Below are 55,255 nucleotides of genomic sequence, written 5' to 3'. Positions count from 1 at the left end.
TCCTCTGACTCCTCTGACTCCTCTGACGGCTGCGACCGCTGCGACGGTCTCGTTACCCCCGACGATCCCGACCATCCCGACGGACCCGTCGATCCCGTCGATCCCGGTCCTGCCCGCTCCCCCGCGGTGTGAAGTGCCGCACTTCGCCCCCGTCCGCGCGGGCGGTGTCGGCCCCACCCGATGGCACGGGGCGGCACGGCGGCGGCTGCTAACCGTCGCCCTGGCAACGACCGCCGCAGCACTGGCCACCGGCCTGTCGCAGGGTCCGGCGCGCACCGCGTCCGCGCCCACCGGCTGCCCCGCCGCGACGGCCTCAGGGGGGCGATGACCATGACGAAGCGGGGGCAAGATCGAGTGGCGTCCACCGATCGGGCGCGCGAGACTTCTGCGAGTGGCGGGGCACCTGCCGCACGCCGCACCTGCCGGCGTGCCCGCACCACCGATACCGAAGCCGCTATCGGCACCGCCGCACCAATCGCCGCCGCACGGGCCCTGCCGAGCGGCCGGATCCGCCGCCGACCGGTGGCTCCCGGTCCCCGCCCGGCCGCCCGGCCGCCCCGTACGAGCCGCCTCCGGCACGGCCCGGTCCCCGGGATCCGTCGTACCAGTACGGAAATCCGCACTGACGCTCTGGTCGATCGCCGGTTCGGGTTGCGCGATTGGACACCTCCGCCCCGCCCTGCCGTAAGTTGCGGTGCTGATTGTCGGTGCACCGTCCAAAGCAAGCGTGGAAAGAGGCTGTCAGGTGAGCGAGAACAAGAGCGTCCTTCAGGGGTTCAAGGACTTCCTGATGCGCGGCAACGTCATCGAACTCGCGGTGGCGGTCGTCGTCGGTGCGGCGTTCACGAGCATCGTCAACGCGGTGGTCAAGGGCGTCATCAACCCGATCGTCGGTGCGTTCGGCTCGCAGAACCTCGACAACTACCAGACCTGCCTCTCCACGTGCTCGGTGGACAAGAAGACCGGCCTGTACGTGGACGGCATCTACGTCCTGTGGGGCTCGGTGCTCAGTGCGGCGCTGACCTTCCTGATCACCGCGGGCGTCGTCTACTTCCTCATGATCCTTCCGATGAACAAGTGGAAGGCCCGCCAGGACGCCAAGAAGTCGGCCGACGACGCGGCGGCGCCGGCCCCGACCGAGATCGAGCTGCTCACCGAGATCCGCGACGCCCTGATCGCCCAGCGCAACGGCACCGCGGCCACTCCGGGAGCGGCCGCGGCGGCGGCGATCATCACGCAGAAGACCCAGCAGACGCAGCAGACGCAGCAGTAGCGAGCGCTACGGACGGCCGAAGCCGCCCCCTCGCCTCGCTCAGAGGTGGTGGGGCGGCTTCTCGTCCAAGAAGCGGGCGAGGTCGGCGGCGCTGTCCGTGCTGGCGGCGCGCTCGCCCCAGCCGCGATCGGTGTCGTCCGAGGACTGCTGGCTCAACGGGTCGTCGAAGATCAGGGCGGCGGCGCTCCTCGGCGCCGGCCGCGCGGTGACGGCGGGCTCGCTGCCGGCCGGCGCCGCGGGGGCCTCGGCCTGGGCGACGGGCCCTTCGGGCGCGGTCGGCTCCGGAGCCTCGGCCGGGACGACGGCGTCGGGCGTCGGGCTCGGGTCGCCGGTTCGGGCGCCCCGGCCGCCCCGGGCGGTCGGCTCGGGCTCGGCGGGGGGCTGGGACGTGGTGCTCACCCCTTCAGGGTACGGGCGGACACCGCGCTTGCCCGGCGCAGCGGGTCGTTGATGACGCCGTGCTTGCGGCGGCCGGGCGGAGGGCCGGCGGGGCGGGGGCCGGCGGAGCTGACGGGGCCCGCGGAGCTGCGGAGTGGTGTGGCTGCGGGGGGGGCTGCGGGGGGCTGCGGGGCGGTGTGGCTGCGGGGCGGCGTCCGGTCAACCGGTGGGCGGTTGAGCACCGTCCGGGCCAGCGGCTTCCGGTGGGTCGGTGGCTGGTTCGGCGGTGGTGGGCGGGGGCGACGGCCGGGCCTAGGTGCTCCGGCTGCCGTTCTCGTGGGTGGGTATCGGGTGGGCCCGGTGCGCGTCCTGCGGGCGCGTGGGCGGACCGTGCTCGGCGCAGCCCCGCCCGCGCGCCCGCCCGCGCGCAGAACCGGGGAGGGAGAGGGGGACGGGGTGGGGGTGGGGGCGGGGGTGGGGGTGATGGCCCCGGGCTTCACTCTTCGGCATGGCTACCCGGCTTCCGTACGGGGGCGGGAAGGCCCACGCTAGGAGCGCTCGCGGGACCCGGCCCGCTGGGTGGCGCATCGGGGTGGGGGGTGCGGGGTCGCGTTCCGTGGCGGCCGGTGTCTGGGATGCCTGGGCTCACCGGACGCGTCCCGTGGGGGCTGATGCCTGGGATGTCCGCGCCCACCATGGCGTTCCGTGGAGGCTGACGCCTGGGATGTCCGCGCCCACCGTGCAGTTCCGTCGGCGCGGGTTCCGTTTCCGCCGGAGCGGGCCGGGGCGGACGCGTGCGCAGGCCGGGCGGGCGTGTGCCTGATTCCGAATGAGTGCCCGTGTCAGGACGAGCGCCCGATTCCGGGTGAGTGGCCGGGGCCGGACGAGGACCGGGAGCCGGACCAGTACCCAGGTCCGGGCGGCTGGAGCCAACTGCCCTGGGTGCCCTAGGTGCCCGAGTTGCCCGAGTTCGGGCAGCTGGGGCTGACGGCCGGGGCGAACCGCCCGAGGAATCCGGGCCCGGGATGCCTTGCCGCGGTACGGGCGGGGCCTGATGGGATGGGTGATCACCGTGTTGCCGGGGCGGGCGGGGCGGGGCGGCGCGCTCGTGGGGAGGTGTGTCGGGCCGTGGGGGCGTGACGCGGGCCGCGGTGGGTGCCGCGGCCCGTAGCGCGTGGGTCAGTCGGTGGCGAGGGCCTCGTGCCACCACTTGTCGCGGCCGGGTTTCCAGGAGACCGGGCGGGAGCAGCGGTTCACCACCAGGACGGTGTGCGGCAGGCCGCCGGCGGTGGCGGTGCGCGCCAGCGCGTGGTCGAGTACCGGCTTCACCGGCCGGATGGCGCCGTCCCAGAACGCCGCGTCCGCGGTGATCAGCACCCGGATCCCCGTCTCCCGTATGCGCGCGGCCAGTTCGGGGACGGTCAGCGAGACCGGCAGCGTGGTGCGTATCGCCTCCAGGCGACCGCAGGCGAGCGTGGCGATCACCGATTCGGGGACCAGCGGCAGGTGGACCGCGACCCGGTCGCCGGCGCGCACCCCGTAACGGGCGAGTGCGGCGGCCGCGCGGTCGGCCTGTTCCAGGAGCATGCCGTGCGTCAGCTCCTCCAGACGGCCCGGCTCCCCGCTCCAGGTGAGGGCGATCTGCGACGCATCCGGCTCTTGCACTTCCGGGGCGTCATCTGCATGCTCTGAGATCACACGGCGCAACATGCGCATCAGCATGAGGACCAGCGATCAACGATCGCTGAACGTCCGCTGTACGGCCCCTCGGAGGCCGTGCGGCTCTACGGGGCGAGTGCCGGGCCCCTTCTCGCACCCCGCACGGTAGCGCGGCCCGTTCCCGCCTCTATCTGCCCCGGTCCGGTGCGCTTCACCCCTCTCTCTCTTCTCTCTCTTCTCCTTCCTTCCGTGGTTCTTCGTCCGGTGTGTTGAGAGGCGGGTCGTCGGCTCCATGTCCGTACCTCCTGTGAACGGTGTTCGTCCCCCGGTTCGTTGGGCGCAGGCGGCGTTGGCCGTCGGGGCGTTCTGTGTCCAGTTGGACTCCTTCGCGCTGAATCCGGCGCTGCCCGTCGTCCGGGCCGATCTGCGGGGTTCGCCGGCCGTGGTGCCGTGGGTGGTCAGCGGCTACCTGCTCGCCGCGGGGGCGCTGATGCCGGCGGCCGGGCGGCTGGCCGACCTCTACGGGCGGCGGCGGATGCTGACGCTCGGAGCAGTGCTCTTCGGTGTGAGCGCTGCTCTGTGCGCGCTGGCGCCGACGCTGCCGTTCCTGGTGGCGGCGCGGGTGGCGCAGGGCGTCGGCGGCGCGTTGATCATGCCGTCGGGGTTGGCACTGCTCACCAACGCCTCCCCGCCGGGGCAGGGGCGGCGGGCGACCGGGCGGGCCTTGGGCCTGGCCGGCGCGGCCACCGTCTGCGGTCCGCTCCTCGGGGGCGTGCTGGCCCAATCGGCTTCCTGGCGGGCCGTGTTCTGGCTGACGGTGCCGTTCGCCGCGGCCACGGCGTGGTGGGCCCGCAGGGCGGACGAGTCCCGGGACGCGTCGGCCGCGCAGTCGCCCTTGGACGTGGCGGGCGCGTGGACGGCGACCGGCGTCCTGCTGTGCCTGGCGCGGTGGCTGGAGCACGTCGGCGGCTGGGGTTGGGCGGTGGGCGCGGCGCTGCTGGGCGCGCTGTTCGTCCGGGCCGAACGGCGCGCCCCCGCACCGCTGGTGGACCTCGCGTTGTTCCGGAACCTGCCCTACGTGACGCTGACCGCGGCCGGGGCCGTCGCCAACGCGGCGACGGTGGCACTGCTCTACGTCCTGCCGTCGACGCTCCAACAGGGGCACGGGTGGGATGCGTTGGGTGCGGGGGTCGCGTTCTCGGCGCCGGCCGCGGCGCTGGCCGTCGGGGGGCCGGTGGCCGGGCGGGTGCGTCCCGGGGCGGCCGTGCCGGTGATGGCCTCGTGCCTGGCCGGCGCCGGGGGCGCGCTGTGGGTGGCCGGGGCCGCGACGGCCCCGTCGGTCCTGGTGGTGGCCTCGACGGGCGCCGCGGTGGCGTTGGGGGTGGCGGGCGGGCTGGCCCTCACCGGGACCCAGGCGGTGGTCCGTCGGGAACGCGCCGGGGAGGCTTCGGGCGTCACGAAGTCCGTCCTGACGGTGACGGCGGGGCTGGGGTTGGCCCTCACGGGGGCGGGGGCCGGGGGTGCTGTGGGTGGCGCGGGTGCTGGTGGCCTGGTGGGGCCCGACGGCGCCGGTGACCTCGTGGGGCGGACGGCCGGTGGCGGGGTGCTGCCCTCTCTGGCGCTCCCGGCGGTGGGGTGCCTGCTGGGGGCCGTGCTGGCGGCGGCGGTGGCGGTCGTGACGGTGGTGCCGGGGCGCCGCGCCGCGGGCCGCGGCCGGGGCAGGCGGCGGGGGCGGGGATGAGGCGTGGGCGTGGGGGAGGGCCGGGGCCCTCCCCCACGGGTCAGGCGGGGACGGGCACCGGGCAGCCGCCGGAGACGTCGCTGACGTCGTCGAAGCCGCGCGCCTCCAGGAGGGCCGCGGCGATCACCGAGCGGTTGCCGCTGCGGCAGTAGAGGACGACCGGGCGGGCCGGGTCCAGCTCGCCGATCCGGTCCAGCAGGGCGGCCAACGGGATGTTGCGGGCGCCGGGCAGGGCGCCCGCCGCGTATTCGGCCGGGTTGCGGACGTCGATCAACTGGACGCCGTCCGCCGGGTCCAGGGGCAGCCGTTCGAGCAGGTCGGCCAGGCGCAGGCGGGTGCTGCGGCGGGTGCGTTCCGGGGCGTCCGCCAGGACGCCGGCCAGGTCCGGGAGGTGGCCGAGGACCCGGTCGTAGCCGATGCGGGCGAGCCGCAGGCGGGCCTCGTGCTCCGTCCCGGGGGCGGCCAGGAGCACGATCGGGGTGCCGGGGGCCACCACGCTGCCGGCGTACTCCGCGAACCGGGTGTCCAGGCCGACGTGCAGCGAACCGGCCAGGTGGGCGCGGGCGTAGTCGGCGGCCGGCCGGCAGTCGAGGAGGGCGGCGCCCTGCTGGTCGCGGGCGGTGAGCGCCTCGGCCAGGGTGAGCGGGGCCGGTGGTGCGGGGTCCCGTAGGGGGTGGCCGTCGCGGTTGAGGGCCGCGTCGTGGGCGAAGTAGCCGGGGGCGGTGGGTTGTTCGGCGGTGACGAGCCGGACGAAGGCGTCCTCGGTCATGGGCTGGAGTGCGTAGTTGAGGCGGCGTTGGTCGCCGATGGTGGAACTGGTCTCGGTGGAGATGCTGCGGCCGCAGGCCGAGCCGGCGCCGTGGGCGGGGAAGATCCGGGTCGTGTCGGGGAGGGTGAGCAGTTTGGTGTGCAGGGAGCGGTAGAGGCGTGCGGCCATGTCCTTAGGGGTGTGGCCGGCGGCGGAGAGCAGGTCGGGGCGGCCGACGTCGCCGACGAACAGGGTGTCGCCGGTCAGGACGCCGAACGGCGCCTCGTCGTCGGGGTTCTCGCGGACGACCAGGCAGAGGGATTCCAGGGTGTGCCCGGGGGTGGCGAGGACGGTGAGGGTGACGCCGGATTCCGTTCCCTGCGCCGTCCCGGATTCCGTTCCCGTCGCCGTGCCGGGCTCGGTCCCCGGGGCCGCGTCGGACGGCTCGCGGGGTGCGGCGCCCAGGCAGATGCGTTCGCCGTCCCGTAACCGCCGGATGGGGAAGCCGGTTTCGGCGGCGGCGCCGAAGGCGATCTCGGCGCCGGTCGCCCGGGCCACCTCCAGGTGTCCGGAGAGGAAGTCGGCGTGGATGTGCGTCTCGATGACGAGTTCGATGCGCAGGCCGGCCGCTTCGGCGTCGGCCAGGTACGCGTCGATGTCCCGGCGCGGGTCGACGAGGACGGCGCGTCCGGTGGTCTGATCGCCGATCAGGTACGACGCCTGGGACAGGCAGTCGAGGTAGTACTGCGCGAAGTGCACGGTCGGGCCTCCAGGGGTGCGCGGCGCCCGTGCGCGGTTCGGCTCGCTCGGGCTGGGAGCGTGGACGGCTGAATGCACCGTGCACCTCGCTCTGTTGTGCGGATGCACGGATGTACGTACATTAAGTATCCGGTTGGCGGGGGGACAAGCCGGACCCCTCCCCGCGGACCGGACCACGGACGAGAGGACCGACATGACGCCGCCCCAGCCCGAACCGACGGGCGCGTACGGCCGGATGCCCCGGCACGGCGCCGACGGCAACGGCGACGCGCACGGGCCGCGCCCGTTGGACCGCGGTTCCCCGCTGCCCCTGTGGGCGCAGCTGCGGGACGACCTGCGCCGCCGGGCGGAAGCCGGTGCGTTCACCGAGGAGTTCCCGGCCGAGCACCGGCTGACGGGCGAGTACGAGGTCAGCCGCCACACCGTCCGGGAGGCGCTGCGCAAACTGCGCGCCGACGGCCTGGTGATCGCCGAACGCGGCCGCGCCAGCCGCCTCGACGCCCGCCGCATCCAGCAGCCGCTCGGCTCCCTCTACAGCCTCTTCCGCGACCTGGAGGCCCAGGGCGTGGACCAGCACAGCGAGGTGCTGCGGCTGGAGCGGACCGCGGACGCGACGGTCGCCGGGCACCTGGGGCTGATCCCGGACGCGCCGCTGGTCGTCCTGGAGCGGTTGCGCCTGGCGGACGGCGAACCGCTGGCCCACGACACCGCGTACCTCCCGGCCGACCTGGCCGAGCCGCTGCTGGGCGCCGACTTCGGTCACACCTCGCTCTACGGCGAACTGTCCCGGCGCTGCGGGGTGAAGGTCACCGGCGGGCGCGAACGGATCGCTCCGTTCCTGCCGGACGTGCGGCAGGCGTGGCTGCTCGGACTGGCCGACCGGGAGGCGGCGTTCGCCATCGAACGCCTCGGCCGGGCCGGTGAACGGGTGGTGGAGTGGCGCGAGACGGTGGTCCGCGGTGACCGCTTCGCGTTCGTCGCCGAGTGGTCCGATGCCAGTCGGGCGGTCGACCTCGCCCCGCGCGCCGCGGCGCCGTCCGTCTGACGGGCCGCCGTGTCCGTCCTCATAGCCGCGACGGCGCTGCCCTGCGGGCTGTTGATCGGCCTGTTGCTGGGCGCGCTCGGCGGTGGCGGTTCGGTGCTGGCGGTGCCGGCCCTGGTCTATCTCATGGGCCAGTCCCCGCACGCGGCGACGGCGGGCGCCCTGGTGGTGGTCGCGGTCGGTGCGGTCAGCGGACTGCTCTGCCACGCCCGGGCCGGCCGGGTCCGCTGGGCCGCCGGCGCGACGTTCGGCGCCCTGGGGACGGCCGGCAGCTACGCCGGTTCCCGTTGGAGCGCGGCCCTGGACCCCGGCGTCCTGATGGCCGCGTTCTCGGTGCTGATGCTGGTGGTGGCGGCGGGCATGGTGCTGCGCGGGGGGCGGCGGAGCGCACCGGCCGCCACGGGGGACGGGGCACCGGAACCGGCACCCCCCGAGGAGCGGTCGACGCCCCGGGGATGGCCGACGCGCTTACGGGAGGGGCGGCGCTCGCGGGAGTTGACGCGCCCCCCGGAGTGCGGGCGCCAGCCCGAGGGCCCGGCCGTCCCCCGCCCCCGTCCGCTCCGCACCGCCCTGACCGCCTCGGCCGTGGGGCTGCTCACCGGCTTCTTCGGGGTGGGCGGCGGCTTCGTCGTGGTGCCCGCCCTCACCCTCGTCCTCGGCCTGGAGATGCCGGTCGCCGTCGGCACCTCGCTGCTGGTGATCCTGGTCAACTCCGGCGTGGCGCTGGCGACCCGGGCCGGTACCGGGTCCTTGGACTGGCCGCTGCTGGCCACCCTCGCGGCCTGTGCCGCGGCCGGCAGTCACCTCGGCAACCGGCTCGCCGGCCACCTGCGCCCGCAGACCCTCACCACGTCCTTCGCCGCCCTCGTCGCCGTCCTCGCGCTGGCGATGGCGGCCAGCACCCTGCCCGGCCTGTGAGACCGCCGCCCGGACGCCACGACGTCCCGCCTCGCGCCCGCGACCGGCCCCGGGCCCGCACTCCGGGGCCCGCCCGGGTACCCGGCCGTGCCCCGCGCCCCGGCCCTTCCGGAACCCCAACCCCCCACAACCACCCACGAGTCAGGAGACCCGCATGACCCGGCCCGCCGCCGACGCGGACCCCGCGCCCGCCGCCACCCCCGTCCACCACCAGGTCCTGATCGTCGGCGGCGGTACCGCGGGCATCACCGTCGCCGCCCGGTTACGCCGCGCCGGCGTCCGGGACGTCGCCCTGCTGGACCCCGCCGAGACGCACTGGTACCAGCCGCTGTGGACGCTGGTCGGCGGCGGCCAGGCGCCGCTGCGCGCCGCGCTGCGCCCCGAGGCCGAGGTCATTCCGCCCGGCGTGCGCTGGCTGCGGGAGCGCGCCACCGCCGTCGATCCGGTGGCCCGGACGGTCACCACCGCCACCGGCCGGGTGTTCTCCTACGGGCGGCTGGTCCTGGCGCCCGGTCTCCACCTCGACTGGGACGGCGTGCCGGGGCTGGCCAGGGCCGTCGGCCACCACGGGGTGAGCAGCAACTACCGGGCCGACCTCGCCCCGTACACCTGGGAGTTGATCCGCCGGATGCGGCGCGGCACGGCCGTGTTCACCATGCCGTCGGGGCCGGTCAAGTGCGGTGGCGCACCGCAGAAGATCGCGTACCTGGCCGCGGACCACTGGCGCAAGCGCGGCGTCCTGGGCGACATCCGCATCGTCCTCGCCCTCCCGGAGCCCAGCCTCTTCAAGGTGCCGGTCTTCGCCCGGGCCCTGGAGGGGGCCGTCCACCGCTACGGCATCGAGGTGCGGCTCCAGACCGAACTGACCGAGCTGGACGGCCCGGGGCGGGCCGCCGTCCTCACCGACCACGCCTCCGGCCGCGCCGAGACCGTCCACTACGACCTGCTGCACGCGGTCCCGCCGCAGCGCGCCCCGCAGTGGCTCGCCGACGGCCCGTTGGCGGATCCGGGCTCCCCGCACGGCTACGTCAAGACGGACCCGCACACCCTGCGGAGCCCGGACTTCCCCGAGGTGTTCGCCCTGGGGGACGTGGCCCACCTCCCCACGTCCAAAACGGGCGCCGCGATCCGCAAGCAGGCCCCGGTCCTCGTCGCCAACCTCCTCGCCGGGCTCCGCGGCCGGCCGGCCACCGCCCGCTACGACGGCTACACCTCCTGCCCCCTGGTCACCGCCCGGCACAAGATGCTGCTGGCCGAGTTCGACTACGACCTGCGCCCCGCACCGTCGATCCCCTTCCTCGACACCACCCGGGAGCGCACCGACATGTGGTTCCTCAAGCGCTACGGCCTGCCGCAGCTCTACTTCCAGGGGATGTTGAAGGGGCGGGCTTAGCGGGCGGAGCGGCCCGCCAAGCCCGGCGCGGGCGCGGGCGTGGGTCGCGCCCCCGCCGGGCAGGGATCCCGCAAGGGGCCCCCACACCCCCTAAGGGCACCCCGTACGGGCCCGCCCCGCCCCCGCCCCCGTTCCCGCCCGGTTCAGGCCGCCGCTGCCTCCTCCACCACGTCCGCCACCACGCAGCCGACGTTGTCCGGGGCGCCGGCCTCGTGGGCGAGCCGGACCAGGTCGGCGACGGCCTCGTGGGGTGTGGCCGCGCCGGCGAGGGCCGCCCGGATCGCCTCGGGCGGCACGACGCCGGTCAGGCCGTCGGTGCACAGCAGGTACCGCTCACCGGGCCGGGCGTCGAGCAGTTGGAGGTCCGGGGCGAAGTCGGTGCCCCCGTCCAAGGACCGCGACAGCAGTGCGCGCTGCGGGTGCGACCGCGCCTCCTCGGGGGTGAGCCGGCCCTCGTCGACGAGGGACTGCACCAGGGTGTGGTCGTGGGTGAGGCGGATCAGGCCCGAGTCGCGCAGCACGTAGGCGCGCGAGTCACCGACGTGCAGCAGCGCCAGGCGCGCGCCGGACCGCAGCACGGCGGTGAGGGTGCTGCCGGTCGACTCGTCGGCGGACGGCGCGGCCCGGTGGGCGCGCCGGGCCGCCTCCTCCAGAGCGGCCAACACGTCGTCCGCGCCCGCCCACTGGTCCTCCTCGTCCTCCAGTGCCTTCAGCGCCTCGACGGCGGCGGTGGCGGCCGGTCCCCCGCCGGGGCCGTAGCCGTCGGCCACCGCCAACAGGCGCGGGCCGGCGTGGGCCGCGTCCTGGTTGGCGGGCCGGACCAGTCCGCGGTCCGTGCGAGCGGCGCACTGCAGCGTCAACGGGGCGGTGGGGTCGTGGGGTTCGGTCATCGTGGCGTCCTTCCGTTCCAGCTGGTCCACGAGGAAGGCGGCCAGGTCCCGGCGGGCGGCGACCTCGGTCTCGACCTGCGCCCAGTACGCCGCGACCGCCCGGGCCGCGGCGGCCGGCGCCAGCCCGCACACCTCGCGGATGCGGGCCAGCGGCATGCCGAGCCGCCGCAGCCAGGCGACCAACCGGGCGCGCTCCAACTGGGCCGGCGCGTAGTACCGGTAGCCGCTGTGCGGGTCGACGCGGACGGGGGTCAGCAGGCCGAGCTCGTCGTACAGGCGCAGCGCCTTCGGCGAGAGCCGGGACGCCCGTGCGAACGCCCCGATCGTCAGCATGTCCCCGTCCACCCGGTGCTCCTCCGCGCTCCGTCGCGCCCGCCCGGTCCGGGTCCGGCAGGTGTCCCGTGCCGGGCGGACCGGACCGTCGGCGGCGCTCCACGCGCCGCCGACGAACGGCGTTTGTCCTCCTCGTACCGGGCACCTCGCCCGGCCCCACCGATGCTGGGCCTTCCCCCAAGGACAAGGTCAACGAGCCGTTCGCCCCGGTATCCGGCGGTCCGGCGGTCCTGCGGGGCAGCGGCCGCGCCCCGGCTACGCGCGGCCCAGCTGCCCCAACGCCGCCACCGTCAGCGCCTGGACGCCCGTGGACAGGGTCGGCCGGGTGACCGGCACGAAGCGGGGCGAGTGGTTGGAGGGGATGTCCTGGGCCAGCCGCCCGGCGGCCAGCGCGGTGCGGAACACGTCCGGGTCCCAGCCGCCCAGCCACCAGTAGTACAGCGGCGCCTCGGCGGCCGTCGCCAACAGGCCGGCGTCCTCACTCCCGGTCGCCGGGTCGAAGGCGAACACCCGCTGGTCGCCGAAGTGCCGCGTGAAGTCCGCGTTGACGGCCGCCAGCACCGCGTCGTCGTTGACCGTCACCGGGAACGAGTCGAGCATCGTCGTCTCCGGCTCCTCGGACGCGCCGGACGCGGCCGCCTCGGCCCGCGCGATCCGCTCGACGGCCGCCAGCACCGCGGTCCGCACGTTCGCGTCGAAGCTGCGGACGCTGAGCCGCACGACGGCCCGGTCCGGGATCACGTTGGCGGTGTCGCCGGCGTGGAACGAGCCGACCGTGACCACCGCCTGCTCCTTCGCCGCGATCTCCCGCGCCACCACCGACTGCACCCGCTGCACGAACGCCGCCGCCATCAGGATCGGATCCACCGTCGTCTCCGGCCGCGACCCGTGGCCGCCCGTCCCGTGGAACGTGATCTCCAGCGAGTCCGCCGCGGCCATGCAGGCGCCCGGGCAGTACGCGATCAGCCCCGCGCCGAACGGGGCGACGTGCTGCGCCAGCACCACGTCGGGCACGGGCACCAGCTGCTTGCTGTAGAGGCCGTCGTCGAGCATGGCGCGGGCGCCGCTGCCGGCCTCCTCGGCCGGCTGGAACAGCACCACGAGCGTCCCCGACCAGCGGTCGCGGCCGGCGGCCAGCAGGTCGGCGGCGCCCAGCAGGCACGTCACGTGGACGTCGTGGCCGCAGGCGTGCATCCGCCCCGGGACGGTCGAGGCGTACGGCACGTCGGAGTTCTCCGAGACCGGCAGCGCGTCCATGTCGGCGCGCAGCAGGACCACCGGCCCCGGGCCGTTGCGCAGCACGCCGGTCACGCCGGTCACGCCGATGCCGGTCGTGACGTCGTAGCCGTACGCGGTCAGCCGGCGGGCCGCCTCGGCGGCGGTGCGGGTCTCCTCGTAGGCGAGTTCGGGGTGGCGGTGCAGGTCTTCGTAGAGGGCCACGAGGTCCGCGAGGCGGGCGTCGAGCGGTTCCAGGACGGATGCGGGGGAGGAAGGGTCACGGTCGCTCATACGCGCATTCGACCACGCACGGCCGCCGCCGTCTGCCCCCTGGCGCGCCCGTGCGCGCCGCCCGCCGCCCCGTGCGCCCTGGCCGGTACCCAGCGGTTCACCACCCCTCCCCCCGTGACACCACCGCCACCGCCTGCAACCGTGGATCACCATGCCTGCGACGTGGCGCAGCGCAGGCCCAAGCCGACGACCGGAGGCTGACGTTGGCCACTTCACCCACCCGACCGGCGGACGAGCCCGGCGACCTCGCGACCCACCTGATGGACCAGGCCCTGGGCCACCTCTTCTCCGCCGCGCTGCGCACCGCCGCCCACTACCGCATCGCCGACCGGCTCGCCCTGGGCCCGCGCACCCCCGAACAACTCGCCGCCGCCACCGACACCCACGCCCCCCACCTGCGCCGCGTGCTGCGCTACCTCGCCGCCCGCGGCGTCTTCCGCGAGGACGCCGCGGGCGCGTACCAGCTCACCCCGGCCGCCCGGCAGCTGCGCACCGACGTGCCCGACTCGCTGCACCCGGCGGTCATGATGCTCACCGACGACCTGTTCCTGCGGACCTCCGCCGGCCTGCCCGAGGCGGTGGCGCACGGCGGCGCGGCCTTCGAGCGGCTCTTCGGCACGCCGTTGTTCACCCACCTGGCATCGGACGCGGCCAAGCGGGAGCTCTTCGACGACGGCATGGCCTCCCTGGCCGCGCCGGCGGACGACGCGGTGGCCGCGGCCTACCCCTTTCCCGAGACCGGCACCGTCGTCGACGTCGGCGGCGGCCGGGGCGGCCTGCTGCGCGCGGTGCTCCGCCGCCGTCCGCAGGCCACCGGTGTCCTCTTCGACCTGGCGCCGCCGCTGGCCCACCACCTCCTGGACACCGACGACCTGAAGGGCCGCTGGCGCACCCAGGAGGGCGACTTCTTCGCGGCGGTCCCCGAGGGCGGCGACGTCTACGTCCTCAAACACGTCCTGCACGACTGGCCGGACGAGCCCTGCCGCCGCATCCTGCGCACCTGCCGCGCGGCGATGGCGCCCGGCCGCCGCCTGCTGGTCGTCGACTCCGTCCTGCCGCCGGGGAACGCCCCGCACTTCGGCAAGACGATGGACATCGCCATGCTGGCCGTCCTCGACGGGCAGGAACGCAACGCGGACGAGTTCGCCGCGCTGCTGGCGGCGAGCGGCTTCCGGCTGACCCGGGTGCTGCCGACGGCCGGCTTCCCCTCCATCGTGGAGGCGGTCGCCGACTAGGACGGCGGTGCACGCCGCGCGGGGCCGCGACACGCCGCGGTCCCGTTGCCCCCGCCGCCCCCGCCCCCGCGCTGTACTGAGTGCCACCCCATCAGCGGTCGACGAGAGGGGCTGGTGCACCGTGCCGGTTCTGATGCGTGCGCGCGGTCGTGCGGAGGCGCACCGCGCCTCCACCCCCCTGGAGCTGTTCTTCGACCTCTGCTTCGTGGTGGCGGTCGCCCAGGCCGGCCGCCAACTGGTGCACGCCCTCGCCGAGGGCCACCCGGGGCACGGCGTCGTCGGCTATCTGATGGTGTTCTTCGCCATCTGGCTGGCGTGGCTCAACTTCAGCTGGTTCGCCTCGGCGTACGACACGGACGACGCGCTGTACCGCGTGGTGACGCTCGTTCAGATCGTCGGGGTGCTCGTGCTGGCCGCCGGCGTGCCGCGGGCCTTCACCGCCGGGGACTTCCGGATCGTCTGGTTCGGCTATCTGGTGATGCGGTTGGCGCTGGTCAGCCAGTGGCTGCGGGCCGCCCACGACACCCGGGGCGCGGAACGGCGGACCGCCCTGCGCTACGCCTCGGGGGTGACTCTCTGCCAGGTCGGCTGGCTGGCGCTGCTGTTCCTGCCGCCGGCCGACGCCCCGTGGGTGTTCATCGTGATGGGCCTGCTGGAGCTGTCGGTCCCGGCGCTCGCCGAACGCGACCGGCCGACCGGCTGGCACCCGCACCACATCGCCGAACGCTACGGCCTGTTCACCCTCATCGTGCTGGGCGAGACGGTCTCCGCGGCGACCGTCGCGGTCCAGTCCGCGCTCGACGAGCACCACGACCTGGCCACCCTGCTGCCGATCGCGGCCGGCGGCCTGCTGCTGGTCTTCGCCGCGTACTGGATCTATTTCGCCGTCCCCATCCACCTGCACCTGCGGTCCAACCGGCAGGCGTTCCTGTGGGGCTACGGCCACTACCTGGTCTTCGGATCGGCCGCGGCGATCGGCGCGGGCATCGAGATCGCGGTGGAGGAGTCGGCCGGCCGGGCCCACCTGTCGGCGCACGCCGCGGCGGCCTGCGGCACGGTGCCGGCGGCGCTCTACCTGTTCACGGTGTGGCTGATCCACTCCCGCCACCAGAAGCACGGGCCGGCCCAGCAACTGGTGTTGCCGGTCTCCGCCGTCCTGGTGCTGGCGTGCACCTTCGCGGGGTCGGCGGCGGTTCCGGCGGCGGGGCTGGTGGCGGCGGTGACGGTGGCGGTGGGGGTCACCCTGACGGCCCGCCAGGGCACCGCACTGGCGGAGGAGTAGCGGCGCTCCGGTCGCCCCGCGGCGCTCACGGGTGTGAGCGGCGCGCGGCCCGCGCGCCGTCCCCCGTTAGCGTGCCGAACGGCCGTGCGCGCGCCCGCGCCGCCACGTGCCCCGCCCCCGCACCCCCTCCCCCGCGCACGCATCCCCCGAACTCCCGCATAGCGCGTCAACTCGCCGTACACAGGGCGGACTTGGGCCGCATTCCGGCCAACTTGGGGCGGTCCCCGGTGCCCCCGGGGCACCCTCCGGAGCGCCTCCCCCACCCCCGCCCATCCGACCAATCGGCGCATTCCCCTACCAAAGGCTCACCCGGCGTGCGGCGTCGCCCCAATGCCCTCTACCGTTCACCAGGGCCCGCGGAAGCGGCTTCGCCGGAACGCGGTAGGGTGCAGATTGCCCTTTTTATGCCCGGGGGTCCTGCCGGTTCGCGGCTTCCCACGGGCCGTCCACCCGCCCGTACCTGAGGAGACGCCAGACATGGCAGCCCGCCACGCTCAGTCCCGTGCGCGCAGGAGACTGTCCCGGCGCAGCAAGGCCGTCGGCGGCCTCGCGCTCTCCACCCTGGTCGGCACCGCCCTGTGGGCCTGGCCGGCCTCGGGCGACGACCACAGCGGCCGACCGGACTCCAAGAGCGGTTCGGCGCACGCGGCGTCCAGCCCGAACACCCCGGCGCCCGCACAGGCCGCACCCCAGACCGCCCACGGCCTGCGCGCCATCCCGGACCTCAGCGACGCCGCCCGAAAGCGCATACCGGCCAACGCCCGCCAGGTCCTCGTCGTCACCGGCAAGGCCACCGACTCGTACGAGTCCCGGGTCGTCCTGTACACCCGCGCCGACGGCTCGGACTTCTGGGAGGCCGGCCCCAGCTGGGCCGCGCACAACGCCGCCCACGGCTGGACCGGCGACCACCACTACGGCGACCTGCGCTCCCCCGAGGGCGTCTACGCCCTCACCGACGCCGGCGGGCGACTGCCCGCGCCCGAGGGCACCAAGCTGCCCTACGACCACAACCGCAGCTTCGTCGCCCACGGCACCGGCGTCGAGGGCGAGCCGCTGGCCGGCGCCTTCGACTACGTCATCGCCATCAACTACAACCGCGTCCCGGGCACCTCCCCGCTGGACGGGCAGCGCCCGCTCGGCGACGAAAAGGGCGGCGGCGTCTGGCTGCACGTCGACCACGACGGCCCCACCCAGGGCTGCGTCAGCCTCAAGCCGGACGTGATGCGCGCACTGCTGCGCACCCTCGACCCGGCGCTCCACCCGGTCGTCGTGATGGGGCCGGCCGGCCACTGAGCGGGCTGCGCGCGTGGTACGCATGCCCCCATGACTGACGCGCGGCAGCATCAGCGGCACCAGGGGGGCGAGGCCACCCCTCACCCCCCGGGCCCGCACGACGCCCTGACCGACGTGCCCGGCCTGCGGGTCGGCCACGCCCAGCGCACCGGCGACGGCTGGCTCACCGGCACCACCGTCGTCCTCGCCCCCGAAGGCGGCGCCGTCACGGCGGTCGACGTCCGCGGCGGCGGCCCGGGCACCCGGGAGACCGACGCCCTCGACCCCCGCAACCTCGTCCAGCGCATCGAGGCCGTCGTCCTGACCGGCGGCTCCGCGTTCGGCCTCGACGCCGCGACCGGCGTCGCCGGCTGGCTGGAGGAACAGGGCCGCGGCTTCCGGGTCGGCCCCGATCCCGCCCAGGTCGTCCCCGTCGTCCCCGCCGCCGCCCTCTTCGACCTGGGCCGCGGCGGCGACTGGCGGGCCCGCCCGGACGCCGCCCTGGGCCGCGCGGCCGTCGAGGCCGCCGCCCGCACGACCCCCGGCGCGCCCGTCCCCCAGGGCAACGTCGGCGCCGGCACCGGAGCGGTCAGCGGCGGCATCAAGGGCGGCATCGGCACCGCCAGCGCCGTGCTGCCGTCCGGGATAACCGTCGCCGCGCTCGCCGCCGTCAACGCCGCGGGCTCCTTCGCCGACCCGCACACCGGCGCCCTCTACGGCACCCCCACCCGGCTCCCCGACCCCGCGGTCCACGCGGCCGCCCGACGCCGCCTCGTCCGGGCCCGGGAGATCTCCGCGGCCCGGTCCGCCGCGTCGGTCCACCCGCCCCTCAACACCGTTCTCGCGGTGGTGGCCACGGACGCCGACCTCACCCGCGCACAGGCCCACAAGCTCGCCGGCACCGCCCACGACGGCCTGGCCCGCGCCCTGCGCCCCGTGCACCTCCTCAACGACGGCGACACGGTCTTCGCCGTCGCCACCGGCGCCCGCCCGCTGGCCACCGCGGAGGCCCTGGCCGACCCCGCCTTCGGCGTCCACCTCCGGGCCGGCGCCCTCAACGACGTCCTCGCCACCGGCGCCGACGTGCTGACCCGGGCCATCGTCAAGGCCGCCCACGCCGCCACCTCGGTGGACGGCCCCGGCGGCCTCTTCCCGTCGTACACGGACCTCTACGGTCCGCCGGCCGACGACGACCCGGACCGCTGCGGCACCACGGGGCAGGACCGGTCCTAGGGCGTGTCCGACGGGTCAGGGTCGGAGAGGCCGGGGTGTCTGGTGCGGTGCATCGCAAGGCGCCGGAGCGGCTTGATAGCGGAGCTATTGGGGCGTTTCGGCAACGCCGCGAGGTGCCGTGCCAGGCGCCCCGGCCCCGGCCATGACCCGTCGGACACGCCCTAGGCCCCCACCGCGCCCAGCAGCGTGCCCGCCACGTACGTGACCGCCATGGCCAGCGCGCCGCCGGCCACGTTCCGCAGCACCGCCGGGCCCACCGGCGCCGCCCCCAGGCGGGCGCTGGTCCACCCGCACAGGGCCAGCGCCGCCAGCACCGCGGCCACCGTGATCCACAGGCGCTGGCCCGTCGGCGGCAGCACGATCGCGAGCAGCGGCAGCAGCGCGCCCGCGGTGAAGGCGAGGAAGCTGGCGCCCGCCGCGTGCCAGGGGTTGGTGAGGTCGTCCGGGTCGATGCCCAGCTCCACCTCGGCGTGGGCGCGCAGCGCGTCGTGGTGCGTCAGCTGCTCGGCGACCTCCCGGGCGAGTTCGGGGCCGAGGCCCTTGCCCTCCAGCAGTTCGGTCAGTTCGCGCAGTTCGGCCTGCGGCTCGGTGGCCAGCTCGCGCTTCTCCAGGGCCAGCGCGGCCTTCTCGGAGTCGCGTTGGGTGGAGACCGACACGTACTCGCCGGCCGCCATGGACATCGATCCGGCGAGCAGCCCGGCGAGTCCGGCGGTGAGCAGGGTGGCCCGCGAGTCGGTGGCGCCGGCGACGCCGACGACGAGGCCGGCGGTGGAGACCACTCCGTCGTTGGCCCCGAGGACCGCCGCCCGCAGCCAGTTGAGGCGGCTGCCGAGCCCGCCGCCGTGCGCCTCGTCGTGGTCCGGTGTCTGAAGGGTCACCGGTCGAGCGTCTCATCCGGGGCCGGCCGACGGGGCCTTGCCTCGCCCGGTGCCCGTCGGTGCCGGCCCGGTACCACCCGGTAGCCGCCCCGGGCCACCCGGTGCCCGCGCGTCGGGCCCCGGTGGGGCCGGTGGTAGAAACGGCCGTATGTCCGCATCGCCGCCCCCCACCCCGCCCCCGTCACGGTCCGGCCGGCGCGCCGCCGCGCCGTCGCGTGCGGAGCCGCCGCCCCCGCCGCCGCCCACGTTGGTGCAGCCGGCGCCCCCCGACTCCGGGGGCGGCCGCCCGCCGGCCGGTCGCCGGGCGTCCGTCCGTCAGGAGCCGGTGCGACGCCGCCGGTTGTGGTGGCACCGGTTGATACTCGGGCTCTGGTACCGGCCGGTGGACGTGTTCGACGAGGCGCGGGACCGCAGCGCGTGGAGCGCCGCGGTACTGCTGTGCCTGATCAGCGGCGGGATCGGGATCGTGTCGGTGGACGCGTTCCGGGCGCAGTGGGCGGCCAACCACACGGCGGCATTGCAGTTGGCCGGGATGGCCGAGGCGGGCGTGCTGCTGGCCAGTCTGGGGCTGGGGGCGGTAACGCACGCGATAGCGCGGACGCTCGGGGGCAACGGGCGGTTCGCGCCGACGGCGAGCCTGTTCGTGGTGGTCTTCTGGGTGACGGACCTGCCGCGGTTGCTCATCGCCGCCTGGCTGCCGACGAGTTCCACGTTCGTGCAGGCCGCCACCTGGACGACCTGGGGGTTCGGCTATTTCCTCGCGGTGCTGCTGATACGCGGTCAGCACCACCTGCCGACCCGTAAGGCGGCGACTGCGGTGTCGGTCCAGATGCTCGCGGCGCTGGCGCTGCTGAGGCTGGGGCCGGCGCAGTGAGCCGGGCGCGCCTGTGCAGCGCGCGCCCGGTCGGCCGGCGCCGGGTCAACTGCGGCTGCTGAGCTGTCGCACGAGGTCGTCGAACGCCTGGCGTTCGGCGGGGGTCAGGTCCACGTTCTCGGAGGGCGGGCCGCCGGGGCCGGTCTGGCGCGGGACGGCGTCGAGCCGGGCCCGGGAGCGCGGCGGGCGCCCGTACGCGGTGGGGGCGCCGTAGGTGCCGCGCCGGGTGAGTCTGACCAGGCCGACTGCCCAGAGGACGACGACGACCAGCAGAACGCCTAGGCCGATCTGCTGGAGAATCGAAACGGAGGGGACCATGCTGTTCCTCCCGAACAAGTGGGCGCTGGGCAAGCCCCAGTAGACACCACGCGTCTGGGCTTCCAACAGGGAATCTTGGGTTGTAAATCGGTAAGTGACACATCTCCTATGACATTTCCCAGCATTCCAGACACCACACGCATAGTGCCCCTCCGTCCTGCGGCCCGCCGCCGGCGCTCGCCTCCCGCTCCGGCGCGCCACCGGCCGGAGCGGCGCACTGCCGCGCCGGCCGTTGGACACCGCGGCGGCTTCCCCGCGGCGCGCGGGTGCGCCAACGATGGCGGCACCCCGTCCGCGACGTGAGGAGTTCGCCCGTGCCCCGGCAACACCACCGGACCGCCCCCCGCGCCCTCGACGGCGTCCTCGTGGCCGACTTCAGCCGGGTCCTGGCCGGCCCGCTCGCCGCCGCCACGCTCGCCGACCTCGGCGCCGAGGTCGTCAAGGTCGAGCGGCCGGGGGGCGGGGACGACACCCGTTCCTGGGGGCCGCCGTTCGCCGACGACGGCACCGCGGCGTACTTCGACGCCGCGAACCGCTCCAAGCGGGGGCTGGCGCTGGACCTGGGCGATCCCGAGGACGCGGCCGCGGCCCGGGAATTGGCCCGGCGGGCGGACGTCCTGATCGAGAACTTCCGCCCCGGGTCGCTCGCCAAGTACGGCCTGGACCCCGCGGCCACGCTGGCGGCCAATCCGGGGCTGGTGCACTGCACCATCAGCGGTTTCGGTTCCGGGGCGGGGGCGGCGCTGCCCGGCTACGACTTCGTGGTCCAGGCGGTGGGCGGACTGATGAGCATCACCGGCGAGCCCGGCGGGCCGCCGCTGAAGGCGGGGGTGGCGCTGGTGGACGTGTTGACCGCCAAGGACGCCGCGACGGGGATCCTGGCGGCGCTGCGGCACCGCGACCGGACCGGCGCGGGGCAGACGGTGGAGGTGAACCTGCTCTCGTCGCTCCTGGCGTCCTTGGTGAACCAGGCGTCCGGCCATCTGGCCACCGGGCGGGATCCTGGACCGATGGGCAACCGGCATCCGAGCATCGCCCCGTACGAGACGTTGGCGTGCCGGGGCGGGCTGTTGGCCGTCGCGGTGGGCAACGACCGGCAGTTCCGGGCGCTGGCGGGGGCGCTGGGGGCGCCGGAGCTGGCGGACGACGTGCGGTTCCGCCGGAATCGGGATCGGGTGCGCAACCGCACGGACCTGGTCCAGGAACTGGAGGATCGCCTGGTCGCCGACACCCCGCGGGGTTGGGCGGAGCGGCTGGCGGCGGTGGCGGTGCCGTGCGGACCGGTCAACACCGTGTCGGAGGCACTGGAACTCGCGACGCGACTCGGGCTGGACCCGATCGCCCAGGTCGGCGCGGGGCGGATCCCCCAAGTGGCCAGCCCGCTGCGGCTGTCGGGCACGCCGGTGACCCAACCCGGTGCGCCACCCCGCCTGGACGAAGACGGCACGGCACTGCGAACCTGGTTATCAGGGCCGGAGGACCGACCCCTGCCGCCGAGATTGTGACCTTCGTCACAACAGGACCGTATCCGCAACCAAATCCACCCGTTGGTGCTGTTTACCAGCACGGAATCACAACACCCCTGTATGGAGCAGCTCGTGACATCGCTGGACAACCCCGCGCCCGCCCAGTCCCGCACCGACCACCAGCCGCTTCACCACGAGGCGCGGGATTCCGCCGCACCCCGCCGCACCCGCCGGATGCGCCGCACCCTGGCCCTCACCGCCCTGCTCGCCGCGGGCGCACTGTCGCTGACGGCCTGTGGGGGCGACGCCGAGGCCGGTCAGGGCGACGGCAAGAACGGCCAGGCCGGCGCGGACGCCGCGGCCGCCAAGGACGCCTCCGACGCCAAGATCCAGGTCACGTCGAAGGACGGCGCCACCGACGCCAGCATCAACGACACCGGGGTGAAGGTCACCGGCGGCAAGTTGACCGACGTGAAGCTCACCGCCGTCGACACCGGCAAGGACGTCGCCGGCGCCATATCGTCGGACGGCCTGTCCTGGAAGCCCGGGGTGCAGCTGGACCGCGGCGCCAAGTACAAGATCGTGGCGAACGCCAAGGACGCCAAGGGCCGCCCGGCGACCGAGAACGCGACCTTCACCACGGTCTCGTCGGCCAACAGCTTCATCGGCTCGTTCACGCCCGACAACGGCAAGACCGTCGGCGTCGGCATGCCGGTGTCGTTCAACTTCGACAAGTCGATCAGCAACCGCAAGGACGTCCAGTCCCACATCACGGTGACCTCCAGCAGCGGCCAGCAGGTCGTCGGCCACTGGTTCGGCGACCGGCGGCTGGACTTCCGGCCCGAGGACTACTGGAAGGCCGGCTCCAAGGTCACCATGAAGATCGACCTGGACGGTGTGAAGGGCGGCCAGGGCATCACGGGCGTGCAGTCCAAGACGGTGTCCTTCACCATCGGTCGCTCGCAGGTCTCCACGGTCGACATGAACACCCAGACCATGACCGTCAAGCAGGACGGCAAGGTCATCAAGTCCGTCCCGATCTCCGGCGGCAGCCCCGACCACCCGACCTACAACGGCCAGATGGTCATCTCGGAGAAGTTCGAGCAGACCCGCATGGACGGCTCCACGGTCGGCTTCGGCGGCGAGTACGACATCAAGGACGTGCCGCACGCCATGCGCCTGTCGTCCTCCGGCACCTTCATACACGGCAACTACTGGGGCAGCTCGTCGATCTTCGGCCGCACCGGCACCAGCCACGGCTGCGTCGGCCTGGAGGACAACAAGGGCGGCGGCGGCGACACCCCGGCCAAGTGGTTCTACAACAACTCGCTGATCGGCGACGTGGTGATCGTGAAGAACTCCCCGGACAAGACCGTCAAGCCCGACAACGGCCTCAACGGCTGGAACATGTCCTGGTCGGAGTGGACGGCGGGCAGCGCCTCCTGACGGCCGCCGGCCGCACCCGCTGAGCGCACGAGGCGGTGACCGCCCTTCGAGGAGGAGCGGTCACCGCCTCGTCGTGCGTGCGGCACGGTGCGCGGCGGCGGGTCACGCCGTCGGCGCCCCGGAGTGCAGCAGTTCCACGACCCCGCCGAGGCTCTCGTGGCCGTGCCCGTCCGCGACCCGGCGCTTCATCAGCTCCCACAGCGGGCCGAAGAGCTCCGTGCTGACGCCCTGCGCCCGGCTGACGTCGCCGATCGCGTCGTGCGCGACCTGCATGGCGAGGTGGGAGCCGGTGGCGCCGTACTCCCCGGCCGCCACCTGCGCCGCCATCGCCGGCAATTGGCTTTCGGCCATCGCCCGCAGCCACGGCACCAGCAGCTCCCGGGTGAACGCGTCGACGTTCCCGCCCGCCGACCGCACCAGGGCCGCGGCGTGCAGGAATCCGCCGAACATGCCGTACATCCCGCTCAGCAGCGCGAGGTCGTGCAGTGGCGCCGCACCGGGGTCCGGGCCCAGATAGACGCTCCTCGCCATGGCGTCCAGCACCCCGCGATGCGCCTCGAAGGCGGCCTCGGCGCCGCTGTAGAGCACGAACGCCTGGGGCAGCCCGATGATTTCCGGAACCGCCATGACGCCGCCGTCGAGGTACTCCGCTCCGAGCCCGGCGACCCGCTCCGCGAGCACCCTTGCCTCGGCCGGCGAACCGTTGGTCACGTTGACCACGACCCGGCCCGCAAGCGCCGCACCGGCGCCGTCGTCGGCCAGCAGCGGCGCGACGTCGGCGTAGTCCAGGATGCAGACGATCACGACCTCGCTCGCGGCGATCGCCGCGGCCGGCGATGCGGCGCGCCGGGCGCCCTCGGCCACCAGCGCATCGGCCTTGTGCGCCGTGCGGTTCCACACCGTCACCCGATGCCCGGCCGCCAGGAGCGCCGACGCCAGCGCCCTGCCCATGTCCCCCAGGCCGAGCACCGCGACGTTCTCCCGCGCCGTTCCCGCACGCGCACGTTCCCCGGCCGCCTGCACCCGGGCCTCATTCTCCGCTGACATCACGGAACTGCACCCCCGCCTCGTTCTTCGCTCTGATCACTTGCTGATCAGTTTTGGCGGGAGGGCAGTTCCGGACAAGTACCTACTTTTTAGTGGGTGGTTACCTCTCGGTGCGTGCTCACCTGGGGGTGCGTGGCGTCGGCGGCGGGCGCGTCCGTGCCCGGGGTTCCGGCCGCCGGCGCCCCAAGGCTCTTGAGGAGGACGACCAGGGCGGCGCTGACGACGGTGCCGGCGGCGACGGCGAGCAGGTAGAGCAGCGGCTGGCCGATCAGCGGGACCACGAAGACGCCGCCGTGCGGGGCGCGGAGGGTGCAGCCGAAGGCCATCGACAGGCCGCCGGTGACCGCCCCGCCGACCATCGCGGAGGGGATCACCCGCAGCGGGTCGGCGGCGGCGAACGGGATCGCGCCCTCGGTGATGAAGGACGCGCCGAGGACCCACGCGGCCTTGCCGTTCTCCCGTTCGGCCCGGGTGAACAGGCGCCCCCGCACGGTCGTGGCCAGCGCCATCGCCAGCGGCGGGACCATACCGGCCGCCATCACCGCGGCCATCACCTTCAGGCTGCCGGGGTTGGGGTTGGCCAGGCCGCCGACCGCGAAGGCGTAGGCGACCTTGTTCAGCGGCCCGCCGAGGTCGAAGCACATCATCAGGCCCAGGAGCACGCCGAGGATGACGGCGTTGGCTCCGGACAGGCCGGACAGCCAGCCGGTGAGGGCCTTCTGGAGCGCGGCGATCGGCTTGCCGACCACCAGGAACATCAGGAAGCCGACCGCCGCCGAGGAGAGCAGCGGGATGACCACCACCGGCATGATGCCGCGCAGCACCGGCGGCACGTCGACCCGTTGGATCGCCCGCACCACCGCGCCCGCCAGCAGGCCGGCGATCAGCCCGCCCAGGAAGCCGGCGTTGACGGTCAGCGCGACGGCGCCGCCGACGAAGCCGGGGACCAGGCCGGGCCGGTCCGCCATCCCGTAGGCGATGAAGCCGGCCAGGACCGGGACGAGGAAGCCGAAGGCGGTGCTGCCGACCTGGAAGAACAGCGCCGCCCAACTGGCCGACTCGGTCCACAGGAAGTGGTCGGCGACCGAGGGTGCCTTGTCGACGGTGTAGCCGCCGATCGCGAACGCCAGGGCGATCAACAGCCCGCCCGCGGCGACGAACGGGACCATGTAGCTCACGCCGGTCATCAGCCAGGTGCGGAGCCGGGTGGCGAAGCCGTCGGTGGTCTCGGCGCCCTGGTCCATGGGGGCGGTGGGGCGGGCGGGCGCGTCGGCGGCCGGGACGGGGCCCCGGGCGGCCTTCTCGCGGACCTCGGCGATGAGTTCCGCGGGACGGTTGATGCCGGCCTTCACCCCGACGTCGACGAGCGGCTTGCCGGCGAACCGCTCGCGGTCCCGCACCTCGACGTCGTGCGCGAGGATCACGCCGTCGGCCGCCGCGATCAGCTGCGGGTCGAGGCGCTGGAAACCGGCCGATCCCTGGGTCTCCACGGTGAGTTCGACCTCGGCCGCCCGAGCGGCCTTGGCCAGGGATTCGGCGGCCATGTAGGTGTGCGCGATGCCGGTGGGGCAGGAGGTGACCGCGACGATGCGGAACGGGGCGGACGCCGGGGCCTCCGGGGCGGCCTCGGGGGCCGTCGGCTCCGGGGCGGGGGCGTCGGCGGACCGCGGACCGTCCGCCTCCGGCCCCGGCTCCGACTCCGACCGCGACTCCGACCGCGACTCCGACCGCGATGCCGCCTGCGGCCCCGACTGCGGCTCCACTTCCGGCTCCTCTTCCGGTTGCTGCTCCGGCCGTTGCTCCGGTTGCTGCTCCGGCTGCTGATCCGGCTGTTCGCCCCGGATGAGCGCCGCCGCCCGCGCCGGCTCGGCCGCGGCCCGCAGCGCGCCCGTGAACGCCTCGTCCATCAACTGGCGGGCGAGCGACGACAGGATCGACAGGTGGTCCGCGTCGCCGCCCGTCGGAGCCGCGATCAGGAAGACCAGGTCGGCCGGGCCGTCCGCGGCGCCGAAGTCGATGCCGGCCGCGCTGCGCCCGAAGGCCAGCGTCGGTTCCGTGACGTGTGCGCTGCGGCAGTGCGGGATGCCGATGCCGCCGTCCAGGCCGGTCGGCATCTGGGCCTCGCGGGCGGCCACGTCCGCGAGGAACCCCTCCAGATCGGTGACCCGGCCGGCGGCGACCATCCGCTCCGCCAACGACCGGGCGGCGGCGTCCTTCGTTGCGGCGGACAGGTCGAGATCGACCAGGTCCGCGCTGATCAACTCACTCATCGCGGGCTCCCTTGCGCGCGGTACCGCCGGGCGGGCGGTGGGGACGGGGTGCGGGCGGATCGGGGACCGGCTCCGTCAGCGGCCGGCCGAGCGGCACTTCGGCGCTCAGCACGACCCGTTCAGGGGCCAGGTCCGCGGGGGTCGGCATCAGACTGCCGGGCAGTTGCACGGCAGCCGCGCCGTGCGCCACCGCCGCGGCCAGCGCCGGGGCGCCGGTGCCGCCCGCGGTGAGGAAACCGGCGAGCGAGGCGTCCCCCGCACCGACGTTGCTGCGGACGGCGGCGACCGGGGCGCTGCCGAAGCGGGCGCCGACCGCGTCGACCAGGAGCTGCCCGTCCGCCCCCAGCGAGGCCAGGACCGCCCGGGCGCCCCAGGAGCGCAGTTCCTCGGCGGCCTCGACCGCGTCGCCGACGGTGGTCAGCGGGCGGCCGACGGCCTGGGCGAGCTCCTCGGCGTTGGGTTTGACGACGTCGGGGCGTTCGCGCAGCGCCGCGGTCAGCGACGGGCCGGAGGTGTCCAGGGCGATCCGGGCGCCGGCGCGGTGCGCCCTGGCGACCAGTTCGGCGTACCACTCGGGGGCCAGGCCGCGCGGCAGGCTGCCGCAGCAGGCGATCCAGTCGGCGCCGGCGGAGCCCTCGCCGACCGCGGTCAACAGCGCCTCGGACTCGTCGGGGGTGAGTTCCGGACCGGCCGCGTTGATCTTCGTGAGGGTGCCGTCGGGTTCGGCGACGGCGATGTTGGAACGGGTCTGCCCGGCGACCGGGACGCCCGCCACGTCGATGCCCTCGGCCCGCAGCAACCCGGCCAGCGCCGCGCCGGCGGGACCGCCCAACGGCAGGACGGCGCGGGTGCGGTGGCCGGCGGCGGCGACCGCGCGGGAGACGTTGACGCCCTTGCCGCCGGGGTCGACGCGGTCGGCGGTGGCCCGCAGCACGGCGCCGCGCTCCAGCGCCGGGACCTCGTAGGTGCGGTCCAGGCTGGGGTTGGGGGTGACGGTGAGGACGATCATGGGTGTACCGGTCCGGCGGGGTGGGCGACGCGGGTCGCGGTCGGGGTGGTGGCGGTGTGGCGGGCGGGCCCGTGGGGCGGCGTCATGCGCGGACCACCTCCGTGCCGGCGCGTTCGATGGCGCGGGCGTCCTCGGGGCTCAACCCCGTGTCGGTGATCAGCAGGTCGACGTCCGCGAGGTCGCCGAAGCGGGCGAAGTGCTGCTGCCCGAACTTGGCGGAGTCGGCGAGCAGCACCACCCGGCGGGCCGCGGCGATCAACGCCCGCTTGACCGCGGCCTCGGCGAGGTCGGGCGTGGTCAGGCCGCCGTCGAGGGAGAAGCCGTTGGTCGCCAGGAAGAGCACGTCGGCGTTGATCTCCCGGTAGGCGCGCAGCGCCCAGTCGTCGACCGCGGCCCGCGTGCGGTGCCGGATCCGGCCGCCCACGAGGTGGAGGGTGAGGCCGGGGTGGTCCGCCAGCCGCGCGGCGACCGGCAGGCCGTGGGTGACCACGGTCAGTTCGGCCTCCAACGGGATCTCCGCGGCGAGCCGGGCCGCGGTGGTGCCGGCGTCGAGGATCACGCTGCCGGGGCCCTCGCCGCCGGGCAGTTCGGCCAGCGCGGCCCGGGCGATGCGCTGCTTCTCGTCGGCGGCGACCGCGTCCCGCTCGGCGAGGTCGGGCTCGAAGTCCAGGCGGCCGGCCGGGATGGCGCCGCCGTGCACCCGCCGGACCAGGCCGGCGCGGTCCAGCGCCTTCAGGTCGCGCCGGACGGTCTCGGCGGTGACCTGGAACTCCTCGGCGAGGGAGAGCACGTCGACCCGCCCGCCCTCTCGGGCGAGCCGCAGGATCTCTTGCTGGCGCTCGGGTGCGTACATCTGCGTCTGTGTCCGTTCCATGCCCGAACCTGTGGTTTCACCGAGATGCTACGCCCACAACTCCCCCAAGTAAACAGATACGGGCATCCCATCGGACCCAAACGGGCATGACCGCGCGCCATGCCCCCCACCCGGGCATCCCGCGGACGGACTCGGGCGCCCCGTGAGCCCACCCGGCCGCACCCGTGGACGCAAAGGAGCCCCGACGCCGTCACGGCACCGGGGCTCGCCCAAAAAACACCCGCACCCAGGACCGACGTCACCGCCGGCCCGGTATCACCGCGGGCCCGGCATGCGGGCCCGCCCCGGGGGACGCGGCTCAGGCCGCCGCGTCGAACCCGGTGTCCCGCGCCATCCGCTTCAGCTCCAGCAGCGCGTGCTTCTCGATCTGGCGGATCCGCTCACGGGTCAGCCCGTGCTGCTTGCCGACCTCCGTCAGCGTCCGCTCGCGGCCGTCCTCGATGCCGTACCGGGCCTTGATGATCGAGGCGGTGCGCTGGTCGAGGCGGTCGATCAGGTCCTCCAACTCCTCGCTGCGCAGCAGCGTGAGCACCGACTGCTCGGGCGAGGCCGCGGAGGTGTCCTCCAGCAGGTCGCCGAACTGGGTGTCGCCGTCGTCGTCGACCGACATGTTCAGGCTGACCGGGTCGCGGGCCCAGTCCAGGACGTCGGTGACCCGGGCCGCCGTGGAACCCAGCTCGCCCGCCACCTCCTCCGGCTCCGGGTCGCGGCCGTTCTCGCGGTTGAACTCCCGCTGCACGCGGCGGATCCGGCCCAGTTCCTCGACGAGGTGGACGGGCAGGCGGATCGTGCGCGACTGGTCGGCGATGGAGCGGGTGATGGCCTGACGGATCCACCACGTCGCATAGGTCGAGAACTTGAAGCCCTTGGCGTAGTCGAACTTCTCGACGGCGCGCACCAGACCGGCGTTGCCCTCCTGGATCAGGTCGAGCAGCGGCAGACCGGAGCGGGGGTAACGGCGGGCTACGGCGACGACCAGGCGCAGGTTGGACCGGATGAAGACGTCCTTCGCGCGCTCGCCCTCGGCGGCCAGCGCTTCCAGCTCCGCACGCTCGGCACCTGCGGCGTTGCCCTCGGTGATCTCGCCGTCCAGGATCTGCTGGGCGTAGACGCCCGCCTCGATGGTCTGGGACAGCTCCACCTCCTTGGCGGCGTCGAGCAGCGGCGTGCGCGCGATCTCGTCGAGGTACATGCCGACCAGGTCGCGGTCGGCGATGTCTCCGCCTGCTGCGCGAACGCTGTTGGCCTGGCCAGAGCCGGTGGTGCTGGCCTGACGACGGGCGACGGCACGGGTTGCCATGCGGATGCTCCCTTAGCGCTGAGTCGGTCGCGGGACAGTGGAGCGGGTCGTCGGCCTATGGACCGTGTGGCCAACCGGCTGACCCGTCCGAAGGAAACAACGGCTGGAATCCGGACAGAATTCCCAAGCCGTGCCTCAATTTTTCTGATCATGCAGTACCCTGCGCCGTCACGAGGGAGGGCAGATGTCGCCTGAGCGCGGGGAAGTGCAGGTCAGAGCGGGCGCCGAGACGGACCTCACGGCCCTTACGGATCTTTACAATCACTACGTCCGTGAGACGGCCATCACATTCGACACGGAGCCCTTCAGCCCCGACCAACGTCGCCCGTGGTTGCTCTCCCACCCCAAAGACGGTCCGCACCGCCTTCTGGTTGCGCAGGCGGCAGGAGAGGGGGACGGTTCCCTCCTCGGCTACGCGACCAGCAGCGCCTTCCGCCCCAAGGGCGCGTACGTGACCTCCGTGGAGACGACCGTGTACTGCGCGCCGGAGGCCGGCGGCCGGGGCGTCGGCACGCTGCTGTACCGGGCGCTCTTCGCGGCGCTGGCCGACGAGGACGTGCACCGTGCCTACGCCGGGATCGCCCAGCCCAACGAGGCGTCCGTCCGGCTGCACGCCCGCTTCGGCTTCCGGCCCATCGGCACGTTCACCGAAGTCGGGCGGAAGTTCGACCGCTACTGGGACGTGTCCTGGTTCCAGAAGGACCTGCGTTAGGCGTTCCCGAAGGACCTGCGGTGGGCGCGGGACGGACCGGCGGACGCCGCGGCGCTTCGCGGGCCGCTCCCGTCCGGCCCGCGGGGCCCCTCCGGTCGCCGGCGGGGCCCCTCCGGTTGCCGGCGCCGGTGCCCGGGTGTCGCCTGGACAGGAAGAAGGGCGAACGAGAGGAGCCCGTCATGGACCAGCACGCGCACGGCGACCAGCCCGCCCTCCGGGGCGAACCGTCCGGCGCCCGGGCCGCCCGCTCGCACGGCACCGTCGAGCCGGAGCACGGCGCGTCGGCCACCGGCCCCGCCGCGGACTCCGCCACGGGGCGCTCCGTCACCGACAGGATCCGGCGCGCCCCGCTCACCGTGACCCTGCCGGTCATCGCGGCGCTCTGCTTCGGCTGCTACACGATCTGGATGGACCACACCAACGGGGCCAAGGGCGGCCAGGCCGCGCTCCTCGGGCTGATCGCGGCGGTGGTCACCGGGATCCTGGGCGTCACGTTGGCGCACTTCCAGTCGAGCATGCTCACCGAGACCCGCGCCCTGGCCTACGCCGCGCTCTTCGGGGCGTCGATGGGCTGGCTCTACTCCCTCGGCGGCAGCCGGCCGTCGGTGCTGACTTCCGTGGGATGGGGCATAGGGATGTTCTTCGTGATGTTCCTCGTCTCGCTCTACGTCTTCCGCACCCACCGCACGCGCGAGCCGCACGGCCTGCACCGCCCCCACGAAGCGCACGTGGCCGGCCGCCACCGCCTGCACGCCCCCCACTGACCGCACCGGAGGCGGCACCCCCAACCCGCTTGACCTCAACCGCAGTTGAGTTCCTAGCCTCCTCCCCATGACACCCGCACCCACGCCCCCACCGGCGTCCGCCCCGGGCCCCGGCCCCGCGCACCCGCCGGAGCCCGCCGGCACGGCACCGTCCCCGCCCGCCGACCCGGCACCGTCCCCGCCCGCCGACCCGGTCTTCACCCCGGAGGAGCGCGCCTACCTCGCCGGCCAGCCGCTCGCCCGTCTGGCGACCACGGGGCCGAACGGCGGGCCGCAGGTGCGCCCGGTGGGCTTCGTCCTCAACGACGACGGCACCCTCGACGTCGGCGGACCGGCGCTGCGCCGCAGCCAGAAGTACCGCAACGCGCAGGCCCGTCCGGACGTCTCCCTCCTCGTCGACGACATGGCCCCGGCCGACGACCCGGTCGCCCCCGGCTGGGGCCGCGGCGTGGAGATCCGCGGCCGGGCCGAACTGCTCACCCTCGACGCCCCGCCGATGGCACCGGAGTTCTTCAGCAACGACGTGATCCGCATCCACCCGCGCCGCGTCATCAGCTGGCACCTGAAGGCGGACGGCGGCCGCGCGAACGCCCGCGACGTCGACCGCACCGGCGACTGACCCGCAGCCGCCGGCCCCGGCGCACACACCGCCCCCCGGCGGCTCCCGAGGGTCGGCCGGACGTCCGGCCGGCCCTCACCCGTCGATCGGCCGCACCCCCTCCCCGACCCCGGGGCCCGCCAGCACCTGCGGATCCTGCGACGTCCGCAGCTGCCGGCCCGGCCGCCAGACCTCCAACTTCACGAACGGGGCCTCGACGGACGTCCGCACCACCTCCGTCAGCAGCGCCCGGAACAGCTCGAACGGCTCCGGCGGCCGCACCGCCGCCGCGTACCGCGCCTTCAGGCCCGGATCGCCCACCTCGACCGCCCGACCGGACACCCGCACATCGCCCCCGGCCAGGTCCGTCCCGCCGCCGGGGTTGACGTGCAGTGCGAAACGGGGGTCCCGCCGCAGGTCCTGCACCTTGCGCGAGCCCGCCATCATGCCCAGCCACAGCTCCCCGAAGCGGAAGTCCGCCTCCAGCCCCGTCAGCCGCGGTGCGCCGTCCTTGCGCAGCGTGGCCAGGACGTGGTGCCGGTGCAGTCCGAACCGCTCCCGCACCAGCGCGGCGAACTCCGGCGCCGCCACCTCCACGGCCGCCCAACCGACCGCCTCACTCCCGCTCCCTGCTCCGCTCCCGGTCCGTCGTCCGCTCTCACTCGTCATGCCGTCCAGGCTCCCGCCCATACCTGACACCCCCTGACCGGATTCCGGTCCCGATTCCCGTCCCGGATTACCGTCCTGATCCCGTCCCGAAGCCGCACGCACAATCCACCTCCGCGCGCCCGGGCCCCCGCGCGCCACGCACCAACCCCCCTCCGCAGCGGTCCACTTCAGCGTCGCACCCACCACTGACAACGCCCCGCCGCGCCGCCGGCGTCCCTGCTCACGGCCCCTCGGCGGCCCCCGCCCGCCCACCGGCCGTGCCGCGCCCCCTGCCGCGCTCCCGCTACGGCCCCCCGCGCGCCGTAAGACCAAGGCCGTAGTCCCACCGGCCGGTTGGGGATCCGCCCGCGGCCCGTTACCCGGGCCGGAGGCCCGGTCCTAGCCTCGGGCCATGGATACGACGAGCGGCACACTCGACGAAGCCCTGGAACGCCTCCACACCACCGGCCCCGAGTTCAACGGGTTCCTCAGCAATCACGGTCCGATGGCCGTGGAGGCCCTGGTCCGGCACGGCCAGGCGCGCACCGTCCACCGCTGGCTCGACGACTACGCCACCCGGCTGGAGGACGTACCGAGCGCCCGGACCACGATCACCGAAGCCAACTGGCAGGAGGCGCTGGGCGATCCGCGCCGGGTCACCGACTGGACCGCCCACCTGACCCGCCAGGTCGCCGAACGCCCCTGGCGGGAGGTGCTCGCCGAGTGGTGGCCCCGGCTGCTCCCCGGCATCGCGGGCGCCGCCACCCACCCGGTGATCCGCGTCGGCCACGCCGTGCGCACCCTCCTGGAACAGGGCGAAGCGGAGCCGCGGAGCGCGGAGTTGGCGCACGCCCTCGGCTACTGGGCGGCCCGCCACACCACGCTGCCGGTGTCCGTGCGGCCGAGCGGCACCGGCGCCCCCGACGACGTGCTCGCCACGCTCCCGCACGTCGCCGACCAGCGGACGTCCGTCGTCAACGGACTGGCCCAGCTCCCCGGCACGCAGGGCTGGCTGGCCGCCGCCGAGTCGCTGCGCGCGCCGCAGGGGCCCGAGGACGCGCGCGAGCAGCTGGCCGCGCTGGTGCGGGCCGCCACCCACCGGTACCTGGACTACGGCCACGGCGACGCGGTCCTCCTGGTGCACGCGGCCACCGCGCCGAGCGCGGTCCTGCGCACCCTCCCGGCGCTGCCCCGCGAGTTGTGGGCGCCCTCGCTCGGGGCGGCCTGGACGGCGAGCGCCGCGCTCACCTCCGTCTACAGCCCCGACGCGCCGTTGCCGGCCCTCAAGGCCGGGGCGCTCACCCCGGAGGAGGTCTTCGAGCGGGCCGCCGCGCACGGCGACGCGCACGCGATCAAGCTGACCGACACCGCCCTCGACGTGGCGTCCTGGACCCCGGACGGCGACGACCGCGCCCTGCTGGCCGCGCTCCGGTCCCTGGAGTTGATCACTCCGGGCGAGGACTGAGCGCGCCGGAGGCGCACCGGCGCCGCTCCGGCCGTCCGGGCGCGCGGGCGGAGCGCGCCCGGACGGCCGGAGCGGCCGAGAAATGGCTTCGACATTAACGACATAACGGCGCTACGGCGTCACACTGGCGGTATCCGACCGCCCCGCGACGATGGCCGCCCCACCGCGGGGCGCTCACACCTGCGGCCGACCCACTCCCCCCGCGCCCGGACCCCCGCGCCCCGCCCGTTCGTCGGCACCGGGCCCCTCCGGCCGGAAGAAGGTCGTTCCCAGCCGAAGCCGTATTGTTAAATCTTAAATAATTCGTCTGGCGGTGAGAGAGTGGATGGCATGAGCAACGAATCCGCGACCGAGCCGCGCTGGCTCGACGACGAGGAGCAGCACGCCTGGCAGGCGTACCTCCACGCCACCACGCTCCTGGAGGACCACTTGGACCGCCAGCTCCAGCGTGATGCCGGGATGCCGCACGTCTATTACGGCCTGCTCGTCCAGCTTTCCCGCGCGCCGCGGCGCCGGATGCGGATGACCGAGCTGGCCCAGAACGCCAAGATCACCCGGTCCCGGCTCTCCCACGCCGTCGCCCGCCTGGAGAAGAACGGCTGGGTCCGGCGCGAGGACTGCCCGTCGGACAAGCGGGGCCAGAACGCCCACCTCACGGACGAGGGACTGCGGATCCTGGAGAAGGCCGCCCCCGGACACGTCAACGCGGTCCGGGCCGCGATCTTCGACCGCCTCACCCCGGAACAGATCGGCCAACTCGACGCGATCTGCTGCGTGATCGCCGACGGCCTCCAACCGCAGGGCGCCGACCTCCCCTGGCTCCGCTGAGCGTCAGCGGAACGAGGGGAGGCCGGCGCAGCGCCACGCGTTCGGATGGTTTCGGGGCGTGTGGGAGCAAGGGGGCGCAGCGGCCACGCCGGCCGCCCGACGCCGCGCCGGTGCCGGCGCGGCGTCGTCCCGTGGGCCCCGCCCGCCGTCCCGCCTCAGTGCACCAGCACCGGGACCTGCGCCGCCTCCTCGGCGTCGGCCGACGCGCCCGCACCGTCGTCCGACGACGCCTTCGGCGAACCGCCGCCGAGCCGCCCGGTGTTGATGAAGGTGAAGGCGATCACCGCCGCCAGGGCCAGGATGCCCACCGCCCACCAGATGGCGGAGGTGTAGCCGTGCACCATCGACTGGAGCTTGAGCAGGTCCGCCGAGCGGGCGCCGGCCGCGTGCGAGGTGGCGTACGCGGTGGTGGCGCTGGCCGCGATGGTGTTCAGCAGGGCGGTGCCGATCGCGCCGCCGACCTGCTGCGAGGTGTTGACCATCGCGGAGGCGACGCCGGCGTCCCGCGGCTGGACCCCGTGCGTGGCCAGCGACATGGCCGGCATGAACGCCGTGCCCATGCCCAGGCCCATCAGGACGAAGCCGGGCAGGATCAGCGCCGGGTAGGACGTGTCCAGGTCGATCTGGGTCAGCACCAGCATGCCGAGCGCGGCGACCGTGAAGCCGGGCGCCATCAGCAGCCGCGGCCGCACCCGGGTCATCAACCGGGCGCCGATCTGCGTCGAACCGGTGATCATGCCCGCGACCATCGGGAGGAAGGCCAGACCGGTCACGACCGGCGTGTAGCCCTTCACGATCTGCAGGTAGTAGGTCAGGAACAGGAAGAGACCGAACATGCCGATCACGGCCAGGCCCAGCGACGCGTAGACGCCCGCGCGGTTCCGCTCGGCGACCACCCGCAGCGGCAGCAGCGGCGCCGCCACCTTGGACTCGACCACGACGAACGTCAGCAGCAGCACGGCCGCCGCGGCGAACAGCCCCAGCGTCGCGCCGGCCAGCCAGCCGTCCGACTCGGCCCGGGTGAAGCCGTAGACCAGCGAGACCAGGCCGAGCGTCGCCAGGATGACGCCGGGCACGTCCAGCCGGGAGGAGTTGCGGCCCACCGCGGGCTCGCGGATGACCAGCACCGCGCCGGTCGCGGCGACCACGGCGAACGGGATGTTGACGAAGAACGTCCAGCGCCAGTCCATGTACTCGGTCAGCACGCCGCCGAGGATCAGGCCGACCGCGCCGCCACCACCGGCGATCGCGCCGAAGATGCCGAACGCCTTGGCGCGCTCCCGGGCCTCCGTGAACGTCACCGCCAGCAGCGACAGTGCGGACGGCGCCAGCAGCGCACCGAAGGCGCCCTGCAGCGCCCGCGCGCCCAGCAGCATGCCCTCGTTGAGCGCGGCCCCGCCGACCGCGGAGGCCGCAGCGAAGCCGATCAGGCCGATGACGAAGGTCCGGCGCCGGCCCCACAGGTCGGCGATCCGCCCGCCGAAGAGCAGCAGCCCGCCGAAGGCCAGCGCGTAGGCCGTGATGACCCACTGCCGGTTGGCGTCGCTGATCCCCAGGTCGTCTTGGGCGGAGGGCAGCGCGATGTTCACGATCGTCGAGTCGAGGACGACCATCAGTTGCGCGAGGGCGATGAATATCAGCGCTTTCCAGCGCCGGGGATCGACGGACGGAACGGTTTCAGGCATGACGGGGTCCACCTAGTGGTGCGTAACGGAACGGAGGTGATGAACGGGGCGGAACTAAGGAACTGAGGAACTAAGGGACTGCGGAAATGCGGAACTGAGGAGCTACGGAGTCGTGCAGTCGTGGACTGGCGCGGACGGAAGATCGGGAAGCGGGCGCACACCCGCAGGGGAACGGAAACGGACGACGACGTCCCGACGGAGGACGCCGGAGGCCGGGGGCTCGACGGGCCGGTCGGTCCGGCCCGCTCGCCTCAGCCGCCGCGGCTCACGAGCAGCGGTGCCTCAGGTCCTCCAACGTGACGGCGCAACCGGGCAGTTCGGACCGGCCGGGGGCCCGTAGGCCGTCCAGGAACAGCTGGAGGTGCCGGTGCACGAACTTGTCGAAGTCGAGACAGCCGCTGCCCGGCAACGGACGTGTGAGCTGGGTGAGCGCGACCATCAGGTCGCCGACGGCGATGTCGGCGCGCAGCTGGCCGTCGTCGCGCGCGGCAGCCATGACGGCCTCGATGGCCGCGTCCAGGCGCCCGCGCGCCGCGAGCAGATCGGGATGGGCCGGGTCGAAGCCGTCGGAGAGCAACGGGCACAACGCACCGATCCGCTCCTCCACCGCGTCGTGGACGAAGCGCCGCAGCGCTTCGAAGGCATCTGACTCCTCGGCGAGGGCGCGCTCCGCGCGGTCCGCGATACGGGACATGACGGAAAGCGTGACGTGGTGGATCAACTCCCGGCGATCCGTGAAGTGACGGTAGAGCGTCGCATTGCCGACACCCGCACGTCGAGCGATTTCATCGAACGGCACCTCGGCGCCGAATTCGACCATCGTCTCCCGCGCGGCAGCGATGATCCGCTCCCGGTTGCGCACCGCATCGGCCCGCAGCCGCGGCTGCACGCTCTTCACCCGCACCCCTCCGGACACGTCGGCACACTCCCTTCGTACGCGCCACACCCGCGAAACCGGGGAGCCACTCCCCACTTCGCCCAACACCACGTACAAACGGGGATCGGCTCCCCGGATATTTCCCACCCACCATGTGACGTGGAGCACAAGCGGTCGCGCCTGCCGGCCCCGACGCGCGCCGACCATCCCTCCGCACCACCCCGGCCCTCCATTTGACGCATCCCCACGCGCGGGCGACCATCCGCCGCCGCAGGCTGAGCAGCATGAGGCAGAAGGCATCCGCCCAATGACCCGAACGGTCCGCCCGCACACCGGCCCGGGCGACGCGCACACCGGCCCGCGCCGCACGGCCGCCGGCCCGCCCCTCATGGCCGCCGGCCCGCCCGAGGCGGACGCCCGCCCGCACCACGCCGCCACCGCCCCGCACCCCGCGCACACCGGCACGCCCGAGGGCCCCTCCGAGGCATCCCCATGCGCCCCCTGACACGCCGGCTCCGCGCCGCCCTGGCGACGACCGCCACCTGCGCGGCCGCCGCCCTCGCCCTGACCATCCCGCGCTACGCCACCGCCGCGCCACCGCCCCCCGGCACCCAGCCCGCCACACCACCCACCGCCGCGGCCACCACCGCAGCCGCGGCGGCAGCCACCACCACGCTCCCCGGCACCACCGCCCCCGCACCCCCCGTCGCGCCCCGTCCCCCCGTCCCCCCGCCGCCGCCGACCCCGCCGACCCCGCCGGTCCCCCCTGGCGCCCCCGCCGCCGTTCCTCCCGGCGCACGCCCCACCGGCCCCTGCGCCCTCCCCGGCATCAGCGACGACGTCGCGGAATCCGCCCCCACCCCCGCCGCCTTCGCCCACGCCACCGGCACCGTCCGGGCCCTCACCCTGTTCGTGGACTTCCCGGACGCCCCCGCCGCCCTCTCCCCCATGGCCCGCTTCGCCGAGTTCTTCCCGGCCGTCACCGACTACTTCCGCACCAGCTCGTACGGGCGGCTCTCCTACGTCCCCAAGCCGCTCTTCCGCTGGATCCGCATGTCACGCCCCCTGGCGGCCTACGGCATCAACCGCGGCGCCACCTTCGACCCGTCCTCGGACCGCGGCTACCACGCCCTCTCCCGCGAACTCGTGCACGCCGTGGACCCGTTCGTGGACTTCCGCAACTACGACATCGTCAACGTCATCGCGTCCCCCAACGCCGGCCCGGCCGCCACCCACACGGTCCTGTCGGTCACCTTCAGCGGCGCCGACCTCGGCCTCAAGAGCAGCCGCGGCGCGCCGTTCCGGAACGTCTCGTTCATCTGGAGCCGGCAGACCGGCCTGAGCGCCTTCCGCGTCCTCAACCACGAGAACGCCCACTCCTTCGGCCTACCGGACCTCTACTACACCGACGGAAGGAGCGGTTCGACGCCGGTGGGGCACTGGGACCCGATGGACGAGGACTGGGGGCCGACCAACGACTTCCTGGGCTGGCACAAGTGGAAGATGGGCTGGCTCGCCCCCGGCCAGGTGCACTGCACACCGGCCGGCGGAAGGCCCACCGAACACGTCCTCACGCCGATCTCCACCCCCGGCGGCACCAAGATCGTCGTCATCCCGACCGGGCCGCACACCGCCTTCGTCGTCGAGGCCCGAGCCAGCGGCCTGCTGGATCCGATCGTCTGCCGCCCCGGCGTCCTCGTCTACCACGTGGACACCAAGGTCCCGACCGGCCGCGCGCCGCTCCGCGTCGTCGACGCCACCCCGCACAGCCGCGGCTGCTACGCCGACGCGCGCTACGTCGAGGCGGACCTCACGGACGCCCCGTTCCGCCCCGGCGAGACCTTCACCGACCACACCAGCGGCGTCACCGTCACCGTCCTCACCGAGAACACCGACGGCACCTACCGCATCCGCACCACCCCCGCCCACCACTAACCCCCGGACGGCTCCGCAGAACCGGACGGCCCGGACGGACCGGACGGACCGGACGGCCCGGACGGACCGGACGACCCGGACGGACCGGCTCCCGCTTCCGCTTCCGCCTCCGCCTCCGCCTCCGCCTCCGCCTCCGCCACCGAGGCTGACGCCTGCCCCTCCTCCCCCCAATGCCGCCGCCCGAGACTGATCAGCCGCAACTGCCGCCGGGCGCGCCACACCACCCGCTCGGCCGCCTCCTCGCCGCCCTCCTCCCGCGCGTCGAGCAGCTCCGCCGCGGTCGTCACCAGCCGGTCGACGTACAGCTCGGCCAACATCCGCACGTCCTCGTCCCGCCAACCGGCCGACACCGGCTGGGTCTTGAGCGCCGCGGCGACCTCCGCCGCGAACCGGTCCAGCTCCCCGGCGATGGCGTGCCGCACCGCCCGCACCCCACCCCGCCGCTCGCGGGCCACGAACCGCACGTGCGCGGGGTGTTCGCGCACGTGCCGCTCGACGACCGCGATCGTGCGGTCTATCCGCTCCTCCGCGGCGTCCTGTTCGGCGAGGATCGCGCGCACCATCACGTGCAGGCTGCCCAGCGCCTCCTCGACGAGCGCGACGCCCAACTCCCCCAGGTCCCGGAAGTGCCGGTAGAACGCGGTCGGGGCGACCCCCACCACCCGGGTCACCTCGCGCAGCCCGAGGCTGCTCAGGCTCTGCTCCTCCAGCAGCCCGAGCGCCGCGTCCAGCAGCGCCTGACGGGTCTTCTGCTTCTGCACCTGCCGGACTCCACCCACACTGTGACTCATGTCATCCAGTAAACAACCGTTCTCCGAAGCGATCCACCCGCCCCCGGTCGTACACTGAAGAAGTCAGTGAACAAGTGTCCTCTCAACTTTCGAGAGCCCGGAAATCCCTGACCCCTCAACCCCAAACCCGTCGGCCGACTCCACCGCGGACCCCACACCGGACCGCCCACAAGCCGGAACCGACCCCGGAAAGGCAGACCATGCTCTTCCTCGTCGCAGCCCTCCTCCTGATGGGGATCGCGCTGGGCACCGCGGCGCACCTCCCCGTCCCGGTCACCCTCGTCGCCGCCGCGGTCATCGCCGCCTGGCTACTCGTCTTCTCCCTGCGCGAACGCCGCCGCCACACCGAGGGGACCCCCCGATGACCACCCTCACCACCACGGGCACCACCACGACCCCGGCGCAGCGCCCCACCGCGCCCCGCCGCGCCCCCCAGGCCGACGGCATGGCCGTCGCCTCCTTCGTCCTGGGCCTCGTGGGCACCCTGGTCCTCAACATCGTCCTGGGCCCCTGCGCCCTGGTCCTCGGCACCCTCGCCCTCACCCGCGGCACCACCCGCCGCGGCCGCGCCCTCCTGGGCCTCACCCTCGGCGCCGCCGACCTCCTCCTCCTGGCCGCCCTCACCGCCACCGACGGCACCCTCAGCTGGCACCTCGGCTGACCCACCACCCCGGCACACCCCGTCCCCAACCCACCATCCGCTACGCTTATCGCCGGATCGGCTCACCCCGATCCCCGCCTCCGTAGCTCAGGGGATAGAGCACCGCTCTCCTAAAGCGGGTGTCGCAGGTTCGAATCCTGCCGGGGGCACCAGCGGGAAGGCCCCCAACCGATCGTGGTTGGGGGCCTTTGACATCCAGAGATGACATCAACGGCGACGGTCAATCGCGGTCCGGGCGCCTCTTGAGCAGCCGGTCCATGCGGCTGATGGCCTCACGTTGAGTGTCCTGGACGACGTGCGTGTACACGTCCATGGTGATGCTGATCTGGCTGTGCCCGAGGATCTCCATCACGACACGCGGGGCGACGCCAGCAGCCGTGAGGATCGTCGCGCAGCCGTGGCGGGCATCGTGGAGCCGGATCACGCGGAGGCCGGCTGACTGGGCAACGCGAGTGAAGGACCGGTAGACATTCCGCGGCTCGACCGGGCGACCGGTCCGAGTGGTGAAGACGTAGCCGCCCTCCTGCCACTTCTCCCCCGCGCGTTCCTTGGCATTCGCGTGCCTCATCCGGTGCCAGCGCAACGGCGCGATGCACATCGCGGGAAGCGGAACAGCACGACGCCGACGCCCTTTGGGATCGTCGTCATAGAGAACACCGCGGCGACGCTGCGTCTGCTGGCGAACGTAGAGCACACGCTGTTCCAGGTCTACGTCAGCCCAGCGGAGCCCGACGATCTCTCCCCGGCGCAGCCCCATCGTGATCGCGAGCACGAAGGCCGCGTCCAACGGGTCCTTCCGTGCGGCAGCGAGGAAGTCCAGCGTTTCGTCGAGCGTCCAGGGACTCAGCTTTCGCGACGGTGCACGTGGAGGTTCGACCAAGCCGGCCACGTTCCTGGTAATCAGCTCCTCCCGACAGGCGGAAGTCAGCGCGGTTCGCAGGACGCGGTGCGACTCTTTGGCCGTCGCGGCCGTGGCCTTCCTCTCCAACTGGACGAGGAATCGGCGTACATCAGCGACGCCCAGCGATTCCAGCCGCTTGGCCCCGATCATTGGCACCAGGTAGAGGCGAACGTGGGCCTCATACTTGTCGTAGGTACTGGGCTTTCGACGCGGCTTGATGATGCTGTCGAGCCAGTACGGCAGCCACTCGGCGAGCTTTGCGGAACGTGTGGGAACGGGAATGCCATTGTCGACCTTGGCGAGGAGCTCGCGCCGCTTGGTGTCGCACTCGGCCCAGGTCTTGCCGTAGGCGAACTTGCGGGCGCGGGTGCCATCGGGCTGGAGGACGTAGACGGCGGCTTGGTAGCGGCCGTCTTTGCGCTTGGTGATGGTGCCGGCGCCGTTGGGGTTGCGCTTGCGCTGCTGTGCCATCAGGCGGCCTCCTCGATCCGGTCGCGGATGTAGTCCTGGAGTGCTTTTTCGGGGATGCGGCGGGCGCGGCCCTCGGTGATGGAGGTGAGGCGCTTGGAGCGGATCAGGTCGTAGACCTTGGAACGGCCGAACTTGAGCTGTGCCATGACCTCGGGCACGGTCAGCAGTTGGCTGGTGGCGGTGGTCATGTCCAGTCGTCTCCTTCTTCGGCTTGGAGGTCGGCGCGGGCTTGGCGTGCGGTGTCGCGGTTGGTCTGGATGTCGCGGGCGATGGTGGCGGCGAGGGCGGATTCGCCGGGGGTGTGGCCGTGGCCGGCGTACTGCCAGTCGGTCAGGACGAGGACGGTGGCCGGCTCCGGGGGTTCGAGGCCGAGGGCTTCGCGTTCCTGTGCGGCGCGGAAGTCGGCGCGGGCCGCGCGCAGCGCGCCGAGGGTGACCGAGTAGCGGTCGGGTCGGTTGTGGACGGGGCCGAAGGAGGGTGCGGTGAGGGTGGTGAAGACGCGGGGGTGGTCCCGGACGGCGGCGGGGATATCGCGGCGGTCATCTCCGGCCAGGCCGGCGCGGATGAGGCGGTAGGTGTCGCCGGCGTAGGTCCAGGCGCAGGCGGGGCAGCGGGAGGCACGGCGGTTGCCGCAGGCGAGGCGGAGGCGTCCGCCGGGCTCGGACGCGGTCGAGTAGTGGTGCAGGGTCTCGCCCGACGTGCGGTCCTTGGCGAGGGTCCAGCCGGTGAGGTGGATGGGGTCGGAGCAGCCGCCGGTGCGGTGGATCTGGTCGGCCCAGCGGTCGTAGTCGGGGGCCGAAGCCACCCTCAGCAGATCGCCGAGGGTGGTCGGGTCGAGGAGCGCGTCAGGCACGGGCGACCTCCCGCGTACGCGGGTGTGGTCGGTCATGATGAGGGTTCCTTCCGGATCTGTGGTTCGGGCAGGAGCACGGCGCCCGGGCGGCGGAGACTTGGCGGTTGAGGCCGCCCGGGGGCCGGTCAGCGGTACGTGCGCCCGGATGTGAGCAGGGAGCGGAGGACGACCGCGCAGACGGCGACGGACACGCCGCTGATGGCGACCGCCAGGAGCATCGAGACCAGGACGGCGCCGACGATCAGGACCACGGCCGTGCCGCCGCCGACGAGGGCGACCGCGGTACCGGGCGTGAGGTGTACGGCGGGGCGGGGCGGGTCGAGGACTGAGCGACCGGAGCCGGCGCCGGGGCGTGCCGCACGGGGGCGGTCGGTTCGACGGTGAGAGGGACGACGAGCCCGGTGGGCGTCGGGTTGGTCGGGACCTTGGGGTGGAACATGGTGGATCTCCCTTCTGCGGGCGTTACTTGACGGCGGTGTTGATGGCGGAGGCCAGGAAGCTGTCGGCGAGGAGGTAGCCGCCGAGGAGGAACACGGCCACGAGCCACCAGGGCGGGCGGATGAGCTTGATGCCGAGGTAGCCGACGGCGATCAGGGCGAGCCAGAGCGGGACGTGCACGGGGTCTCCTCAGCCGGTCAGCGGACGGTGCAGCGGTGGGTGCGGGCGGCGAGCTGGGCGGCCGAGCGGCTGGAGAAGTCGGCGGACCAGCCGCAGCGGTCGGCGGTGCAGACGGCGGCGTGCTTGGTGCGGCCGTAGTGGTCGCGGTAGGTGCCGATCTGTACGGGGCCGATCCGCATGACGGAGTGGAAGTGGTCGCGGGCGGGCATGGTGGTTCTCCTTGCTGGTCAGGTGAGTTGGGCGGCGATGGAGTCGGCGAGCTGGGGCGGGACGCCGAGGCGGGCCCGCAGGGTGTCGGTGTCGATCCGTTCTCCGGTCCGGGTGCGGTGTTCGTCGGCGACCTTGCGGGCGTGGGCGACGAGCGCGGCCGGAACGGGCGCGGGTGCGGGTGCGGGTGCAGGCCGGGACGGTTCGGCGGGTGGCGCAGCCGCGGGGAGGTCGACGGCGTTCAACTCGGTCGGATCGTCCGGGAGTTCGGCTTTAGGAACCGGAGTGGGTGCCGGAGTCACGTCGGCCGGCGGGACGGGATCGGCGGTTTCAGCTGCACTCCGCGTATGGGCCAGCAGCGTCCCGCCGAGGAAGGCGAGCGCCGGCCATCCGGCGATGCCGAAGCGGAGCCAGGCGGGCGGGTGCCGGAGGTCGAGGAACCCGGCGGTCACGACGTTGGCGCCGAGCGAGGCCACCAGGGCGATCAGGAACCAGCACCAGGCGAGCCGGGACGAGCCGTCGTTGCGGAGTCGCCGCCAGGCCGCGACCAGCAGCAGGTCGACGCTGATCGGGTAGGCCCACGCCTTCCAGCCGTCCTGTCCGGCAGCAGCGGCCAGGTCGTGAAGGTGGGCGAAGGAGAGCGCTCCGGCGATGACGGCTTGTACGAGAACGGGGTCCGGGCGGATGCGTCCCATGACGGTTCTCCTTCCGGGAGCTGGCATGGAGGGGGTAGGGACTTGGCGCGTCGAGGTGGCGCCGACCTTGGGAAGGGGAGGGTCAGGCAGTCGCGGAGGACGCCTTGGCGAGCCGCACGGCAGTCGAGGCCGGCGGGGCGACGGCGGGCCGGAAGGGCGCGAGCGCGGGCAGGTCCGGCGTGCGGTCGGCGTACTTGTTGCAGAGGTTCACTGCTTCGCGCAGCGAGGTGTGCGGGGCGCGGATGCGTGACCATCCACCGGTCGAGTCACCGGCGACTGCGGTGCCGGGGGTGTCCGCGGGTATCTGGATGGCGGCCAGTACGGCGTCCGGGGAGATGTCGCCGAAGGCCATGTTGGCGCTGGTCTCGTCGTTGACGCGGTGCACCGTACGGCCGGTGAGCTGGGCCCGGAGCATCGTGATGCCCTTGCCGAGCTCGGAGCCGAAGCGCTGGCCGCAGATCTCCAGGTAGATGCCGGCGGCGCGGCCGAGCTGGGCCAGCCGGACAAGCGCGGTGATGATCCGGTCCCGGCGCTTCTCCTCCTCCTTGGAGGCGAAGAGCGCGAGTTCGGACACCTCGTCCACCAGGACCACGACGGGCGTGGGACGCAGGTCCTCGGTCAGGTCCCAGATGTCGGCGGCGATCTCCGCGTCCGGGACGTTCACGCTGATGCGCTGTTCCTCGCGGACGAGTTGGTAGACGTACTCCATGTGCGAGACCAGGGCTTCGAGCAGATCGAGCGCGGTGTCCTGGTTGTCGGCGAGGGCGGAGAAGCGGCGAGCCAGCGGGAACAGCTCGACGCCCTGCTTGCAGTCGATGCCGACGAGCGCCACGTCCTGGGCGGCGAGGCCGGCCACCAGGTTGCGCTGGTAGACGGACTTGCCCGACTCGGTGGCCCCGATCGTGAGTCCGTGCGGGACGATCCGGAAATCTCGGTAGTGGACCGCCCCGTCCTCGCGCAGTGCGACGGGGACGCGCATCGGCGTGCGGTCGATCTTGGCGGGCATCTGCACGCGCTTGAGCACGTCGTAACCCGTCATCCGCAGTTCGACGACCCCGGAGCGGATCTCCCGGGCGGTGACGCCGTACATCCCGAAGGAGTGCCGCAGCCGATCGGTGGCGGCGGAGACATCGAATGCGTCCTGGCCGGGCCGGAGTTTGAGCCGCAGGACGAGCCCGGTACGGGTCGGCCGGAGGCGGAGGATGCGTGGGGCGCGCGACTCCGGGGCCGGGCGGTCGGTCATGCGCGCGAGTGCGAGCCGCCAGCGCGAGGGCGGGACGGTCAGGCCGCAGGCGTCCATGACCGAGGCATACCGGGCTAACACCCGCAGCGCGGCGAGGACGACCCCGAAGGTCATCCAGTACCAGGCGGGGCGCCGCCACCGCAGCACGAGAGCGGTGGCGACGACCAGCAGCAGTACGACCGAGAGGCGGGCCATGATCAGGCCGCCTCAGCCTGCGAGCCGCCGGCGGCGAGCGAGGTGACCGCCACGGCGCGGAAGGCGATGCCGTGTCGCTTCTGCCCGTTGAACTCGTTCTCCCACGGCCGGGCGATCAGGCCGGTCAGCGCCACCGGCGTGCCCATGCCGAGCTCACCGGAGACCCCGCTCTCGGGGACGGTGACGGACAGGATCTCCACCGCGTCGTTGGCGGCGAACATCACGTCCACGGTCATCAGCTTCGCCCCGGTCTCGACGTCGAGGGCGACCTCACCGGTACGGCGGTCCTTGACCTTGATCTGCGGCTGCTTCGCGACCATCACGGTCGCGGTGGAGGTGTCGACGGGGATCTGACGCACTACGGATCACTCCTCTATAGCTGCCGAACTCCGTCACTCATGTACATGAGTGACATGAAGAAGAGTGCCCGACTCCTATATATGAGTCAACCCGCCTCGACGAAGAAGTCGGGGCGGGCTGAGGAGAGTTGAGCGGGCGTCAGTCCGTAGCGGGGATGCGATAGCTGAAAACGAACTGGTCAGCGGCCATGAGGGTGTCGCAGACCTCCACCACGCGGCCTTCGGTCGTCAGCGCCTCACGGACGAGATGCACGACGGGGGCACCGGGACTGAGCGCCAGCTCGGACGCTTCGGCCTTGGTCGCGGACCGGGCCTGCAAGGTCTCCACGAACTCGGCGAACTCGTGCCCGTGGTCTTCGAGTCGGGCGTAGATGCCGCCACCGCCGGGGTTCTCGGCGAAGAGTTCGGGGATGTCCTTCACGACGTCCCACGGCAGGTACGAGCTGGCCGTCTCGACCGGCGTGCCGTTACGGAAGTACAGCCGCCGGCGGGCGAGAACCTGAGTGCCGGGCTCGACCCCGAGCCGCTCGGCCACGCCCTCGGGGACCTCCATGGGCCCGATGTACAGCACACTGACCTTGGCCGTAGCCCCCGACTGCGCAGACTCCGCCAGATACGCAGCCTTGCCGCCCTGCCGGTGCGACCGACGGAAGCGGTCGGAAGAACGGTGCCGCACCGGCGGCCGGTCCTTCACGATCGAGCCCTTGCCGTGGCGGGTCTCCACCAGGCCGCTCGCACGGACCTCCACCATCGCCTTGCGGATCGTGCCGCCCGAGACACCGTAGCGCTCGACCAGCTCGGATTCACTCGGCACCATCTCGCCGGGCTTGAGGACCCCAGCCCTGATCTGCTGGAGGACATCGTCGGCGATCTGCACGTATCGAGGTACGGCCCTGCCCCCTCCTACCGCGGTTCCCATCGTTCTTCCTATCCTCCTATGCTCCTGTACATGAGTAACAGCGCTCCGGAAGCCCAGTCAACGCCACTGCATTCCGTGTCCGTGGCCGGAGTGGTGGTCCGCGAGGACGGCAAGCTCCTAACGATCCGGCGGGCCGACAACGGCGCTTGGGAACTCCCGGGCGGGGTGCTCGAACTCGAAGAGACCCCGGAGGCCGGCGTACGACGCGAAGTCTGGGAAGAGACGGGCATCCACATCGAGGTCGACGAGCTCACCGGGGTCTACAAGAACACGACACGAGGCATCGTCGCCCTGGTCTTCCGCTGCAAACCGGTAGGCGGCGAAGAACGCACCTCCAGCGAATCGACGGCGGTCACCTGGCTCACGCCCGACGAGGTGACGGAGTCCATGTCCGAGGTCTACGCAGTCCGGTTCCTGGACGCCTTGGACGGGGTGGGCCCTCACGTACGAAGCCACGACGGCAAGCGGCTGGCCCCGGCGCGATAGAACTTTCCCTACTTCATCAAGGCTCGCTCCGCTCGCTACCCGGCCCCGCGGTAGGGGCAGTTCAGGAGCACACCACACGTTGGCGCAGGAGCGCTGACGTTCCCGGCCTCCTGGAACTGCAAGCAGTCAGATCACAGATCAGAGGTGCCGCGCACAGCGCGGCGGCGCCGGCCGTCGCCGGCACACGGCTCCCTCCTCGTCTCCGCCGCCGGGGCCGCGCGCCGTCGACGCCCGCGCCCACAAGGGGCGAAAGACCAGGCCGGGGGTGGGGGCGGTCGGCTCCACGGCTAAGTAGCAGGCTCGTGGGTCGGCGGAAGCGGTGAGCGGCTTACGTGGCGAACGCTCTGCCGACCAGCTCATAGTCGTTAGTTCCGTCCGCAAGGGCTGCTACGGGAGGGGTGGGGCAGTGCGGGCGAGCGCTCCGGGCATGCAGGCCGACATGGGTGGGCCGCCGTACCGCCACCGTCACGGATGCGGGCCCGTAAGCGGACCAGCCCTGATACGTGGCTGAGGGGGAGCTACCTGCTGCCGCGATGTGGCTCAGCCCGTCAGGAACGCTCCGCTTGCTGACTCACGTCGTGGCAAGCACCCTGCCTGACGCTTATTTTGAGCCATTCCTCGACACGCTGACCACCCGCTCTTCCTAAAAAGCCTGCTCAACGACGCACCATGGCTTTCAGCCTCCCGCCGCTGTACTGTTCTCTTTGCTTGACAATGAGTTATGAGATAAGCCTTGACAAGCAACCAGAGGGCCCAGCTCCTGCCAGAGCCAGGCCCTCCGCGCAGTTCACGAGCCCGGTCGCGCTTCACGAGACCGGGCTCGCTGCGTATGCAGCTCCCGATCGCGACGGGTTCGTAGGTGGACGTCCTAATGGACGAACTGCCCCACCGTGGCGATGACCGCCACCAGCAGACCTGCCGCAGCTAGTGCGACTTGCCACCTTTCGGGCCAAGTCCAACTCCTGCGCGGTTTCCGCTCGATCGGGCCTTCCACCACACGCCCCTCCTGTTCTCCCAGTGTTGCTTTGACGGAACTGTCAAAGCAAGCTGCCACCCACTGCATACAGATCGACAACGGGGTACGCAGCGCTCAAGAGGAAGAACTAGCGAGCGTGACTCATGATACGGACCTTGAGAGCCCCTGGCCTGGCTAACTACACGGCCTGTAGGGAAGGTTGGTCGCCGTTGCACACTGCGACGGCTACCGATTAGTGCCGCCCCCACTACAGCAGGCACTATCAGTCCACGCCGGAAGAAACGGGCTACTCATTTAGTCATTTCCACGCCGCTGACTCCATCGGCGTCTGCATCTTTCCCCAGCGCGTGAAGAACGGAACTCGTGAGTCCGCGCAACAGCGACCAGTCCAAGGGAAAGGAAAGCCTCTTCACCAGAACCCCCCTCAGAGCCTCTTCAATTCGACCCGATACGTCATTGGCAGGGTTCGACACAGAAACCCTCCACGATTCGGGAGGATCGCCCCAGAAAGTTCGCGAATTCGAGATACGCCTGAGCTCAACTCGCCTGCGAATGTACATATCTATCTCTACGCTCGGGATGTTGTATCGCTCACAGACCTGAAATATCTCTTCAATGCCGAGTTCAACGTAATGCCTGGCACCCGCTGGCAGTCTATACATCCCACCCAGATGACCTTTTCTACTTCTCCTATCACGCTCAGCGCGCTCCCATGCCTCATCCCATGCTTGGACCGAACTCTCCGCCTCGCCGCAGGTGCGCGCAAGCTCGCTAGTTGAACTACGGCTGAAATTCTGGCGCCCACTGAGAGCATCACCGAGCGTGCTTCTGCGGAGCTTGACGCTCCGCTGCTCAGCCATCTTTTCGATCTGCCGCAAAGTCAGCCCTTTACGCTTCACGAGGCGCCCCAGAGCCCTACGCAACCCGTTGTGAGTGGTAACGTCATCGGGGTGAATCGACATTGTCACGAAGCTAAACAAAGAGTTTACCGATTCAGCCTTCCGCCATTCCTCCTCGGCAGTCTTGAGGTCCGATCCGCAGCCTCGAACGAATGCTTCGAAGACTTGCCTACTAGGCATTTCGAACCCTTGCGTGGCGCGATGCAGCGAAGATTTCGAAATGAATGTCAACGCGGCAAGTTCTCCGAAACTGAGGCCAGCTCGATACTTTTCCCGAATCAGCCAGGACTGTAAAGGACCGGTTCTCGCATTTCGATCTTGCATTCCATATCGCTGCACCGATACCCCCTCGCCAGGCAGCTATAAAGGCGTAAACCTACTTCCGTGGAACAGGAAGAGCGTGACAACGAGGAGGCATCCCTGTCCACCGAACCAAATTTTTTGTCCGGGACGTCCAGCAGTTATCCTGCGTAAGGACCTGCGACGATCCACACGTTCGCGCTGGTCGGAGGCACGTGGGAGCCGAGTCGTCCCAGACCTGTCCGATCTCAAGGTAGCGTCGACGGTGTGCTTGCCGTGCTCTATCGCTTCTACGCGTAGCTCCTCAAGGGAAGTTCGGCCCACGCGAACAACCTGATCCAGAAGGCACTGGAGGAGGCTGAGGGCGCTGTCTGGGGTTTCGGTCCGCCTCTGGGCCGTCCAAGGCTGCACAACAGTGACCAACGGCGAACGCCAGTGACAGAGAGCCCAGGCGACGCCCCCAGGTCACGCCCGTTCCTCTGCGGCACTGGTAGAGCCATGCCTAAGCCCGGAGAACTGAACTCACACGCTCCGAAACGGCCAAGCACTGGCCCATCCAGCGTTCAGCTTGTGCCGTGCCACATCCGTGCCAGGTTGGGCGGGGAGTCACGGGGAACGGCGGGCAACGAGCCGCCAGCGTCGAGGGGCGCCAGCCCGCTCCCCCGCAGATCAGAAGCCCAACTGCCCCTAGGGCACCCGAGCTTCCCGAGCTTCCCGAGCTGATGACTTTAAGGAGGCGGATCCTGAGGTCTTACGGCCCGGCCGGCGCGGCTTGCTTTGGTCGACGGCATGACAACGTGGCTGAGGCCGGTGAGGGTGCAGCGAGGCACACCACGCCTGATCGGTCGGCGCACCCGCCGCAGTGGCTGACTGTCGTCGGCTGAGGCACAGACGCCGCATCGAAGTGGTCAGCCCGCCTGCCCAACTAGACCGAGATCGCCGCCCCCACGGCGCATCGTTGCTGTTGTGGCAGGGCCCGGGTCATGCACGCAGCACACACCCTTGACAGCTCTGCTATTAACTGAGTTAACTACTGTGATTGCGAACGCGGTAGAGGTGGACCACGGCATCAAGCGCCTCTCGATGCGCTTCATCAAGAAGTACGCCGCACCGGAGAGAGATCGGCTCAGCGCGGCACTGCGCGAGCAGATCAGCAAGGAGCTTGACAGGCACGGCTTGATGACGCTGCCGAGGACGCTTCCTCCATCCGAGAATGACTTCGTGTTCGTCGTCCAGAAGGGCAGCCCACTAGGGCAGGTCGTGTCTCTGGCTGCCACGGTGGCAGGCATGGAGAAGCTCGGCATGACGTCGTTCCCACCAGGCATGTTCGACAGCATCCCTGGGGCCTTGAAGGACCTCACGTGACATCCACGCCGACATCAACGGTGACGAACGTCGACAGCCGCCTATGGCCCCTGGTAGCCGGTGAGTCCGTGCGGATCCACGGCATGGCCAGGAAGTGATCGAACTCCTAAAACAGTGGTCAGCCCGCTGTGCTGTATTGCTGCATAGCGGAGTACAGCAAAACGACGATCCCGGCCGATCGGCACCGGCCGCACGACCACTGGCTACCAGCCGAGCAGACCTCAGCGACCGCACCATCGGTAGTTCGCAACGAGGGGTCACCGTGCACCATGGCTCTACGTGTTGGACGGCTGTCGAGCCCAGGCCTCACCTAACTCAAGGCCCGCGCACGGCGCGGGCGCGCTACGGGCATAGGCGGGACACACCCTCTGTGGCTGGGCCGTCGGCTCCACGGCTTAAGGCCACGGTCTCAGCATCGTCCTTAAACGGGCAGGTCCACAGACCGCCCGACTCGCCAGAAGCCTACAAAGCCGTAATCGCTCGCCCCAAAGCCGCTCCGCCAACCTTCGAGTTCTGAGCATCTCGCCGTCCATGAGCCACTACGATCAGCTCATGGACGGCGAGATGCTCCGCGTGGGCCAGGTCTTCGTAGCTGGTGGCCCACCCACAATCACCTATAATCCACGCAGCGAACTGAATCTGGAAGAACAGATTCAGGATTACCTGGATGAAGGCTATCGAATTCTCTCGGTTTCCGGCTCCACAAAAACCGGCAAGACCGTCCTTGTTCGACGCATCATTCCACCCATTGACGGAATTTGGCTATCCGGCGGAGCAATCAGCTCCTCGGAGCAGTTCTGGGAGACCATCGCCGAACATCTGAGCCTCTTTACCTCCATTGAGCGCACGTCAGACAGCAAAGACGAATCCTGGCGAACGGTCACAGGGCAAGCTAGCGCCGGCATTCTCAAGGGAGGGGCGGACAAGAAGGAGATAATCGGCTCAACAACCGGAGAGAAGGTTTCTCGCTCCCGAAATGTAGCCACCCAGGTAAGGGAAGCACTCCGCGGGGGAATGACGCCTCTGATCATTGACGACTTCCATTACATGCCTCAGGACCTCCAGATGGAAATCGTCCGGTCCCTGAAGGATCTCATCTTCGACGGACTCCGAGTAATTGTAATCGCCGTACCGCACCGGGCATACGATGTAGTGCGTGTTGAGCGCGAGATGACCGGCCGGGTTCAACAAATCAGCATCGGGTTCTGGAGCAAAGAAGAACTCGCGGGAATCGCCCGCAAAGGGTTCGACGCTCTGAAGCTCGTCGACAAAGACGAAGCGCTTATCGAGCGACTCTCGGAAGAGAGTTTTGCGAGCCCGCACCTAATGCAAGACTTCTGCTTGCAGCTCTGCAAATCGAATGGCTATCGGTGCACGCAAGATGAGTACCGCCAACTCGTCGCACCGGACTGGGAAACTTTCTTCGCCGACCGTGCGTCAATGGCTTCGAAATCAGCCTTTGATCTACTTGCGCGTGGCCCCCGCCAGCGAACCGACCGCAAGGAGAGGGAGCTCAAGTCGGGGGAGACTACCGACATCTACGGCGCAGTGCTGGCTGCAATTGCCCACACAGGGCCAGGCACCGAGCTGACCTACGAAGAGATCAGGGCGGCGCTGAAGGACGTCCTGGCCAGTGATTCTCCCCAGAGGCACGAGGTCACGCGAATCCTTGAGGAAATGACCAAAATCGCAACGAAGGAGATCGAAGGCGAACCGGTAGTTGACTACGACGTGGAACTGGGCAAACTCTATATCTCTGACCCCTATTTCGCTTTTTTTCTGCGCTGGGGCGTACCGGGTCTTTCGTAACTGTGGAAGAGTGTTCTGAAACCGGCAGGGAGCCCCTTGCGCAGACTGGGCCCCCTGCCATTCGACATTGCTGCTAACCGAAGGCCGCTGCCGGCAGCCAGGGACCCTCGTCGTCTCCTTCGCAAGCCGGAGGATCCGTTACCGGCAGGCGGTGACCACGGCTGATCGCTACACGACGCACGTCGCGCAGAGCTTCCGCCATGTCCGTCGCCAGGAGCCGCAGCTCGTTCGGCTCCGCGTCCCCGTCGCGGAGTACTTCGAGCGCGTGCTCCATGAGTTCGCCTGCCATTTCCAGCTGCACCGCTTCGGTGTTGTCAGCCAGGCGAGACAGATAGCTGCCGCTGTCCTCCGTGCTCAAATAGCAGGGCTGGTCATTGGGACCTGACCACGGGAGGAGCCGCAGCTCGTTGTGGGTCGTCATCCTCCGCTTGTCCTCTCGTGGGTCATGTGGTGGGTGGTGAAGAATGCGTCGGCGCGGTCGCCGGGAAGCACCAGGAGCGCCGCCTCGACCACGCGTCCCGTGCGGTCAGCCGCCACGCGCGTGATCGCGAGTACTGGCAAGGTCGAGCTGATGCGAAGGGTCGACGCTTCCTCTGGTGTCGGAGGACGAGCGCTGACTCGTTCCCGGACCTCGGCCAGTGGCGGGCGGAGCTCTGCGAGCTTCGCCTCAACGCTCTTGCCGCAGTGCGATTCGGTGGGAACGTCGGTCGGCGACAGGTCGCGAGGTACGTAGATGCGAGCGAGGCTGTGCGGTGAGTTCCCCTCATGGGTGAGGCAGAGGAATTCGGTGAGCGGGCTGCTGACCAGCACCCCCAGCAGACAGGTCAGTTGACCGTGCGCCTGGAGGTTGGTGGTGCGAACACTGACGCGTAACGCCGACTCGGCCGAGCACTCCGTCCTGAGCATGTGACCACCGCCGACGTACGTGATCCTGCGAAGGGGGTGTCGGACGAAGTTGCCCTTACCGTGGATCTTCTCGACGACCCCTTCACCTTGGAGGACCGAGAGTGCGCTCCGCAGCGTCGCCGTGCTGACCCATAGCGGGAAGCTAGCTGCGCCTCGGAAGGGAGACATGCGCCGGCCTTGATCCGGCCGGTCGAGATCTTGTTTCGAATGTCATCGGCGATGACGTGACGGCGAGAAGTCACGGACGGCATCACCACCTTCTCAGCGTGCGTAGGGCTACAAGCCGAGAGCGGGCGTGCATGGTGAGCAGTTCGCCCGACTCGAAGCACAGGCGCTTCGCTCCGCCGGGAAGCTGGAGCAGGTTGGTGACACGACACGAATGGCCGCCGATCTGGATGATGTCGTCGCGCTGCACGCTGGCAGATGTGATCTCGACAGGGGCGGCCGGTGCACCACCCGGCGCCCAGTCCCTCACTGGGATCCGTCCTTTCGGTCACCGCGGGAGGCCACTGTGTGGCAGGCGCAACTGCACGCCTCGTAGACGATGGGAACGCCGATCGGTGCAGCCGCGGGCGAGGAATGCGCGCACTCACTGTGCCTACCGATCCGGCAGGAACTCGATTGATAGGTAACAGCCTTCGGGTTGGTCACGCAGTGCTTCTGACGAGGAGGCATCAAAGGGCCTCCGCCGTCGCGGACCAGTTGTGGCGGATACGGTTGAACATGCTGATCAGCTCCTATCGCTGACGGCCAGGCCCCCGGACATCGCCCGTCGCGGGGGCCGTTCTGCGTACGGCGGCCCATAAGGTGCGGCCGTTCCAGCTGTTGGCGAAGAGCCCGAATCGGTCGGCCTCCGCCACCACTTCCAAGACCTCCCGCCACGACTTGGCGGGAGGAGTGTGGCGTCGGCGAGAACGTGGTTCGCCGCGCTCAAGAGCTACTGATCTCTCAGGGAGCGCTGGAAGGTCGTGCCGGATCCGGCACGTACGTCGCCGCCCCTCGTCAGCGTGCACGCGTGGTCCGCTCCTCGGCGCGCGAGCAGCCTGACGGTTCCCCGTTCCGCGCGGACATGAAGGCCGCAGGCAAGTTGGGGGATTGGGAGAGCCGGACCGAGGCGAAGGTTCCGGCGCCGGCCGAGATCTCGTCGCGCCTCGGTATCGCCGAAGGTGATCTGTGCGTCCGCACCGTGTACGAGTTCCTCGCCGACGGCAAGCCTGTGCAGCTGTCGACGAGCTGGGAGCCGTACGACCTCACCGCCGGCACCGTCGTCGTCCTCCCCGAGGGAGGGCCGCACGCAGGCGCGGGCGTGGTGAACCGCATGGCCGAGATCGGCATCACGGTCAGCCACGCAGTGGAGCAACCGGAGCCGCGGCAAGCGAACGCCGAGGAGGCATCGCTCCTAGGGATCCAGAAGGGCGGCCTGGTCACGCACATCCGGCGGACGTACTACAGCGACGAAGGGCGGCCCGTTGAGACGGCGGACATCGTCGTCCCTGCCGCTCTGTGCGAGATCGTCTACGAGATCCCCATCAGTCGTTAGAGGCTGGCTACGAGAGGGGGCGGCGGGGGCCGAGCGATCCGGGCATGCAGGCCGGAAAGGGGCGCGCCGCCACACCGCCACCGTCACGGATGCAGGAGCATGAGCGGACCAGACCCTGATCGGTGGCTGAGGGGGAGCTATCTGCTGCCGTGATGTGGCCCACGCCGTCAGCTCCGTTCAGCCGCCACCGTCGCGGCAAGTTGGGCCGGCCAGCCCGCCGATCAGCCTTAGAGCTCCTAACGCAACACTGGTAGCCGTGTCCTCCGGACGGATGTGTCGGTTGCTTGGGTGTGGGCAAGCGGAACCCTCAACCCTGGCTGGTTGGCGATGAGTTGTGGTCGAGAATCGAGCCGTTGCTGCCATCGAAACCCGATGGTCAGCGGCGGCCGGGGCGGAAGAAGG

At 72.1% G+C, this 55,255-nt stretch carries 51 protein-coding genes, 1 tRNA gene and 5 pseudogenes; 26 read left to right on the top strand and 31 right to left on the bottom strand.

Translation table 11 applies throughout. From position 1 onward, the window contains the following. Window positions 1-745: 745 nt before the first annotated feature. Window positions 746-1,273: a large conductance mechanosensitive channel protein MscL gene (gene mscL, locus ACJ6WD_RS28715; protein ID WP_233658702.1), complete on the top strand. Its 528-nt coding sequence runs from the start codon at window positions 746-748 to the stop codon at window positions 1,271-1,273. Between the two features lie 39 nt (window positions 1,274-1,312). Here mscL and ACJ6WD_RS28710 read toward each other — a convergent pair. Then, window positions 1,313-1,525 (bottom strand): annotated as a pseudogene (locus ACJ6WD_RS28710) (hypothetical protein); the annotation flags it as partial. Between the two features lie 1,305 nt (window positions 1,526-2,830). Next, the gene (locus ACJ6WD_RS28705; protein ID WP_016574400.1) at window positions 2,831-3,316 is read right to left on the bottom strand and encodes an AMP-binding protein; all 486 of its coding nucleotides are present in this window, start codon (window positions 3,314-3,316) and stop codon (window positions 2,831-2,833) included. Between the two features lie 370 nt (window positions 3,317-3,686). Here ACJ6WD_RS28705 and ACJ6WD_RS28700 point away from each other — a divergent pair, with 370 nt between their 5' ends. Continuing rightward, window positions 3,687-5,051: an MFS transporter gene (locus ACJ6WD_RS28700; protein WP_407616803.1), complete on the top strand. Its 1,365-nt coding sequence runs from the start codon at window positions 3,687-3,689 to the stop codon at window positions 5,049-5,051. 40 nt (window positions 5,052-5,091) lie between these two features. Here the strand turns inward: ACJ6WD_RS28700 and ACJ6WD_RS28695 are convergent, their stop codons facing one another. Continuing rightward, a complete protein-coding gene (locus ACJ6WD_RS28695; protein WP_407616802.1) occupies window positions 5,092-6,558 on the bottom strand; it encodes a rhodanese-like domain-containing protein in 1,467 nt (488 codons plus the stop codon). A 193-nt stretch (window positions 6,559-6,751) separates the two neighbouring features. Here ACJ6WD_RS28695 and ACJ6WD_RS28690 point away from each other — a divergent pair, with 193 nt between their 5' ends. The 3 genes from ACJ6WD_RS28690 to ACJ6WD_RS28680 all read left to right on the top strand — a co-directional run bounded on the left by ACJ6WD_RS28690 (window position 6,752) and on the right by ACJ6WD_RS28680 (window position 9,911). Next, entirely contained in the window at window positions 6,752-7,603 is an 852-nt protein-coding gene (locus tag ACJ6WD_RS28690; RefSeq protein WP_233658705.1) for a GntR family transcriptional regulator, read from the top strand. A gap of 9 nt (window positions 7,604-7,612) precedes the next feature. Beyond that, window positions 7,613-8,518 (top strand): sulfite exporter TauE/SafE family protein, encoded by a 906-nt coding sequence (locus tag ACJ6WD_RS28685; protein ID WP_233658706.1) that lies wholly within the window; start codon window positions 7,613-7,615, stop codon window positions 8,516-8,518. Window positions 8,519-8,672: 154 nt separating this feature from the next. Beyond that, window positions 8,673-9,911, top strand: a complete 1,239-nt coding sequence (locus tag ACJ6WD_RS28680; RefSeq protein ID WP_233658707.1) for an FAD/NAD(P)-binding oxidoreductase — start codon at window positions 8,673-8,675, stop codon at window positions 9,909-9,911. 143 nt (window positions 9,912-10,054) lie between these two features. On the opposite strand, the gene ACJ6WD_RS28675 is transcribed toward ACJ6WD_RS28680, so the two are convergent. Both ACJ6WD_RS28675 and ACJ6WD_RS28670 read right to left on the bottom strand, forming a co-directional pair. After that, on the bottom strand, window positions 10,055-11,134 hold the full coding sequence (locus tag ACJ6WD_RS28675) for a MerR family transcriptional regulator (RefSeq protein WP_407616831.1): 1,080 nt from the start codon (window positions 11,132-11,134) through the stop codon (window positions 10,055-10,057). A 255-nt stretch (window positions 11,135-11,389) separates the two neighbouring features. Next, the gene (locus tag ACJ6WD_RS28670) at window positions 11,390-12,643 is read right to left on the bottom strand and encodes an amidohydrolase (protein ID WP_233658708.1); all 1,254 of its coding nucleotides are present in this window, start codon (window positions 12,641-12,643) and stop codon (window positions 11,390-11,392) included. Between the two features lie 203 nt (window positions 12,644-12,846). Here ACJ6WD_RS28670 and ACJ6WD_RS28665 point away from each other — a divergent pair, with 203 nt between their 5' ends. From ACJ6WD_RS28665 to ACJ6WD_RS28650, 4 genes are all read left to right on the top strand, one after another. Beyond that, on the top strand, window positions 12,847-13,878 hold the full coding sequence (locus ACJ6WD_RS28665) for a methyltransferase (RefSeq protein WP_016572953.1): 1,032 nt from the start codon (window positions 12,847-12,849) through the stop codon (window positions 13,876-13,878). Window positions 13,879-14,011: 133 nt separating this feature from the next. Beyond that, complete coding sequence (locus tag ACJ6WD_RS28660) at window positions 14,012-15,160, top strand: low temperature requirement protein A (protein WP_331250028.1); 1,149 nt, start codon at window positions 14,012-14,014, stop codon at window positions 15,158-15,160. A gap of 477 nt (window positions 15,161-15,637) precedes the next feature. Continuing rightward, complete coding sequence (locus ACJ6WD_RS28655) at window positions 15,638-16,453, top strand: L,D-transpeptidase family protein (RefSeq protein ID WP_233658710.1); 816 nt, start codon at window positions 15,638-15,640, stop codon at window positions 16,451-16,453. A 30-nt stretch (window positions 16,454-16,483) separates the two neighbouring features. Next, a complete protein-coding gene (locus tag ACJ6WD_RS28650) occupies window positions 16,484-17,665 on the top strand; it encodes a P1 family peptidase (protein ID WP_233658711.1) in 1,182 nt (393 codons plus the stop codon). 161 nt (window positions 17,666-17,826) lie between these two features. On the opposite strand, the gene ACJ6WD_RS28645 is transcribed toward ACJ6WD_RS28650, so the two are convergent. Further along, window positions 17,827-18,543 carry a VIT family protein gene (locus ACJ6WD_RS28645; protein WP_233658712.1) on the bottom strand — a complete coding sequence of 239 codons (717 nt, stop codon included), beginning with the start codon at window positions 18,541-18,543 and terminating at the stop codon, window positions 17,827-17,829. A gap of 355 nt (window positions 18,544-18,898) precedes the next feature. Here ACJ6WD_RS28645 and ACJ6WD_RS28640 point away from each other — a divergent pair, with 355 nt between their 5' ends. After that, a complete protein-coding gene (locus ACJ6WD_RS28640; protein ID WP_331249921.1) occupies window positions 18,899-19,417 on the top strand; it encodes a Yip1 family protein in 519 nt (172 codons plus the stop codon). A 45-nt stretch (window positions 19,418-19,462) separates the two neighbouring features. On the opposite strand, the gene ACJ6WD_RS28635 is transcribed toward ACJ6WD_RS28640, so the two are convergent. Continuing rightward, complete coding sequence (locus ACJ6WD_RS28635) at window positions 19,463-19,735, bottom strand: hypothetical protein (RefSeq protein ID WP_233658714.1); 273 nt, start codon at window positions 19,733-19,735, stop codon at window positions 19,463-19,465. A gap of 314 nt (window positions 19,736-20,049) precedes the next feature. On the opposite strand from ACJ6WD_RS28635, the gene ACJ6WD_RS28630 reads away from it, so the two are divergent. Then, complete coding sequence (locus ACJ6WD_RS28630) at window positions 20,050-21,240, top strand: CaiB/BaiF CoA transferase family protein (RefSeq protein WP_376444867.1); 1,191 nt, start codon at window positions 20,050-20,052, stop codon at window positions 21,238-21,240. An 81-nt stretch (window positions 21,241-21,321) separates the two neighbouring features. Then, window positions 21,322-22,647 carry an Ig-like domain-containing protein gene (locus ACJ6WD_RS28625; RefSeq protein ID WP_331249919.1) on the top strand — a complete coding sequence of 442 codons (1,326 nt, stop codon included), beginning with the start codon at window positions 21,322-21,324 and terminating at the stop codon, window positions 22,645-22,647. A 102-nt stretch (window positions 22,648-22,749) separates the two neighbouring features. Here the strand turns inward: ACJ6WD_RS28625 and ACJ6WD_RS28620 are convergent, their stop codons facing one another. From ACJ6WD_RS28620 to ACJ6WD_RS28600, 5 genes are all read right to left on the bottom strand, one after another. After that, window positions 22,750-23,694, bottom strand: coding sequence for an NAD(P)-dependent oxidoreductase (locus ACJ6WD_RS28620; protein ID WP_233658717.1), 945 nt, complete (start codon window positions 23,692-23,694; stop codon window positions 22,750-22,752). 89 nt (window positions 23,695-23,783) lie between these two features. Beyond that, the gene (locus ACJ6WD_RS28615; RefSeq protein ID WP_407616801.1) at window positions 23,784-25,964 is read right to left on the bottom strand and encodes a fructose-specific PTS transporter subunit EIIC; all 2,181 of its coding nucleotides are present in this window, start codon (window positions 25,962-25,964) and stop codon (window positions 23,784-23,786) included. Next, complete coding sequence (pfkB, locus tag ACJ6WD_RS28610; RefSeq protein WP_407616830.1) at window positions 25,957-26,970, bottom strand: 1-phosphofructokinase; 1,014 nt, start codon at window positions 26,968-26,970, stop codon at window positions 25,957-25,959. Before pfkB ends, ACJ6WD_RS28615 begins: the two co-directional genes overlap by 8 nt. An 85-nt stretch (window positions 26,971-27,055) precedes the next feature. Beyond that, complete coding sequence (locus ACJ6WD_RS28605) at window positions 27,056-27,826, bottom strand: DeoR/GlpR family DNA-binding transcription regulator (protein ID WP_020930965.1); 771 nt, start codon at window positions 27,824-27,826, stop codon at window positions 27,056-27,058. A 319-nt stretch (window positions 27,827-28,145) separates the two neighbouring features. Further along, window positions 28,146-29,147, bottom strand: coding sequence for an RNA polymerase sigma factor RpoD/SigA (locus ACJ6WD_RS28600; RefSeq protein WP_016573993.1), 1,002 nt, complete (start codon window positions 29,145-29,147; stop codon window positions 28,146-28,148). Between the two features lie 184 nt (window positions 29,148-29,331). Here ACJ6WD_RS28600 and ACJ6WD_RS28595 point away from each other — a divergent pair, with 184 nt between their 5' ends. From ACJ6WD_RS28595 to ACJ6WD_RS28585, 3 genes are all read left to right on the top strand, one after another. Continuing rightward, the gene (locus ACJ6WD_RS28595; protein WP_233658719.1) at window positions 29,332-29,859 is read left to right on the top strand and encodes a GNAT family N-acetyltransferase; all 528 of its coding nucleotides are present in this window, start codon (window positions 29,332-29,334) and stop codon (window positions 29,857-29,859) included. 179 nt (window positions 29,860-30,038) lie between these two features. After that, window positions 30,039-30,623 carry a hypothetical protein gene (locus ACJ6WD_RS28590; protein ID WP_233658720.1) on the top strand — a complete coding sequence of 195 codons (585 nt, stop codon included), beginning with the start codon at window positions 30,039-30,041 and terminating at the stop codon, window positions 30,621-30,623. A 67-nt stretch (window positions 30,624-30,690) separates the two neighbouring features. Further along, window positions 30,691-31,242 (top strand): PPOX class F420-dependent oxidoreductase, encoded by a 552-nt coding sequence (locus ACJ6WD_RS28585; RefSeq protein WP_376444856.1) that lies wholly within the window; start codon window positions 30,691-30,693, stop codon window positions 31,240-31,242. Between the two features lie 75 nt (window positions 31,243-31,317). Here the strand turns inward: ACJ6WD_RS28585 and ACJ6WD_RS28580 are convergent, their stop codons facing one another. Further along, on the bottom strand, window positions 31,318-31,890 hold the full coding sequence (locus ACJ6WD_RS28580) for a pyridoxamine 5'-phosphate oxidase family protein (protein ID WP_407616800.1): 573 nt from the start codon (window positions 31,888-31,890) through the stop codon (window positions 31,318-31,320). A gap of 391 nt (window positions 31,891-32,281) precedes the next feature. On the opposite strand from ACJ6WD_RS28580, the gene ACJ6WD_RS28575 reads away from it, so the two are divergent. Continuing rightward, window positions 32,282-33,334, top strand: coding sequence for a questin oxidase family protein (locus ACJ6WD_RS28575; protein WP_407616799.1), 1,053 nt, complete (start codon window positions 32,282-32,284; stop codon window positions 33,332-33,334). A 330-nt stretch (window positions 33,335-33,664) separates the two neighbouring features. Continuing rightward, window positions 33,665-34,162 (top strand): MarR family winged helix-turn-helix transcriptional regulator, encoded by a 498-nt coding sequence (locus tag ACJ6WD_RS28570; protein ID WP_016575232.1) that lies wholly within the window; start codon window positions 33,665-33,667, stop codon window positions 34,160-34,162. Between the two features lie 155 nt (window positions 34,163-34,317). Here ACJ6WD_RS28570 and ACJ6WD_RS28565 read toward each other — a convergent pair whose 3' ends face one another. Continuing rightward, window positions 34,318-35,847 carry an MFS transporter gene (locus ACJ6WD_RS28565; RefSeq protein WP_407616798.1) on the bottom strand — a complete coding sequence of 510 codons (1,530 nt, stop codon included), beginning with the start codon at window positions 35,845-35,847 and terminating at the stop codon, window positions 34,318-34,320. A 265-nt stretch (window positions 35,848-36,112) separates the two neighbouring features. Beyond that, window positions 36,113-36,763 (bottom strand): TetR/AcrR family transcriptional regulator, encoded by a 651-nt coding sequence (locus ACJ6WD_RS28560; RefSeq protein WP_233658723.1) that lies wholly within the window; start codon window positions 36,761-36,763, stop codon window positions 36,113-36,115. A gap of 268 nt (window positions 36,764-37,031) precedes the next feature. Between ACJ6WD_RS28560 and ACJ6WD_RS28555 the strand changes: the two genes are divergently transcribed. Both ACJ6WD_RS28555 and ACJ6WD_RS28550 read left to right on the top strand, forming a co-directional pair. Continuing rightward, a complete protein-coding gene (locus ACJ6WD_RS28555) occupies window positions 37,032-37,229 on the top strand; it encodes a hypothetical protein (RefSeq protein ID WP_376554852.1) in 198 nt (65 codons plus the stop codon). Then, window positions 37,217-38,659: a M6 family metalloprotease domain-containing protein gene (locus tag ACJ6WD_RS28550; protein WP_407616797.1), complete on the top strand. Its 1,443-nt coding sequence runs from the start codon at window positions 37,217-37,219 to the stop codon at window positions 38,657-38,659. The genes ACJ6WD_RS28555 and ACJ6WD_RS28550 overlap by 13 nt, the downstream gene beginning before the upstream one ends. A gap of 158 nt (window positions 38,660-38,817) precedes the next feature. On the opposite strand, the pseudogene ACJ6WD_RS28545 reads toward ACJ6WD_RS28550, so the two are convergent. Next, window positions 38,818-39,450 (bottom strand): annotated as a pseudogene (locus ACJ6WD_RS28545) (TetR family transcriptional regulator); the annotation flags it as partial. 200 nt (window positions 39,451-39,650) lie between these two features. Between ACJ6WD_RS28545 and ACJ6WD_RS28540 the strand changes: the two are divergent. The 3 genes from ACJ6WD_RS28540 (at window position 39,651) to ACJ6WD_RS28530 (ending at window position 40,263) form a co-directional block, all read left to right on the top strand. Further along, window positions 39,651-39,815, top strand: a complete 165-nt coding sequence (locus ACJ6WD_RS28540) for a small hydrophobic membrane protein (RefSeq protein WP_016573416.1) — start codon at window positions 39,651-39,653, stop codon at window positions 39,813-39,815. Then, entirely contained in the window at window positions 39,812-40,111 is a 300-nt protein-coding gene (locus ACJ6WD_RS28535) for a hypothetical protein (RefSeq protein ID WP_407616796.1), read from the top strand. The genes ACJ6WD_RS28540 and ACJ6WD_RS28535 overlap by 4 nt, the downstream gene beginning before the upstream one ends. 76 nt (window positions 40,112-40,187) lie before the next feature. Beyond that, a tRNA-Arg gene (locus ACJ6WD_RS28530) sits at window positions 40,188-40,263 on the top strand. Between the two features lie 68 nt (window positions 40,264-40,331). Here ACJ6WD_RS28530 and ACJ6WD_RS28525 read toward each other — a convergent pair. The 10 genes and pseudogenes from ACJ6WD_RS28525 to ACJ6WD_RS28480 form a co-directional block, all read right to left on the bottom strand. Then, a complete protein-coding gene (locus ACJ6WD_RS28525; protein WP_407616795.1) occupies window positions 40,332-41,483 on the bottom strand; it encodes a tyrosine-type recombinase/integrase in 1,152 nt (383 codons plus the stop codon). Beyond that, window positions 41,483-41,671 (bottom strand): helix-turn-helix domain-containing protein, encoded by a 189-nt coding sequence (locus ACJ6WD_RS28520; RefSeq protein WP_275464255.1) that lies wholly within the window; start codon window positions 41,669-41,671, stop codon window positions 41,483-41,485. Before ACJ6WD_RS28520 ends, ACJ6WD_RS28525 begins: the two co-directional genes overlap by 1 nt. Beyond that, complete coding sequence (locus ACJ6WD_RS28515; RefSeq protein ID WP_407616794.1) at window positions 41,668-42,372, bottom strand: replication initiator; 705 nt, start codon at window positions 42,370-42,372, stop codon at window positions 41,668-41,670. Before ACJ6WD_RS28515 ends, ACJ6WD_RS28520 begins: the two co-directional genes overlap by 4 nt. An 89-nt stretch (window positions 42,373-42,461) precedes the next feature. Next, window positions 42,462-42,775 (bottom strand): annotated as a pseudogene (locus ACJ6WD_RS28510) (SpdD-like protein). Between the two features lie 23 nt (window positions 42,776-42,798). After that, window positions 42,799-42,954 carry a hypothetical protein gene (locus ACJ6WD_RS28505; protein WP_397775524.1) on the bottom strand — a complete coding sequence of 52 codons (156 nt, stop codon included), beginning with the start codon at window positions 42,952-42,954 and terminating at the stop codon, window positions 42,799-42,801. Window positions 42,955-42,971: 17 nt separating this feature from the next. Beyond that, window positions 42,972-43,163 (bottom strand): mobile element transfer protein, encoded by a 192-nt coding sequence (locus tag ACJ6WD_RS28500; RefSeq protein WP_397775521.1) that lies wholly within the window; start codon window positions 43,161-43,163, stop codon window positions 42,972-42,974. An 18-nt stretch (window positions 43,164-43,181) separates the two neighbouring features. Continuing rightward, on the bottom strand, window positions 43,182-43,856 hold the full coding sequence (locus ACJ6WD_RS28495) for a DUF2637 domain-containing protein (RefSeq protein ID WP_407616793.1): 675 nt from the start codon (window positions 43,854-43,856) through the stop codon (window positions 43,182-43,184). An 82-nt stretch (window positions 43,857-43,938) separates the two neighbouring features. After that, window positions 43,939-45,294: an FtsK/SpoIIIE domain-containing protein gene (locus ACJ6WD_RS28490; RefSeq protein WP_407616792.1), complete on the bottom strand. Its 1,356-nt coding sequence runs from the start codon at window positions 45,292-45,294 to the stop codon at window positions 43,939-43,941. Between the two features lie 2 nt (window positions 45,295-45,296). Beyond that, complete coding sequence (locus tag ACJ6WD_RS28485) at window positions 45,297-45,653, bottom strand: hypothetical protein (protein WP_407616791.1); 357 nt, start codon at window positions 45,651-45,653, stop codon at window positions 45,297-45,299. 139 nt (window positions 45,654-45,792) lie between these two features. Continuing rightward, on the bottom strand, window positions 45,793-46,572 hold the full coding sequence (locus tag ACJ6WD_RS28480; protein WP_407616790.1) for a GntR family transcriptional regulator: 780 nt from the start codon (window positions 46,570-46,572) through the stop codon (window positions 45,793-45,795). An 18-nt stretch (window positions 46,573-46,590) separates the two neighbouring features. Between ACJ6WD_RS28480 and ACJ6WD_RS28475 the strand changes: the two genes are divergently transcribed. Beyond that, a complete protein-coding gene (locus tag ACJ6WD_RS28475) occupies window positions 46,591-47,058 on the top strand; it encodes an NUDIX hydrolase (RefSeq protein ID WP_407616789.1) in 468 nt (155 codons plus the stop codon). A gap of 1,266 nt (window positions 47,059-48,324) precedes the next feature. Here the strand turns inward: ACJ6WD_RS28475 and ACJ6WD_RS28470 are convergent. Both ACJ6WD_RS28470 and ACJ6WD_RS28465 read right to left on the bottom strand, forming a co-directional pair. Continuing rightward, a complete protein-coding gene (locus tag ACJ6WD_RS28470; protein ID WP_407616833.1) occupies window positions 48,325-48,996 on the bottom strand; it encodes a hypothetical protein in 672 nt (223 codons plus the stop codon). A gap of 78 nt (window positions 48,997-49,074) precedes the next feature. Next, window positions 49,075-49,257 (bottom strand): annotated as a pseudogene (locus ACJ6WD_RS28465) (hypothetical protein); the annotation flags it as partial. Window positions 49,258-50,289: 1,032 nt separating this feature from the next. Between ACJ6WD_RS28465 and ACJ6WD_RS28460 the strand changes: the two are divergent. Both ACJ6WD_RS28460 and ACJ6WD_RS28455 read left to right on the top strand, forming a co-directional pair. After that, entirely contained in the window at window positions 50,290-50,598 is a 309-nt protein-coding gene (locus ACJ6WD_RS28460; protein ID WP_407616788.1) for a hypothetical protein, read from the top strand. A gap of 552 nt (window positions 50,599-51,150) precedes the next feature. Continuing rightward, entirely contained in the window at window positions 51,151-52,407 is a 1,257-nt protein-coding gene (locus ACJ6WD_RS28455; RefSeq protein WP_407616787.1) for a hypothetical protein, read from the top strand. Between the two features lie 73 nt (window positions 52,408-52,480). Here the strand turns inward: ACJ6WD_RS28455 and ACJ6WD_RS28450 are convergent, their stop codons facing one another. The 3 genes and pseudogenes from ACJ6WD_RS28450 to ACJ6WD_RS28440 all read right to left on the bottom strand — a co-directional run bounded on the left by ACJ6WD_RS28450 (window position 52,481) and on the right by ACJ6WD_RS28440 (window position 53,788). Next, on the bottom strand, window positions 52,481-52,828 hold the full coding sequence (locus tag ACJ6WD_RS28450) for a hypothetical protein (protein ID WP_407616786.1): 348 nt from the start codon (window positions 52,826-52,828) through the stop codon (window positions 52,481-52,483). Continuing rightward, window positions 52,825-53,564 (bottom strand): annotated as a pseudogene (locus ACJ6WD_RS28445) (GntR family transcriptional regulator). The gene ACJ6WD_RS28450 and the pseudogene ACJ6WD_RS28445 overlap by 4 nt, the downstream one beginning before the upstream one ends. Continuing rightward, window positions 53,564-53,788, bottom strand: coding sequence for a hypothetical protein (locus tag ACJ6WD_RS28440; protein WP_407616785.1), 225 nt, complete (start codon window positions 53,786-53,788; stop codon window positions 53,564-53,566). The pseudogene ACJ6WD_RS28445 and the gene ACJ6WD_RS28440 overlap by 1 nt, the downstream one beginning before the upstream one ends. Before the next feature lie 366 nt (window positions 53,789-54,154). Between ACJ6WD_RS28440 and ACJ6WD_RS28435 the strand changes: the two genes are divergently transcribed. Next, on the top strand, window positions 54,155-54,853 hold the full coding sequence (locus tag ACJ6WD_RS28435; protein ID WP_407616829.1) for a GntR family transcriptional regulator: 699 nt from the start codon (window positions 54,155-54,157) through the stop codon (window positions 54,851-54,853). The last annotated feature ends 402 nt before the right edge of the window (window positions 54,854-55,255 follow it).

The sequence above is a fragment of the Streptomyces sp. VTCC 41912 genome (assembly GCF_045799175.1).
Taxonomy (GTDB): Bacteria; Actinomycetota; Actinomycetes; order Streptomycetales; family Streptomycetaceae; genus Streptomyces; species Streptomyces albulus_C.
This window is presented reverse-complemented; position numbering and strand designations above follow the sequence as displayed.

What these genes read in the sequence shown, in the direction of transcription:
- ACJ6WD_RS28690 (WP_233658705.1), top strand. Translation starts at nt 6,752, where the DNA reads ATGACGCCGCCCCAGCCCGAACCGACGGGCGCGTACGGCCGGATGCCC.
- ACJ6WD_RS28680 (WP_233658707.1), top strand. Translation starts at nt 8,673, where the DNA reads ATGACCCGGCCCGCCGCCGACGCGGACCCCGCGCCCGCCGCCACCCCC.
- ACJ6WD_RS28675 (WP_407616831.1), bottom strand. Translation starts at nt 11,134, where the DNA reads ATGCTGACGATCGGGGCGTTCGCACGGGCGTCCCGGCTCTCGCCGAAG.
- ACJ6WD_RS28670 (WP_233658708.1), bottom strand. Translation starts at nt 12,643, where the DNA reads ATGAGCGACCGTGACCCTTCCTCCCCCGCATCCGTCCTGGAACCGCTC.
- ACJ6WD_RS28660 (WP_331250028.1), top strand. Translation starts at nt 14,012, where the DNA reads ATGCGTGCGCGCGGTCGTGCGGAGGCGCACCGCGCCTCCACCCCCCTG.
- ACJ6WD_RS28655 (WP_233658710.1), top strand. Translation starts at nt 15,638, where the DNA reads ATGGCAGCCCGCCACGCTCAGTCCCGTGCGCGCAGGAGACTGTCCCGG.
- ACJ6WD_RS28650 (WP_233658711.1), top strand. Translation starts at nt 16,484, where the DNA reads ATGACTGACGCGCGGCAGCATCAGCGGCACCAGGGGGGCGAGGCCACC.
- ACJ6WD_RS28635 (WP_233658714.1), bottom strand. Translation starts at nt 19,735, where the DNA reads ATGGTCCCCTCCGTTTCGATTCTCCAGCAGATCGGCCTAGGCGTTCTG.
- ACJ6WD_RS28625 (WP_331249919.1), top strand. Translation starts at nt 21,322, where the DNA reads ATGGAGCAGCTCGTGACATCGCTGGACAACCCCGCGCCCGCCCAGTCC.
- ACJ6WD_RS28620 (WP_233658717.1), bottom strand. Translation starts at nt 23,694, where the DNA reads ATGTCAGCGGAGAATGAGGCCCGGGTGCAGGCGGCCGGGGAACGTGCG.
- ACJ6WD_RS28615 (WP_407616801.1), bottom strand. Translation starts at nt 25,964, where the DNA reads ATGAGTGAGTTGATCAGCGCGGACCTGGTCGATCTCGACCTGTCCGCC.
- ACJ6WD_RS28605 (WP_020930965.1), bottom strand. Translation starts at nt 27,826, where the DNA reads ATGTACGCACCCGAGCGCCAGCAAGAGATCCTGCGGCTCGCCCGAGAG.
- ACJ6WD_RS28600 (WP_016573993.1), bottom strand. Translation starts at nt 29,147, where the DNA reads ATGGCAACCCGTGCCGTCGCCCGTCGTCAGGCCAGCACCACCGGCTCT.
- ACJ6WD_RS28595 (WP_233658719.1), top strand. Translation starts at nt 29,332, where the DNA reads ATGTCGCCTGAGCGCGGGGAAGTGCAGGTCAGAGCGGGCGCCGAGACG.
- ACJ6WD_RS28590 (WP_233658720.1), top strand. Translation starts at nt 30,039, where the DNA reads ATGGACCAGCACGCGCACGGCGACCAGCCCGCCCTCCGGGGCGAACCG.
- ACJ6WD_RS28585 (WP_376444856.1), top strand. Translation starts at nt 30,691, where the DNA reads ATGACACCCGCACCCACGCCCCCACCGGCGTCCGCCCCGGGCCCCGGC.
- ACJ6WD_RS28580 (WP_407616800.1), bottom strand. Translation starts at nt 31,890, where the DNA reads ATGACGAGTGAGAGCGGACGACGGACCGGGAGCGGAGCAGGGAGCGGG.
- ACJ6WD_RS28575 (WP_407616799.1), top strand. Translation starts at nt 32,282, where the DNA reads ATGGATACGACGAGCGGCACACTCGACGAAGCCCTGGAACGCCTCCAC.
- ACJ6WD_RS28570 (WP_016575232.1), top strand. Translation starts at nt 33,665, where the DNA reads ATGAGCAACGAATCCGCGACCGAGCCGCGCTGGCTCGACGACGAGGAG.
- ACJ6WD_RS28565 (WP_407616798.1), bottom strand. Translation starts at nt 35,847, where the DNA reads ATGCCTGAAACCGTTCCGTCCGTCGATCCCCGGCGCTGGAAAGCGCTG.
- ACJ6WD_RS28555 (WP_376554852.1), top strand. Translation starts at nt 37,032, where the DNA reads ATGACCCGAACGGTCCGCCCGCACACCGGCCCGGGCGACGCGCACACC.
- ACJ6WD_RS28550 (WP_407616797.1), top strand. Translation starts at nt 37,217, where the DNA reads ATGCGCCCCCTGACACGCCGGCTCCGCGCCGCCCTGGCGACGACCGCC.
- ACJ6WD_RS28540 (WP_016573416.1), top strand. Translation starts at nt 39,651, where the DNA reads ATGCTCTTCCTCGTCGCAGCCCTCCTCCTGATGGGGATCGCGCTGGGC.
- ACJ6WD_RS28535 (WP_407616796.1), top strand. Translation starts at nt 39,812, where the DNA reads ATGACCACCCTCACCACCACGGGCACCACCACGACCCCGGCGCAGCGC.
- ACJ6WD_RS28525 (WP_407616795.1), bottom strand. Translation starts at nt 41,483, where the DNA reads ATGGCACAGCAGCGCAAGCGCAACCCCAACGGCGCCGGCACCATCACC.
- ACJ6WD_RS28520 (WP_275464255.1), bottom strand. Translation starts at nt 41,671, where the DNA reads ATGACCACCGCCACCAGCCAACTGCTGACCGTGCCCGAGGTCATGGCA.
- ACJ6WD_RS28515 (WP_407616794.1), bottom strand. Translation starts at nt 42,372, where the DNA reads ATGACCGACCACACCCGCGTACGCGGGAGGTCGCCCGTGCCTGACGCG.
- ACJ6WD_RS28500 (WP_397775521.1), bottom strand. Translation starts at nt 43,163, where the DNA reads ATGCCCGCCCGCGACCACTTCCACTCCGTCATGCGGATCGGCCCCGTA.
- ACJ6WD_RS28495 (WP_407616793.1), bottom strand. Translation starts at nt 43,856, where the DNA reads ATGGGACGCATCCGCCCGGACCCCGTTCTCGTACAAGCCGTCATCGCC.
- ACJ6WD_RS28490 (WP_407616792.1), bottom strand. Translation starts at nt 45,294, where the DNA reads ATGGCCCGCCTCTCGGTCGTACTGCTGCTGGTCGTCGCCACCGCTCTC.
- ACJ6WD_RS28480 (WP_407616790.1), bottom strand. Translation starts at nt 46,572, where the DNA reads ATGGGAACCGCGGTAGGAGGGGGCAGGGCCGTACCTCGATACGTGCAG.
- ACJ6WD_RS28475 (WP_407616789.1), top strand. Translation starts at nt 46,591, where the DNA reads ATGCTCCTGTACATGAGTAACAGCGCTCCGGAAGCCCAGTCAACGCCA.
- ACJ6WD_RS28470 (WP_407616833.1), bottom strand. Translation starts at nt 48,996, where the DNA reads ATGTCGATTCACCCCGATGACGTTACCACTCACAACGGGTTGCGTAGG.
- ACJ6WD_RS28455 (WP_407616787.1), top strand. Translation starts at nt 51,151, where the DNA reads ATGGACGGCGAGATGCTCCGCGTGGGCCAGGTCTTCGTAGCTGGTGGC.
- ACJ6WD_RS28450 (WP_407616786.1), bottom strand. Translation starts at nt 52,828, where the DNA reads ATGACGACCCACAACGAGCTGCGGCTCCTCCCGTGGTCAGGTCCCAAT.